Annotated in this window: 53 protein-coding genes (1 of these 53 only partly in view); 31 read left to right on the forward strand and 22 right to left on the reverse strand. The window is 61.0% G+C overall.

All coding sequences use genetic code 11. The features are described 5' to 3' along the window. Positions 1-33 precede the first annotated feature (33 nt). The 4 genes from sodA (at position 34) to ACJ8IN_RS16135 (ending at position 4,361) form a co-directional block, all read left to right on the forward strand. A complete protein-coding gene (gene sodA / locus ACJ8IN_RS16120) occupies positions 34-654 on the forward strand; it encodes a superoxide dismutase [Mn] (RefSeq protein WP_004934003.1) in 621 nt (206 codons plus the stop codon). Between the two features lie 126 nt (positions 655-780). Next, complete coding sequence (locus tag ACJ8IN_RS16125) at positions 781-2,709, forward strand: methyl-accepting chemotaxis protein (RefSeq protein ID WP_060424140.1); 1,929 nt, start codon at positions 781-783, stop codon at positions 2,707-2,709. A gap of 99 nt (positions 2,710-2,808) precedes the next feature. Further along, positions 2,809-3,480 (forward strand): 6-hydroxyaminopurine reductase, encoded by a 672-nt coding sequence (gene yiiM, locus ACJ8IN_RS16130; RefSeq protein WP_033649535.1) that lies wholly within the window; start codon positions 2,809-2,811, stop codon positions 3,478-3,480. A gap of 101 nt (positions 3,481-3,581) precedes the next feature. Beyond that, the gene (locus ACJ8IN_RS16135; protein WP_041037296.1) at positions 3,582-4,361 is read left to right on the forward strand and encodes a class I SAM-dependent methyltransferase; all 780 of its coding nucleotides are present in this window, start codon (positions 3,582-3,584) and stop codon (positions 4,359-4,361) included. 11 nt (positions 4,362-4,372) lie between these two features. On the opposite strand, the gene ACJ8IN_RS16140 is transcribed toward ACJ8IN_RS16135, so the two are convergent. Continuing rightward, complete coding sequence (locus ACJ8IN_RS16140) at positions 4,373-4,735, reverse strand: YibL family ribosome-associated protein (RefSeq protein ID WP_004933989.1); 363 nt, start codon at positions 4,733-4,735, stop codon at positions 4,373-4,375. Positions 4,736-4,808: 73 nt separating this feature from the next. Beyond that, on the reverse strand, positions 4,809-6,275 hold the full coding sequence (locus tag ACJ8IN_RS16145) for an aminotransferase-like domain-containing protein (protein WP_060424138.1): 1,467 nt from the start codon (positions 6,273-6,275) through the stop codon (positions 4,809-4,811). A 142-nt stretch (positions 6,276-6,417) separates the two neighbouring features. Between ACJ8IN_RS16145 and ACJ8IN_RS16150 the strand changes: the two genes are divergently transcribed. Beyond that, complete coding sequence (locus tag ACJ8IN_RS16150; protein WP_033649537.1) at positions 6,418-7,026, forward strand: LysE family translocator; 609 nt, start codon at positions 6,418-6,420, stop codon at positions 7,024-7,026. Here the strand turns inward: ACJ8IN_RS16150 and ACJ8IN_RS16155 are convergent. From ACJ8IN_RS16155 to ACJ8IN_RS16185, 7 genes are all read right to left on the reverse strand, one after another. After that, a complete protein-coding gene (locus ACJ8IN_RS16155; RefSeq protein WP_033638634.1) occupies positions 7,023-7,577 on the reverse strand; it encodes an MltR family transcriptional regulator in 555 nt (184 codons plus the stop codon). The genes ACJ8IN_RS16150 and ACJ8IN_RS16155 overlap by 4 nt on opposite strands. A 91-nt stretch (positions 7,578-7,668) precedes the next feature. Further along, entirely contained in the window at positions 7,669-8,814 is a 1,146-nt protein-coding gene (locus ACJ8IN_RS16160; protein WP_033649538.1) for a mannitol-1-phosphate 5-dehydrogenase, read from the reverse strand. Positions 8,815-8,872: 58 nt separating this feature from the next. Continuing rightward, the gene (locus ACJ8IN_RS16165) at positions 8,873-10,792 is read right to left on the reverse strand and encodes a PTS mannitol transporter subunit IICBA (RefSeq protein WP_041037303.1); all 1,920 of its coding nucleotides are present in this window, start codon (positions 10,790-10,792) and stop codon (positions 8,873-8,875) included. Positions 10,793-11,334: 542 nt separating this feature from the next. After that, positions 11,335-12,054: a DUF3053 domain-containing protein gene (locus ACJ8IN_RS16170; RefSeq protein WP_033636551.1), complete on the reverse strand. Its 720-nt coding sequence runs from the start codon at positions 12,052-12,054 to the stop codon at positions 11,335-11,337. Positions 12,055-12,386: 332 nt separating this feature from the next. Beyond that, complete coding sequence (gene glyS, locus ACJ8IN_RS16175) at positions 12,387-14,456, reverse strand: glycine--tRNA ligase subunit beta (RefSeq protein WP_033649541.1); 2,070 nt, start codon at positions 14,454-14,456, stop codon at positions 12,387-12,389. 9 nt (positions 14,457-14,465) lie between these two features. Then, positions 14,466-15,383 (reverse strand): glycine--tRNA ligase subunit alpha, encoded by a 918-nt coding sequence (gene glyQ / locus ACJ8IN_RS16180; protein WP_004933966.1) that lies wholly within the window; start codon positions 15,381-15,383, stop codon positions 14,466-14,468. 737 nt (positions 15,384-16,120) lie between these two features. Beyond that, positions 16,121-18,109, reverse strand: coding sequence for an autotransporter outer membrane beta-barrel domain-containing protein (locus ACJ8IN_RS16185; protein WP_060424137.1), 1,989 nt, complete (start codon positions 18,107-18,109; stop codon positions 16,121-16,123). A 196-nt stretch (positions 18,110-18,305) separates the two neighbouring features. Between ACJ8IN_RS16185 and ACJ8IN_RS16190 the strand changes: the two genes are divergently transcribed. From ACJ8IN_RS16190 to ghrB, 8 genes are all read left to right on the forward strand, one after another. After that, positions 18,306-18,872, forward strand: coding sequence for a DNA-3-methyladenine glycosylase I (locus ACJ8IN_RS16190; protein WP_060424135.1), 567 nt, complete (start codon positions 18,306-18,308; stop codon positions 18,870-18,872). Then, positions 18,869-19,321, forward strand: coding sequence for an N-acetyltransferase (locus ACJ8IN_RS16195; protein WP_041037311.1), 453 nt, complete (start codon positions 18,869-18,871; stop codon positions 19,319-19,321). The genes ACJ8IN_RS16190 and ACJ8IN_RS16195 overlap by 4 nt, the downstream gene beginning before the upstream one ends. 248 nt (positions 19,322-19,569) lie before the next feature. Next, complete coding sequence (locus ACJ8IN_RS16200) at positions 19,570-20,232, forward strand: OmpA family lipoprotein (protein WP_033631402.1); 663 nt, start codon at positions 19,570-19,572, stop codon at positions 20,230-20,232. Between the two features lie 124 nt (positions 20,233-20,356). Continuing rightward, on the forward strand, positions 20,357-21,391 hold the full coding sequence (locus ACJ8IN_RS16205; RefSeq protein ID WP_033653960.1) for a LacI family DNA-binding transcriptional regulator: 1,035 nt from the start codon (positions 20,357-20,359) through the stop codon (positions 21,389-21,391). A gap of 166 nt (positions 21,392-21,557) precedes the next feature. Continuing rightward, the gene (locus ACJ8IN_RS16210; protein ID WP_033636544.1) at positions 21,558-22,310 is read left to right on the forward strand and encodes a sugar phosphate isomerase/epimerase family protein; all 753 of its coding nucleotides are present in this window, start codon (positions 21,558-21,560) and stop codon (positions 22,308-22,310) included. A 7-nt stretch (positions 22,311-22,317) separates the two neighbouring features. Further along, the gene (locus ACJ8IN_RS16215) at positions 22,318-23,283 is read left to right on the forward strand and encodes a sugar kinase (protein ID WP_041038167.1); all 966 of its coding nucleotides are present in this window, start codon (positions 22,318-22,320) and stop codon (positions 23,281-23,283) included. Positions 23,284-23,422: 139 nt separating this feature from the next. Beyond that, positions 23,423-24,691, forward strand: coding sequence for an MFS transporter (locus tag ACJ8IN_RS16220; RefSeq protein ID WP_049187072.1), 1,269 nt, complete (start codon positions 23,423-23,425; stop codon positions 24,689-24,691). A 72-nt stretch (positions 24,692-24,763) separates the two neighbouring features. Then, a complete protein-coding gene (ghrB, locus tag ACJ8IN_RS16225; RefSeq protein ID WP_060424133.1) occupies positions 24,764-25,741 on the forward strand; it encodes a glyoxylate/hydroxypyruvate reductase GhrB in 978 nt (325 codons plus the stop codon). 1 nt (position 25,742) lies between these two features. Here the strand turns inward: ghrB and ACJ8IN_RS16230 are convergent, their stop codons facing one another. After that, complete coding sequence (locus tag ACJ8IN_RS16230) at positions 25,743-25,895, reverse strand: hypothetical protein (protein ID WP_165384406.1); 153 nt, start codon at positions 25,893-25,895, stop codon at positions 25,743-25,745. Between the two features lie 195 nt (positions 25,896-26,090). Between ACJ8IN_RS16230 and ACJ8IN_RS16235 the strand changes: the two genes are divergently transcribed. The 4 genes from ACJ8IN_RS16235 (at position 26,091) to ACJ8IN_RS16250 (ending at position 30,217) form a co-directional block, all read left to right on the forward strand. Then, positions 26,091-28,154, forward strand: coding sequence for an alpha-amylase (locus ACJ8IN_RS16235; protein WP_060424131.1), 2,064 nt, complete (start codon positions 26,091-26,093; stop codon positions 28,152-28,154). Between the two features lie 135 nt (positions 28,155-28,289). After that, positions 28,290-29,540, forward strand: coding sequence for a valine--pyruvate transaminase (locus tag ACJ8IN_RS16240; RefSeq protein WP_033645138.1), 1,251 nt, complete (start codon positions 28,290-28,292; stop codon positions 29,538-29,540). Between the two features lie 75 nt (positions 29,541-29,615). Beyond that, complete coding sequence (locus tag ACJ8IN_RS16245) at positions 29,616-29,837, forward strand: ribbon-helix-helix domain-containing protein (RefSeq protein WP_004933932.1); 222 nt, start codon at positions 29,616-29,618, stop codon at positions 29,835-29,837. Beyond that, positions 29,837-30,217, forward strand: a complete 381-nt coding sequence (locus tag ACJ8IN_RS16250; RefSeq protein ID WP_033649548.1) for a type II toxin-antitoxin system VapC family toxin — start codon at positions 29,837-29,839, stop codon at positions 30,215-30,217. The genes ACJ8IN_RS16245 and ACJ8IN_RS16250 overlap by 1 nt, the downstream gene beginning before the upstream one ends. A gap of 10 nt (positions 30,218-30,227) precedes the next feature. On the opposite strand, the gene ACJ8IN_RS16255 is transcribed toward ACJ8IN_RS16250, so the two are convergent. The 3 genes from ACJ8IN_RS16255 to ibpA form a co-directional block, all read right to left on the reverse strand. Next, positions 30,228-31,886 (reverse strand): putative transporter, encoded by a 1,659-nt coding sequence (locus ACJ8IN_RS16255; protein ID WP_047569941.1) that lies wholly within the window; start codon positions 31,884-31,886, stop codon positions 30,228-30,230. 166 nt (positions 31,887-32,052) lie between these two features. After that, the gene (ibpB, locus tag ACJ8IN_RS16260; RefSeq protein WP_004933922.1) at positions 32,053-32,481 is read right to left on the reverse strand and encodes a small heat shock chaperone IbpB; all 429 of its coding nucleotides are present in this window, start codon (positions 32,479-32,481) and stop codon (positions 32,053-32,055) included. A gap of 100 nt (positions 32,482-32,581) precedes the next feature. Further along, positions 32,582-32,995 (reverse strand): small heat shock chaperone IbpA, encoded by a 414-nt coding sequence (gene ibpA, locus ACJ8IN_RS16265; RefSeq protein WP_047569943.1) that lies wholly within the window; start codon positions 32,993-32,995, stop codon positions 32,582-32,584. A 310-nt stretch (positions 32,996-33,305) separates the two neighbouring features. Between ibpA and ACJ8IN_RS16270 the strand changes: the two genes are divergently transcribed. Beyond that, the gene (locus ACJ8IN_RS16270; protein WP_049197081.1) at positions 33,306-33,653 is read left to right on the forward strand and encodes a YceK/YidQ family lipoprotein; all 348 of its coding nucleotides are present in this window, start codon (positions 33,306-33,308) and stop codon (positions 33,651-33,653) included. 30 nt (positions 33,654-33,683) lie between these two features. Here the strand turns inward: ACJ8IN_RS16270 and ACJ8IN_RS16275 are convergent, their stop codons facing one another. Together ACJ8IN_RS16275 and ACJ8IN_RS16280 are read right to left on the reverse strand one after the other, a co-directional pair. Next, positions 33,684-34,964, reverse strand: coding sequence for a DUF3748 domain-containing protein (locus ACJ8IN_RS16275; RefSeq protein ID WP_047569945.1), 1,281 nt, complete (start codon positions 34,962-34,964; stop codon positions 33,684-33,686). Positions 34,965-35,054: 90 nt separating this feature from the next. After that, entirely contained in the window at positions 35,055-35,789 is a 735-nt protein-coding gene (locus tag ACJ8IN_RS16280) for an acid phosphatase (protein ID WP_033636536.1), read from the reverse strand. A 218-nt stretch (positions 35,790-36,007) separates the two neighbouring features. On the opposite strand from ACJ8IN_RS16280, the gene ACJ8IN_RS16285 reads away from it, so the two are divergent. Continuing rightward, entirely contained in the window at positions 36,008-36,976 is a 969-nt protein-coding gene (locus ACJ8IN_RS16285) for a threonine/serine dehydratase (RefSeq protein ID WP_308325328.1), read from the forward strand. Beyond that, entirely contained in the window at positions 36,963-37,904 is a 942-nt protein-coding gene (locus ACJ8IN_RS16290; protein ID WP_060428496.1) for an ornithine cyclodeaminase family protein, read from the forward strand. The genes ACJ8IN_RS16285 and ACJ8IN_RS16290 overlap by 14 nt, the downstream gene beginning before the upstream one ends. Before the next feature lie 25 nt (positions 37,905-37,929). Here ACJ8IN_RS16290 and yidA read toward each other — a convergent pair whose 3' ends face one another. From yidA to dnaA, 5 genes are all read right to left on the reverse strand, one after another. Then, a complete protein-coding gene (gene yidA / locus ACJ8IN_RS16295) occupies positions 37,930-38,745 on the reverse strand; it encodes a sugar-phosphatase (protein ID WP_308325327.1) in 816 nt (271 codons plus the stop codon). Between the two features lie 124 nt (positions 38,746-38,869). After that, the gene (gene gyrB / locus ACJ8IN_RS16300; protein WP_047569951.1) at positions 38,870-41,284 is read right to left on the reverse strand and encodes a DNA topoisomerase (ATP-hydrolyzing) subunit B; all 2,415 of its coding nucleotides are present in this window, start codon (positions 41,282-41,284) and stop codon (positions 38,870-38,872) included. Between the two features lie 18 nt (positions 41,285-41,302). Next, positions 41,303-42,388, reverse strand: coding sequence for a DNA replication/repair protein RecF (gene recF / locus ACJ8IN_RS16305; protein WP_004933895.1), 1,086 nt, complete (start codon positions 42,386-42,388; stop codon positions 41,303-41,305). A gap of 45 nt (positions 42,389-42,433) precedes the next feature. After that, entirely contained in the window at positions 42,434-43,534 is a 1,101-nt protein-coding gene (dnaN, locus tag ACJ8IN_RS16310) for a DNA polymerase III subunit beta (protein ID WP_004933892.1), read from the reverse strand. Positions 43,535-43,538: 4 nt separating this feature from the next. After that, positions 43,539-44,933 (reverse strand): chromosomal replication initiator protein DnaA, encoded by a 1,395-nt coding sequence (gene dnaA / locus ACJ8IN_RS16315; protein WP_049235245.1) that lies wholly within the window; start codon positions 44,931-44,933, stop codon positions 43,539-43,541. A 682-nt stretch (positions 44,934-45,615) separates the two neighbouring features. Between dnaA and rpmH the strand changes: the two genes are divergently transcribed. From rpmH to ACJ8IN_RS16360, 9 genes are all read left to right on the forward strand, one after another. Further along, on the forward strand, positions 45,616-45,756 hold the full coding sequence (gene rpmH / locus ACJ8IN_RS16320) for a 50S ribosomal protein L34 (protein ID WP_000831330.1): 141 nt from the start codon (positions 45,616-45,618) through the stop codon (positions 45,754-45,756). 17 nt (positions 45,757-45,773) lie between these two features. Beyond that, positions 45,774-46,133, forward strand: coding sequence for a ribonuclease P protein component (rnpA, locus tag ACJ8IN_RS16325; RefSeq protein ID WP_004933883.1), 360 nt, complete (start codon positions 45,774-45,776; stop codon positions 46,131-46,133). Continuing rightward, the gene (gene yidD / locus ACJ8IN_RS16330; protein ID WP_004933881.1) at positions 46,097-46,354 is read left to right on the forward strand and encodes a membrane protein insertion efficiency factor YidD; all 258 of its coding nucleotides are present in this window, start codon (positions 46,097-46,099) and stop codon (positions 46,352-46,354) included. The genes rnpA and yidD overlap by 37 nt, the downstream gene beginning before the upstream one ends. A 2-nt stretch (positions 46,355-46,356) precedes the next feature. Further along, positions 46,357-47,994, forward strand: coding sequence for a membrane protein insertase YidC (gene yidC, locus ACJ8IN_RS16335; protein ID WP_161764718.1), 1,638 nt, complete (start codon positions 46,357-46,359; stop codon positions 47,992-47,994). 96 nt (positions 47,995-48,090) lie between these two features. Further along, on the forward strand, positions 48,091-49,455 hold the full coding sequence (gene mnmE, locus ACJ8IN_RS16340) for a tRNA uridine-5-carboxymethylaminomethyl(34) synthesis GTPase MnmE (protein WP_004933873.1): 1,365 nt from the start codon (positions 48,091-48,093) through the stop codon (positions 49,453-49,455). Between the two features lie 107 nt (positions 49,456-49,562). Then, positions 49,563-50,876 carry a lysine N(6)-hydroxylase/L-ornithine N(5)-oxygenase family protein gene (locus tag ACJ8IN_RS16345; protein WP_049197095.1) on the forward strand — a complete coding sequence of 438 codons (1,314 nt, stop codon included), beginning with the start codon at positions 49,563-49,565 and terminating at the stop codon, positions 50,874-50,876. A gap of 95 nt (positions 50,877-50,971) precedes the next feature. Continuing rightward, the gene (locus ACJ8IN_RS16350) at positions 50,972-51,697 is read left to right on the forward strand and encodes a 4'-phosphopantetheinyl transferase family protein (protein WP_060446065.1); all 726 of its coding nucleotides are present in this window, start codon (positions 50,972-50,974) and stop codon (positions 51,695-51,697) included. Positions 51,698-51,858: 161 nt separating this feature from the next. Then, the gene (locus tag ACJ8IN_RS16355) at positions 51,859-52,425 is read left to right on the forward strand and encodes an NADPH-dependent FMN reductase (protein WP_025304752.1); all 567 of its coding nucleotides are present in this window, start codon (positions 51,859-51,861) and stop codon (positions 52,423-52,425) included. 77 nt (positions 52,426-52,502) lie between these two features. Continuing rightward, positions 52,503-53,555 carry a hypothetical protein gene (locus ACJ8IN_RS16360; protein WP_442519508.1) on the forward strand — a complete coding sequence of 351 codons (1,053 nt, stop codon included), beginning with the start codon at positions 52,503-52,505 and terminating at the stop codon, positions 53,553-53,555. 35 nt (positions 53,556-53,590) lie between these two features. On the opposite strand, the gene ACJ8IN_RS16365 is transcribed toward ACJ8IN_RS16360, so the two are convergent. Then, a complete protein-coding gene (locus ACJ8IN_RS16365) occupies positions 53,591-54,928 on the reverse strand; it encodes an NCS2 family permease (protein WP_033636524.1) in 1,338 nt (445 codons plus the stop codon). Positions 54,929-55,162: 234 nt separating this feature from the next. Between ACJ8IN_RS16365 and ACJ8IN_RS16370 the strand changes: the two genes are divergently transcribed. Both ACJ8IN_RS16370 and yieH read left to right on the forward strand, forming a co-directional pair. Further along, positions 55,163-55,567 (forward strand): NUDIX hydrolase, encoded by a 405-nt coding sequence (locus ACJ8IN_RS16370; RefSeq protein ID WP_033653947.1) that lies wholly within the window; start codon positions 55,163-55,165, stop codon positions 55,565-55,567. Positions 55,568-55,613: 46 nt separating this feature from the next. Further along, a complete protein-coding gene (gene yieH / locus ACJ8IN_RS16375; RefSeq protein ID WP_060439332.1) occupies positions 55,614-56,282 on the forward strand; it encodes a 6-phosphogluconate phosphatase in 669 nt (222 codons plus the stop codon). On the opposite strand, the gene ACJ8IN_RS16380 is transcribed toward yieH, so the two are convergent. After that, positions 56,279-56,971, reverse strand: the 3' portion of a protein-coding gene (locus ACJ8IN_RS16380; protein WP_004933841.1) for an amino acid ABC transporter permease. 48 nt of this gene lie beyond the right edge of the window; only the last 693 of its 741 coding nucleotides appear in the window; its start codon lies off the right edge, out of view; it ends in the stop codon at positions 56,279-56,281. The genes yieH and ACJ8IN_RS16380 overlap by 4 nt on opposite strands.

The raw sequence follows: 56,971 nt of genomic DNA on the forward strand, positions 1-56,971 counted from the left end.
TGCGCCGCCCATACACCACTGGAGATGATGATTATGAGTTATTCACTGCCATCCCTGCCGTACGCTTACGACGCACTGGAACCGCATTTCGACAAGCAGACGATGGAAATCCATCACACCAAACACCATCAGACCTACGTCAACAACGCCAACACCGTGCTGGAAGCCTACCCTGAGCTGGCCAAATACAGCGTTGAAGAGCTGATCCAGGATCTGGATAAAGTGCCTGCCGACAAACGCACCTTCATGCGCAACAACGCCGGCGGCCACGCCAACCACAGCTTCTTCTGGAAAAACCTGAAAACCGGCACCACGCTGGGCGGCGATCTGAAAGCGGCCATCGAGCGCGATTTCGGCAGCGTTGAGAAATTCCAGGAAGAGTTCGAGAAAGCCGCTGCCACCCGCTTCGGTTCCGGTTGGGCCTGGCTGGTGCTGAAAGACGGCAAACTGGCCGTGGTGTCTACCGCTAACCAGGACAGCCCGCTGATGGGCGAAGCGGTCGCCGGCGCTTCCGGTTTCCCAATTATCGGCCTGGACGTGTGGGAACACGCTTACTACCTGAAATATCAGAACAAACGTCCTGACTACATCAAGGCGTTCTGGAACGTGGTCAACTGGGATGAAGCCGCCGCACGCTTCGCCGCGAAGAAGTAATTCGCCCCCGTTGATGAAGATGCCCGCCACCGGCGGGTATTTTTTTGCCTGAAATCCGCTAAAGTTTGACCACGTCTTGCCGATGGTTTGTTCAATTGACGTTCGCCCGGAGAAGGAAAAAACGCTATGGCGGCATTGCAAGCATTGGCAGGAAAGTTCACTCATCTCACCGTAGGTAAAAAGCTCGGTCTCGGCTTCGCACTGTTGCTGCTGTTGGCGGTCATCATCGCTGGCACCGGGGCGCAATATCTGCATATCATCGAATCACGCGCCGATCGCATCGACTTCAGCAACCGGCTGAACGAAGAGATCAACCAGGCCAAATACAACCGCGCCATGTACGGCCAGACCTACCGGCCGGAGTATATTCAGAACAACCGCGCCAATATTGAAAACGCCGTCAAACTGATAGACCACGGGCAGGCGCTGGACTGGGATGCCCAGAGCCGCAAGGATCTGCAGCGTCTGGTGACGCTGATCGGGGAATATCAGCAACAGCAAAAAGAGTTTGAACAGGCGGTCACGGCGAAAGACACGGTGCGCCAGAGCTGGAACATGTCGGAAGTGCAGGCCAGCCTGAGCCAGGTGGAGCGCCAGCTGACCAACGGCGATCTGCAGTTGGCCTTCATCCAGCTGAACCAGAAGCTGACCCAGGTGCGCTACGGCGCGCGCGGCCTGCTGCTGAGCCTGAACAAGGAAACCGAAGCCCCGCTGATGGCGGCCATCGACGATGCGCGCGACGCGGCCAATGCCTTGAGCCGCCGGGTCAGCGACGCGCAGCGCCCGCAGCTGCAACCGCTGCTGGCCGCGCTGGACGATTACAAAAACCGCATCGCGGCCTACCTGCCGGCCTATGAGCACGAACAGCAAATCAGCCGGCGGCTCGGCGAACGCGCGCAGGCGATCGGCATGCTGGTGAACGCCTTTATGCAGGACGAGCTGGCGCAGACCCACAATGATATCAATCTGGCGCAGCTGCAGATGGGCATCACCACGCTGATCGCCATCATCGCCGGGGTGCTTATCGCCTGGCGCATCACCCTGCAGATCACCCGTCCGCTGCACAGCACGCTGGCCATGGCGGAACGCATCGCCGGCGGCGACCTGCGCCAGGCGCAGACCAGCACCCGGCGCGACGAGCTGGGGCAGTTGCTGAACGCGGTGGCGGCGATGAGCCAAAACCTGCGCACCATGATTGAGAAGATCCAGATGGGGGTCAGCCAGGTCTCCACCGCCTCGGCGGAAATCGCCGCCGGCAACACCGACCTCTCCTCACGCACCGAACAGCAGGCGGCGGCGGTCGAGGAAACCGCCGCCAGCATGGAACAGCTGACCGCCACGGTAAAACAGAACGCCGACAACGCCCATCACGCCAATCAGCTGGCCACCGACGCCTCGCAGACCGCGCAGCAGGGCGGCAAGCTGGTGGTAAACGTGGTCAGCACCATGCGCGATATTTCCAGCAGTTCGCAGCGTATCGCCGAAATTACCACCCTGATCAACGGTATTGCCTTCCAAACCAATATCCTGGCGCTCAACGCCGCGGTGGAAGCGGCGCGCGCCGGCGAACAGGGCCGCGGCTTCTCGGTGGTCGCCAGCGAAGTGCGCAGCCTGGCGAGCCGCAGCGCCCAGGCGGCCAAGGAGATCGAAGGGCTGATCGCCGAATCGGTCAGCCGGGTGAAAACCGGCACCGAACTGGTGGAAAGCACCGGCAACACCATGGAACAGATCGTCCGCTCGGTTACCCACGTGCGCGACATCATGGCCGAGATCGCCGCCGCCTCCGATGAACAGACACGCGGCATCGCCCAGATTGGCCAGGCAATCGTCGAGATGGACCACACCACCCAGCAGAACGCCGCGCTGGTGGAAGAGTCCGCCGCCGCCGCCGATTCGCTGGAAGAACAGGCCGATATGCTGCTGCAGAGCGTCTCGGTGTTCCGTTTGGCGGAGCAGACCGAACCCGCCGCCGTGAAAGCCGCCGCGCCGAAAGCGCCGGCGGTAAAACCCGCGGCCGCCAACGCCGCAGCGGAAGAGAACTGGACCACCTTCTGACGCCCCGCCGCCCGCCCGAGGATTTTCGGGCGGGTTGTTATGTCCCCCCGGCGCAACTCAGGCTATGCTGAGCCTTCGACGCGAGACACGGAGGCGCACATGCATCACCCAGACGTTTACATCGGCAGCATCCAACCCTATGAAGGCGGGCGCCCCAGCGCCATCGCCAAACGCCAGGTGGATGGCGCCATCCGGCTCACGCCGCTCGGCCTGGAAGGCGACGAGCAGGCGGAAAAAAGCTATCACGGCGGGCCGGACCGCGCGCTGTGCCACTACCCGCGCGAGCATTACGCCCACTGGCGCGCGCAGTTTCCGGCGCAGGCCGAGCAATTTTGCGCCCCGGCCTTCGGCGAGAATATCTCCACCGAAGGGCTGACCGAACACAATGTGTTTATGGGAGACATTTTCCGCTGGGGCGAGGCGCTGATCCAGGTCACCCAGCCGCGCTCGCCGTGCTTCAAGCTCAATTATCACTTCGCCATCGAGGACATTTCGGTGCTGATGCAGCAAAGCGGCCGCTGCGGCTGGCTGTATCGGGTGGTGTCGCCGGGCGCGGTCAGCGGCGATCGTCCGCTGGCGCTGGCGGCGCGCAACAGTGATGTGTCGGTGGCCGAAGCCATCGCCATCGCCTGGCATATGCCGTTCGACGCGGAACAGTATCGCCGCCTGTTGGCGGTCGCCGGCCTCTCCGCCAGCTGGAGCAAGACCATGCTCACGCGGCTTGCCGAAGGGCACCTTGAGGACTTCAACCGCCGCCTGCTCGGCCGTTGAAAGCGCGGGCGGAAAAGATGAAAAACGTGCGCCGAATGCCGCGTTAACCCTGTTCTTCCGCCTATACTGTAGCCGCGTGTTTTTCAGCCAGGAGCCAGGTAATGACCACCCCGACCCATTCGATTCATCACGCCGCCGCCGAGGGCTATCAGGCCAATGCCGATCGCTATATGAAAGGCCGGCCGGATTATCCGCCGGAAATCGCCGCCTGGCTGCGCGAGACTATCGGCCTGCACGCCGGCATGACGGTCATCGATCTCGGCGCCGGCACCGGCAAGTTCACCCCGCGCCTGCTGGAAACCGGCGCTCAGGCGATCGCCGTCGAACCGGTGCCGCAAATGCTGGAAAAACTGTCGGCGGCGCTGCCGCAGGTGAAGACGCTGGCGGGCACCGCCGAGGCGATCCCGTTGCCGGACGAGTCGGTCGATGCGGTAGTGTGCGCCCAATCCTTCCACTGGTTCGCCACGCCGCAGGCGCTGGCGGAGATCCGGCGCATTCTCAAACCCGGCGGCAAACTCGGTCTGGTGTGGAACATGCGCGATGCGCGCGTCGGCTGGGTGCGTAAACTGAATCAGATCGTCGATCGCCACGAAGGCGATGCGCCGCGTTTCTATACCGGCGAATGGCGCAAGTTCTTCCCGTTCAAAGGCTTTGAACCGCTGCAGGAGCAGGTCTTTATGTTGAGCCACCGGGGCGCGGTGGAGGACGTGATCTACAACCGGGTGCGTTCAACCAGCTTTATCGCCGCGCTGCCGCAGCCGCAACAGGAGCAGGTTATCGATCAATTGCGCCAGCTGGTGGCGGAAGAAGAGGAGCTACGGGGCCAGGACACGGTCACCGTGCCCTATCAGACCAAGGCGTATTTCACCACCAAGGTCTGACGCCCGGGGGTTCAGAACGCTTTCTTGGCGTAACCGGTGACCGCTTTCAGGCCCATCTCGCGGCCCAGCGCGGTCATTGGATGCACCACGATCAGCCCGCGCGCGCTTTTCTTCAGCGCGCCCATGTCGGCCTGCTCTTTCTTGGTGATTTCGCGGCTGAACGGCAGCTTGCTCAGCTTCTGCGCTTCGGCGCTCAGCTTCTCGCCGCGCACGTTTTTCAGGCGCTCGATCTCCGTCGCCAGCTTCTCTTTCTCTTTGGTGTGCTGCGCAATCAACTCAGGGTTGCCCTGTTGGATCACGGTGGCGTCTTTGTGGTTCAAGGCGTCCAGCAGGTCGCTCAGGCGCTTGATCTCTGCCTTTTCTTTCTCTTTCATGGTCTCTGGCCCGTTGTGCCCAAAATGGCACGCTAATCAATGATACCGGCATTGTAGCAAAAGGCGCGCGCCGTTACCCGTCCTGCGCAATGCCGGGCGGCAGGCCGCTCATCTCGCAGGCCCTGGCGCCGAGCCGGGCCAACGCCTGGGTGTAGCGCGCGTTGAACGGGTAGCAACAGGAGAGCCGCAGCGCGTTGCGGTAGCGCCCGCTGGGGGAATACAGGGTGCCCGGCGTCAAACAGATCTGCTCTTCCAGCAGTTGGTGGAACAGCGCCACGCTGTCCACGCCGGGAGGGAATTCGACCCAAAACACGAAGCCGCCCGCCGGCTGCGTGGCCAGCGTGCCGCGCGGGAAATGCCGGGCGATCAGCGCCCGCGCCTCGTCTACCTGCGCCGCATAGCGCTTGCGCAGGTTGCGCAAATGGTGATCGTAACCGCCGCTCTCCAGGAAGGTCGCCAGCGTTTCCGACAGCAGCTGCGACTCGGACATCGACGACACCGCCTTCAGCTTGCGCAACGCCTCGTGAAAGCGGCCGCCGCAGATCCAGCCGACGCGAAAATCCGGCGCCAGCGTTTTGGTGAAGCTGGAGCAAAACAGCACCCAGCCGTCGCGATCGAACGCCTTCACCGCCGGCGACAGCGCGCCGCCGAACTGGATCTCGGCATACAGCCCGTCTTCAATCAACGGCACCTGATGATCGTTCATCAGCCGCGCCAGCCGCTTTTTCGCCGCCAGCGGCATGGTGCAGCCCAGCGGGTTTTGCACCGTCGGCATGGCAATCACCGCGTTCAGCCGTTTCTCGTTCAATAGCAGCTCCAGCGCGTCCAGCGACAGCCCCAGCTGCGGATCGGTGGGGATTTCCAGCGCTTTCAGCCCCAGGCTGGCCAGCAGCGGCAGCAGGTAGAAGTAGGTCGGTGACTCCAGCCCGACGCAGTCGCCCGGTTTGGTGGTGACGCGCAGCGCCAGCTGCAACGCCTCCATGCAGCCGTGGGTCAGCACCACGTCGCCCGGCTCCAGCAGCATGCCCAGCGTCATCGAACGGCGGGCGATCTGCTGACGCAGCCGCAGGCTGCCGGGCGGCAACGAATACTGTCCGATCAGATCCGGTTGACGGCGCAGCTGAGTGGACAGCATGCGCCCCAGCTTGCCGCCGGGATAAAAATCGCTGGTCTGCGGGCAGGCCAGCGCAATGTTGGTGAAGGCCGGATTCTGCTGGGCGGCGAACACGGTATCGATCAGCGCCAGCACGTCGTCCGCCGGCGGTTCGATGCGGCCGCTGGGCGCCGAGGCCATCTTCAGCGCCGGCAGCGTGCTGCGGACATAAAACCCCGATTGTGGCCGCGCTTCGATCAGCCCGCGATCCTCCAGCGTGCGGTAAGCCGACACCACGGTATTAATGCTGACGCGATGGGTTTGCGCACAGCGCCGCACCGAAGGCAAGCGGTCGCCGGGCAGCAGCGTGCCGCGGCGAATGGCCTCGGCCAGCGTATCCGCCAGCTGCAGGTAACGGGTATCCGGGGTTTCATCGAGCAGGGTCACAGTTTCTCTCCAGGCAATGGGTACAGTTTACATTTTGCACAACTGTAACCATAACAATATCCAATTTGTGGTTCTGTCACCACCCCATCGCAGCGATTATGCTGATCCTCTCGTTATTACCGTCATTTTCAAGGAACCTGCCATGCTGGACTCCGCCTTTGTCAGCTACGTCACCGTCATGTCGATTACCCCCGGCCCCAACAACCTGCTGCTGGCCTCGTCGGGCGTCAACTTCGGCCTGCGCCGCACCCTGCCGATGCTGTTCGGCATCGGCGCCGGCTGCGCGGTGCAGTTGGCTATCATTATCCCGCTGCTGGCGCTGGCGCTGAGCTGGGCCGGCGTCATCCGCTTCCCGCTGGCGGTGATCGGCTGCGCCTACCTGCTGTGGCTGTCATGGAAACTGTTCAAGGCGGCCTCGCCGGACGCCAAAGAGCAGGTGAGGCCAATGAGTTTCCTCAACGGCGCGCTGTTTCAGGCGGTCAACCCCAAGGCCTGGCTGATGGTGATCAACGTGGCGATCCTGTTCACCCCGCGCGAAGGCGCCACCTTCTTCCATACGCTGAGCGTCATCGCAGGTTTCGTCGTGCTGAATTTACCCTGTGTGCTGCTGTGGGCGGTGCTGGGCGACCGGTTGCGCAACGCGCTCCAGGTCGCCTGGAAGCTGCGCGCGTTTAACGGCGTCATGTCCGGCCTGATGGCCGCCACCGCGCTGTGGTTGCTGTTCGACGAGTGGCGCGCGGCCTTTGCTTAGCCGCGGCCGAGAGGAGAGAGTCGGGAAGGTTGTTTGGCGCCGATGCCGGCGATCAGATCGGTAATGGACAGCACCATGGTGGAGCGCACCATCTGCTGATAGCGCTGACGCTGCATGGCGATCAGCGCTTCATCCGCTTCGCCCGGCTGCAGGAAGGTCGGCGCCGGCGGCAGCGCGGCCACGCAGTGCAGCTCGCCGAACGGCCCGAGGATTTCGTCGTCGACGAAGCGGTATTCCGCACCGTCGTGATTCAGCTCTTCGCGCATCGCCATCAGCAGCTCGGCGTCTTCATATTCGTGGCGGGAGATCACCCCCAGCCCATACATCAGCTTCAGGCGCACCGACAGCTCCCCCAGCGGGCCGCTGCCGGACAATAGCGGTTCGACGGCATATTTCACCGCATAGTCGTCCTTGCGGAATACCTGCACCACCAGCACGTTGAGCGCTTCCGCCAGCAGCTCTACCGCCGCGATCAGGAAACTGCGCACCGTTTTGCCCGCGTTCAGCTTTTCCAGAACCTGATTTTCAAATGCCTGTGCTTCTTCCATCATCGCTTTTCGAAAGGCGTGGGGAGGGCCGTCGATGTCGAACTCGGATTGCAGGAGCGCAGCAAGCTGCGCTCGGGTGTTCATCATCACGATTCTACTTGTGCATGGCGTTATACACAGCAACGGCCTCTTCTACAACCTCGCTTTCCGCCGGCAGGCCGGAAATTTGCGCCAGCGCGGCTTTCGGCCCGAGCGTGTTCAGCAATTCCGCCAACTCCTGCGCCTGCGGATCCTGTTCGCTGCGGTAGCTCATGGCGGCGGCGATGCCCTGGATCAGGTTGGCGTGCGGCAGGCCGTATTCCAGCGTGCCCAGCAGCGGTTTGATCAGGCGATCGCCGGCGCTCAGTTTGCGCAGCGGCTGGCGCCCCACGCGCTCGACGTCGTCGTGCAGATACGGGTTTTCGAAGCGGCCGAGGATTTTGTTGATGTAGGCGGCGTGCTTGTCGGCGTCGAAGCCGTAGCGCTTGATCAGCACCGCACCGCTCTCTTCCATCGCTCCTTTCACCACGCGGCGGATCGCCGGGTCGAGAATGGCGTCGCGAATGGTTTGCAGCCCGGCCCGTTGGCCAAGGTAGGCGGTGATGGCGTGGCCGGTATTGAGGGTGAACAACTTGCGCTCGACGAACGCCATCAGGTTATCGGTCAGCTCCATGCCGGCGATCGCCGGAGGCTGGCCCTTGAACTGGGTCTGATCGACGATCCATTCGCTGAAGGTTTCCACCGTCACTTCCAGCGGATCGCTGCTGTCCGCCGGCGGCACGATGCGGTCGACCGCCGAATCGACGAAGCCGACGTGCTGCTCAACCCATGCCTGCTCGTCCTGCGGCAGCGCAGCGAACACATGCTGCTTCAGCTGGCTGGTGCCGCGCACCATGTTCTCGCAGGCGATGATATTCAGCGGCTGCGCATTGCCCTGCTGATGACGCAGCACCAGCCCTTTGGCGATCGTGCCGGCGATTTTGCCGAGAATTTGCGGGCCAACGGCAGTGGTCACCAGATCCGCCTCGGCGATCAGCGCCACCGCCGCCTCGCTGCCGCTGTTGACGGCGCTGACGTTGTTGACGCTCTCCACGCGTTCTTGCTCGCCCACCACGTGCACCTGATAACTTTTACGGCTGTTCAACAGATCCAGCACCGTTTGATTGACGTCGGCGAAGGTCAGCTCAACCCCGGCGTCCGCCAGCAGCTTGCCGATAAAACCGCGGCCGATGTTCCCTGCGCCAAAATGTAATGCTTTCATAACTCTACCTTCTTAATGTCGAAGGGTGCAGCAAGCTGCACCCTTTAAAATGATTCCGTTATCCGGCTTTTTTGCCGCCGAGCAGGTCCAGCACTTCCTGCACGCTGGTGGTATTCGCCAGCCGCTCGATCACGCTCTCGTCATCCAGCGCGTTGGTCAGGCTGGTGATCACCTGAATATGCTCGTTGTTGCGCGCGGCGATGCCGATCACCAGACGGGCCACTTCATCCTCTTCCTCGCCGAAGCGCACGCCCTGCGGGTACTGGCAGAAAACCACGCCGGTGCGCAGCACCCGGTCTTTGGCCTCAATGGTGCCGTGCGGCACGGCGATCGACTCGCCCAGGTAGGTGGAGGTGAGTTTCTCGCGCTCCAGCATCGCCGGCACGTACTCCGCCTCGACGTAGCCGCCTTTCACCAGCTGCTCGCCGGCGAAGCGGATCGCCTGCTCTTTGTCGCTGGCCTGCAGGTTAAGGAACACGTTGCTCTCGCTCAGCTTGAACAGGTTCGATTCACCGGCTTCGAAGCTGTCGTCCAGCGCGCCCAGTACCTTCTGCTGGTTGTCGCTGGTTTTGTTGGCCGCCAGCAAACGGTCGACCAAATCGCTGTACAGCTTGCTGTCGAGGAAGTTGGTCAGCGAGATGTGCTGGGCCTGCGGCGCGTGGCGCATCGCACGCTCGGTCAGATCGCGGTGGGTGATCACCAGATCAACATCGTCCGGCAGGCTGTTGATGGCGCTGTTGGTCACCGAGATGTTCTTCAGCCCGGCGTCGGCCACTTTCTTGCGCAGCACCCCGGCGCCCATGGCGCTGGAACCCATGCCCGCATCGCAGGCGACGATGATTTTGCGCACGGTGCTCAGATCGCCGTCGACCGATGCCGGCGTCGCCGCGCCGCCTTTGGACTGCGATTTCATCTCTTGCATGCGACGGGTCGCGGCTTCCAGATCGTCATCCTCTTTCACCTTGGAGGTTTTCAGCAGGAAAGCGGACACCACGAAGGAAACGGCAAAGGCTGCGCACACCGCCGCAATGTTGGCGAAGTAGGCGCCTTTCGGGGTCATCGCCAGCACTGCCAGGATCGAACCCGGAGAAGCCGGAGAAACCAGGCCGCCGTTCAGCATCGTCAGGGTGAAGACGCCGGTCATGCCGCCCAGGATCACCGCCAGCAGCAGGCGTGGGTTCATCAGCACGTAAGGGAAGTAGATTTCGTGGATGCCACCCAGGAAGTGAATGATTGCCGCACCGCCGGCGGATTGCTTGGCGCTGCCGCGGCCGAAGAACATGTAGGCCATCAGTACGCCCATGCCCGGGCCTGGGTTGGCTTCGATCAGGAAGAATACCGACTTGCCGACTTCCGTGGCCTGCTGGATACCCAGCGGCGAGAAGATGCCGTGGTTGATGGCGTTATTCAGGAACAGGATTTTCGCCGGTTCAACGAAGATGGACGCCAGTGGCAGCAGGTTGTTCTTCACCATCACGTGCACGCCCGCCGCCAGCAGCTTGGAGAGCACCTCCACCAGCGGCCCGATACCCAGGAAAGCCAGGATCGCCAGCAGCATGCCGATGATGCCGGCGGAGAAGTTGTTCACCAGCATTTCAAAACCGCTTTTGATCTTGCCGTCCACCCAGCGGTCAAAGTGCTTGATAGCCCAGCCGCCCAGCGGACCGGCGATCATCGAGCCGAGGAACATCGGCATGTCGGCGCCGACGATGACGCCCATGGTGGTGATAGCGCCGACCACACCGCCGCGCTCGCCGCCCACCAGCCGCCCGCCGGTATAACCGATCAGCAATGGCAGCAGGTAGGTGATCATCGGGCCGACCAGCTTGGCTAAGGTTTCATTCGGCAGCCAGCCGGTTGGAATGAATAGCGCGGTGATAATCCCCCAGGCGATAAAGGCGCCGATGTTGGGCATCACCATGTTGCTCAGGAAGCGGCCAAAGTTTTGTACTTTAACCTTGATGTCTGGTGAAAACATAAAACACACCCCTATTGTTACGCGCTGACAATAGAGCGCGTGATTATTGTTGTGACGATCCAGCCGTGTTGCCGCTGTATGCGAAACGGACTCTATCACGCTGTTTTTGTCACGCGAACTTCACGGATTTTTTGTGACACAAATCACATACAACACCCCAACAAACCACCATTTCTAGTGATAAAGATCACACTTATGGCGTGTAAAAAAAGCACAGTGAGAAAAAAATCGCCTGAAAACCCATAATAAAGTGATGTTGATCACATTTTTAAATTGATAGTTTGTTTTTAAATTGTGATAAGCATCACAATTTATTTTCAACTGCGGCGCCGATCGCGACGCTCTGTTTGATCATCCCTGTGAGCATTCATCCCGCCGGGAACTAGCGAAGTGATGAATGAAAGAAAACTACATTGCCGAATGAATGGATTAATTGAAGTGTAGTACAGAAGCCTGCGCAATAAACCAGCAAGCTATTGGAAACGCTGAGGGGAAATAAAACGGGCCGGCAATGCCGGCCCGTATGTCGTGAATGCGGTGCGTTATTGCGTCACGCTTTGAACGGCTTTCTGCGCATTCAGCAGGTTCTGCTGCTTGGCCACCAGATTCGACATCATGGTGTTGTACTGCGCCACCTGCTGCGCGGTGCGGAACTGCACGCCGTTGTTGTTGAAGCTGACCTGGTTGCCCTGGCTCTGCAGGAAATCGCCAACCTGCACCAGATCCTGCACGAAGCCGGCGGTGGTCGGGATCGCCGGCATCAAGGCGTTGGCCGGTGCGGTAACGATCTTGTCATAGGCCTGGTTGTACACCGCCTTCAGATCGTCGGGCTGCTTCAGCGCCGCGCGGGCGGTATCCGCCTGCGATTTAGCGGACTGGATCTGCTGGCCCAGCAGGTTCAACGCGCCGACCGATTGCTGCAGCGCGTCGCGTTTGTTCAGGTAGTCCTGCGCGGTGCGGATCTGGTTAATCTGATCCAGCGCCGGCGTCAGGCTGGCGCCGACCGACTTGGACAGCTGCTGCGAAAACCCGACCAAAATCGCGTAATCGCCGGCATAGTTGCCGAACTTCTGCTTCTGGTCTTCGCTCAGCGTGGGGATGTTCGCCCCGCTGCGCATCACGGTATTCTGTAAGTAATCGATGAATGCTTTGCGCTGTTCCGGCTCTTTATCGCCGCAGGCGGTCAATTGCATGACCACCAACAATGCCAATACCGGTGCCAACCAACGCGCGAAACCTCTGCTCTGGATCCCTACCGCCATGTGACATAACTCCTGTTATAAACCTGCTTTTTCATTGGACTCCGCCCCTTTTTCCGCACTCCGTGCGCCTATAAGAATAGATCAACTGGCGGCATTCCGATACGCGCTTCCGCTTGCGATGAGCATTGCCCCGGCCGGATGCGGTTGAAAATCGTGCGCAAAACGTACTGAGGTTCATTGCCGTCGGCGACCGGACGCTTCAATTTCCCCAAGTCGCCCCCCAAGTCGCCCCCCAAGTCGCCCCCCAAGTCGCCAGGCGACCTTGCCTTCGCACCCAGGAAACGGAAATAAAAAAAGCGCCCGCAGGCGCCTTTTCACAGCAGAGAGACCGCTTACTGCAACACGGAGATATCCGCCACCTGCAGGAACAGTTCGCGCAGCTTGCTCAACAGCGTCAGACGGTTCACGCGCACTTCCGCATCGTCCGCCATGACCATCACGTTGTCGAAGAACGCATCCACCGGCTCGCGCAGCGCAGCCAGCTCCACCAGCGCTTCCTGGTAGTTGCCCGCCGCGAAGTACGGCTGCAGCTTGTCGCGCAGCACCACCAGGTGAGTCGCCAACTGAATTTCCGCTGCATCCTTCAGCACCGAGGCGCGCACGCTGTCGTTCAGCGTTTCGGTAGACTTGGCCAGAATATTGGAGACGCGTTTGTTGGCCGCAGCCAGCGCCGCCGCCGCTTCCAGCGTACGGAAGTGGGAGACCGCCTTGACGCGCGCGTCGAAGTCGGCCGGCTTGGTCGGACGGCGCGCCAGCACCGCCTGAATGGTATCGACAGCGTGGCCTTCTTCCTGATACCAGGCGCGGAAGCGGCCCAGCATGAACTCCACCACCTCGTCGACCACCTTGGCGTTGGTCAGCTTGCTGCCGTACAGGCGCACGGCCTCTTCGGTCAGGGTCTGCAGATCCAGCGGCAGGTTTTTCTCGACGATGATGCGCAATACGCCCAGCGCGGCGCGGCGCAGCGCGAACGGGTCTTTATCGCCTTTCGGGTGCTGCCCGATGCCGAAGATGCCGGCCAGGGTGTCCATCTTGTCGGCGATCGCCAGGGAACAGGCTACCAGCGACTGCGGCAGCGCATCGCCGGCGTAGCGCGGCTGATACTGCTCGTTCAGCGCAACGGCGACGTCTTCCGCCTCACCGTCGTGGCGCGCGTAGTGCATGCCCATCACGCCCTGGGTGTCGGTGAATTCGAACACCATGTTGGTCATCAGGTCGCACTTCGACAGCAGGCCCGCGCGGGTGGCGTGGTTGACGTCGGCGCCGATCTGGCCGGCAACCCAGCCCGCCAGCGCCTGAATGCGGTCGGTCTTGTCGCGCAGGGTGCCCAGCTGCTGTTGGAACAGCACGGTTTCCAGGCGCGGCAGGTTGTCTTCCAGGCGTTTCTTGCGGTCGGTGTTGAAGAAGAACTCGGCGTCGGCCAGACGCGGACGCACCACTTTCTCGTTACCGGAGATGATCTGCTGCGGGTCTTTCGACTCGATGTTGGCCACGAAGATAAAGTTCGGCAGCAGTTTGCCCGCGGCGTCGTACACCGGGAAATACTTCTGGTCGCCCTTCATGGTGTACACCAGAGCTTCCGCCGGCACCGCCAGGAATTTCTCTTCGAATTTGGCGGTCAGCACCACCGGCCATTCCACCAGCGAGGCCACTTCTTCCAGCAGGCTGTCGCTCAGATCGGCCTTGCCGCCAATCTTCTGCGCCGCCAGCTCGGCGTCGCGCTTGATGAGGGCTTTACGCGCTTCATAATCGGCGACCACTTTGCCGCGCTCCAGCAGGATCTGCGGGTATTGGTCGGCGTTGTCGAGGGTGAACTCGGCTTCGCCCATGAAGCGGTGGCCGCGCACGGTGCGCGCAGAGTCGATGCCCAGCACGGTGCCCGGGATCAGATCGGCGCCCAGCAGCATCGTGACGGTGTGCACCGGACGCACGAACTGCACGTCGGAGTCGCCCCAACGCATCAGTTTCGGAATCGGCAGTTTAGCCAGCGCGGTGCTGACCATGCCGGCCAGCAGCGCCTGCGCCGACTGGCCTTTGACGTGGGCGCGGTACATCAACCACTCGCCCTTGTCGGTCACCAGGCGTTCAGCCTGATCGACGGTGATGCCGCAGCCGCGCGCCCAGCCTTCGGCCGCTTTGCTCGGTTTGCCTTCGGCGTCGAACGCCTGGGCGATCGCCGGGCCGCGTTTTTCAATTTCGCGATCGGCCTGCGCCGCGCTCAGGTTGGCCACTTTCAGCGCCAGACGGCGCGGTGCGGCGAACCAGCTCACGTCACCGTGTTCCAGGCCGGCGTTGTCCAGCTCGGCGGTGAAGTTGGCGGCGAAAGATTCCGCCAGGGAACGAAGAGCCTTCGGCGGCAGCTCTTCCGTGCCGATTTCCACCAGGAAAGTCTGTTGAGTCATGGCTGCCTCTTAGTTCTCGTTCTTCTTGTTGCACATCGGGAAGCCCAGCGCTTCGCGGGAAGCGTAGTAGGCTTCGGCAACGGCTTTGGTCAGCGTGCGGATGCGCAGAATGTAGCGTTGACGCTCGGTCACCGAAATCGCCTTGCGCGCGTCCAGCAGGTTGAAGGTATGGCCCGCCTTCAGGATGCGTTCGTAGGCCGGCAGCGGCAGCGGTTTTTCCAGCGCCAGCAGCGATTGGGCTTCTTTCTCGTACTGCTCGAAGCAGGAGAACAGGAAGTCGACATCGGCGTATTCGAAGTTGTAGGTGGACTGCTCCACTTCGTTCTGGTGGAACACGTCGCCGTAGGTGGTGACGCCCAGCGGGCCGTTACTCCACACCAGATCATATACGCTGTCCACGCCCTGGATGTACATCGCCAGGCGCTCCAGGCCGTAGGTGATCTCGCCGGTCACCGGCTTGCACTCCAGGCCGCCGACCTGCTGGAAGTAGGTGAACTGCGTCACTTCCATGCCGTTCAGCCACACTTCCCAACCCAGGCCCCAGGCGCCGAGCGTCGGGTTTTCCCAGTTGTCTTCCACGAAGCGAATGTCGTGGATGGTCGGATCCAGACCCAGCTCTTTCAGCGAGCCCAGGTAGAGTTCCTGAATGTTGTCCGGCGATGGCTTAATCACCACCTGGAACTGGTAGTAGTGCTGCAGACGGTTCGGGTTTTCACCGTAGCGGCCGTCGGTCGGGCGGCGGGATGGCTGCACATAGGCGGCGGCCATCGGCTCCGGCCCCAGTGCGCGCAGGCACGTCATCGGGTGTGAGGTTCCCGCGCCGACTTCCATGTCCAATGGTTGAACGATGGTGCAGCCCTGGCGCGCCCAATAATCCTGCAGTGTCAGGATCAGGCCCTGGAAGGTCTTGGTATCAAACTTTTGCATGTTGAATTCGCACGCGATACAAGTGGATTTAGATGGAATGCGCCAGTATACCCTTTGACCGTAAGATATACAGCCAGAATCCGGCAACAAGTGCGAATCGGGACGAGAAGCGCTGGATTTTCCCGCGGCGGGCGCAGCGGGAAGGACAACACGCCGGCCGGTTACCTTGCCGTTCAGAAAGACATACCCGGCACACACATTAGATACCCTTAACAAAAATATCACTCACCGCCGTTTAAATAGTCAATTGGCTGAACGCTACTTCCCTCTTCATCGACCAAATTTAAGCTGATTTACGTGCGTATATCCTTATATTTCCCACGAGATAAAGTTGCACCAATGTTATTTTTGTTAATTTTATCAACTAAAAAACTCGCTTCATCGAGAGATAATGTGATCAAGTGCCAGATTATTTCTTATATCGTGAAAAATAAGGCGATATCGCGCGGCGTGCCGACGCGTTGGGTATGGAAGGAATGGCCATGGATGAAATACGGCGCTAACGGGCCACAGAAACAAATTGACAGTTAATCTTTGGTTATACAATAATAAATAAAATTTTCCCTGGTGTTGGCCAAGTGGCTACCTGATCCTTTCATAGGATCAGTTTTTTTTTGTATTTCCGCCAACGTCACTGCGGCCCGCATAATTCCCCCCAGGCCGCCTTTCGCATAAATCCCTTATCAGACCTTATGGCTTATCCTGATCCTGCGCCCTTGAACGCGCCGATGGCCAATTCAAAAACGCGCGCTGACGCCGACGTTATACATAAACTGCTCGCCGCTGCTCAGCCCGCCGGTTTGCGAGACGGTGGCGAAGGCCGATACCCTGTCCGTCAACGGCATGTTGGCCCCCAACGTGACATCCACCCAGTTTTTGTCCTGGCCCGCACTGTCGCGGGTGAACGAGGTTTGCGTCGATTTCAGGCCGCCGCCGGCGCGGTAGACGTCGTCGCCGAACTGGTGCTGATAACTCACTTCCGCATAAGGGTTAAACACGCCGAATTGCGTATCCAGCCGCCAGCCCAACGCGCCGATCTGCGAGTGGTAGGTTTGATCGTTGAAGCGCATGGCGGTGCTGTCATCGCCATCTTCGCTGTAGCCGGAAACGCGGCTGTAATCCCAGGCGAACTGCGCCACCGGCCCGGTGGTCAGGTAAGAAGCGATCGGGAAGTCATAGCCGGCGGTCACGCGCGCGCCCCACTGCCTGCCGGTGGTCGAACCGGTTTCGGTGCGCGTCAGCGGCCCCAGTCGCAGGCTGCGGCGGATGTCGTCATAATCCATCGTCGCATAGTGCAAATCGGCGTTGACCCAGCCCTGCTCGAATATCGCCAGTGAACTGAAAGCCGACAGCAGCAGCCCGCGCGCCTTGTAATCAAAGCGGCTTGAAGGATGTTGATCGTCGTTGGAACCGGCGATCAACGCGCCGATCAGCCAGCCGTCGGTCAGCTGATAGTCCACCCCGACGGTCAGGTTGTGGGTGGTGGCGTTGCCGTCCCCCGCCGCCCGGTTATCGGCATAGTCATAGTGCTGGCCGGCGTAACCGCCGAACACGCCCAGCGAACCCTGCGGGTTTTCGCCGTGGCGCAGCTGCTGGAAGCGGCTGTCGAGCGTGGCGCGGCTGTCGCGCGCCATCGCCGCGGTCGCCTGATTCAGCGCCACCACCTGCGCCGGGCCATCCAACACCGCCTGGATATAATCCGCAATCAGCAGGTGCGCCTGCGGGCTCGGGTGGAAATGGTCGGAGAACAGATAGGACTGGCCGGCGTCGAAGCCGGGCATATCGGAGCTGCAGACCGCCGAGGAAACGCCCGGCGGGCAAGCCATGCCGGCGGTGTTGGCGAAGCCGAACTGCGCCGGATTGGCGATCGCTTCGGCGAACAGCTTGTTGACGTCCACCCGCACGATATTGCCGCCGCCCTGCGCCAGCAAAAGGTCTTCACTTTGATTATAGAAATCGGTCAGCTGGGCGGCCTGCGCGCTCAGGCTGTCATACGCCGCAATAAGCTGCGTGGCGATCGCCTGCTGCACCTGAGGAATGGCGCTGCCCTGCTTCGCCGCGGCGGCCAACGCCGCATGAATCGCCTGCGTGCGTGAAGCGTTGTCCGGCGTCGCCACCGAATTAAGCGTGGCATAGGCCGCCTGGATCGCCGCTCCCTGCACCGGCGACAGCGCCTGTTGAATGATCAATTCCATCAGCTGCGGCGTGGAGCCGATGTTCGGCACCGTCGGCACGATCACCGTGCCGGCGCCGGCGTTCAGCAGCGAATGCACCTGCGCGGCTGCCGCGGCGGCGCTGTTATAGGCCACGCCGGGCGCGGTAGCGGCATTTAATGCCGCCGCCGCCAGATCGTTGCCGCCGATCCAATGAACGTACAAACCGTCGCCGTCGGCCTGGCCGTTGACCCGGTTCAGATAGCGCTGCACCTGATCCTGGGTGTTGTCGGCCGGGTTCAGGCCCGGCACCGCCACGGCGCCGCCGGCGGCGTAGTTCTCACCGCCGTTGTCCGAAGCCACCAGCGCCGCCCCGATGCGTTGCGCCAACGCTTCGTCGTACAGCAGGTGCTGGTTACCGTCATAGGTGAACCGGCCGTTGTTGCCGGTATCGCTCAGGCTATCGCCAAAGACGTAGAGTTGATCGTACGCCTGAGCCGGAAGGGTCACACTGCAAAGCAACGCCACTGCAAGCGCCGCCGGGCGGGGCATGCACGTTATTTTTAGAGGCATGAATCGACTCCTGAGAGCCTGCAAATGAAGGCAATGTCGTTTTTATCGTTGGCCGGTTTTCCACCGGCCATGTAGTAACTATTGTCGGCTTTTTCGTCACGTCAAGCGGGCTGATGACAAAACAATCAGAGGCTTGCCAAGTTCGGCGCTTCGAGCGATGATTACTGTTCATAAATACAGCATAAGGACAGTCAGGATGGCAGACGAACGTTGCGGTTGGGTGACGGCCGATCCGTTGTATCTCGAGTATCACGACCAGGAATGGGGCGCGCCCACCACCGACGCGCGCGAGCTGTTTGAAATGCTGTGCCTCGAGGGGCAACAGGCCGGCCTTTCCTGGATCACCGTGCTGAAAAAGCGCGAGAACTACCGCCGCGCTTTCTACGGTTTCGATCCGCAGCGGGTCGCCGCCATGACCGAACAGGACGTGGAAAATCTGCTGCAGGACAGCGGCATCATCCGCCACCGCGGCAAGATAGAAGCCATCATCACCAACGCCAAAGCCTATCTGGCGATGGAGGCGGCCGGCGAGAATTTCGTTACCTTCATTTGGGACTTCGTCGGCGGCCAGCCGCAGCTCAACCGCTGGCAGGCGCTGAACCAGGTGCCGGCCAAAACCGAGCAGTCCGACGCCATGTCCAAGGCGCTGAAAAAACGCGGCTTCAAGTTTATCGGCTCCACCGTTTGTTACGCCTTCATGCAGGCCAGCGGGCTGGTGAACGATCATCTCACGGGATGCATGTGCTACCCAAAGCCACGGTGATCCGCCCCTGTGGCCCGGAGGATATCGACCGGCTGATGGCGCTATGGCTGCCCAGCACCATCGCCGCTCATCCGTTCGTGGCGGAAAAATACTGGCGTGAGAGCGCCGCGCTGGTGCGTGAAAACTACCTGCCGCGCGCGCAAAGCTGGGCCTGCTGGCATGACGACGAGATCGTCGGCTTTATCAGCGTGCTGGACGAACAGTTCATCGGCGCGCTGTTTGTCGAGCGGGCGTTTCACGGCCGCGGCGTCGCCCAGGCGCTGATGACGCACGTGCAGCAGCGCTACCGCCGGCTCAGCCTGGAGGTGTACCAGCAGAACCTGCGCGCCTGCGCGTTCTACCACAGGCACGGTTTTCAGGTGACGCAGCGCCTGTTCAATGATGAAACCCAGGCCTATACGCTGATCATGAACTGGCCGGCAGTCGAAAATTCAACCTGTTATGCTTAAAAAAGGCGCATCCGCACTCCGGATGCGCACAATTAAGAATCCGCTGCATAGCGCCGCCCGGCGTTTTACCGCATAACTCCCCCAGCACTTACCCGCGCTCATCATTTGTCACGTTTTTCTCCGGAACTGCCGGCGAAACCGCGCGTCATAGGTAGCGCGGCGACGCGGGCTCCCTGCGTCACCCACTTTTTTTGCGTCCCCGCTTTGGGCCGGCGCGTACAGATTCTGATGCCATTAAGGACAAGAACATGAAAAAACGCATTGCAATTATTGCCGGCGCCGTGAGCCTCACGCTCGCGCTGTCGGCCTGTACCACCAACCCTTACACCGGCGAATCCGAAGCCGGTAAATCCGGCATCGGCGCGGGCCTCGGGGCCGCACTGGGCGCCGGCGTCGGCGTGCTGTCCTCTTCCAAGAAAGATCGCGGCAAGGGCGCGCTGATCGGCGCAGCGGCCGGTGCAGCCCTCGGCGGCGGCGCAGGCTATTACATGGACGTGCAGGAAGCCAAACTGCGCGACAAGATGAAAGGCACCGGCGTCAGCGTCACCCGCCAGGGCGACAACATCGTGCTGAACATGCCGAACAACGTGACCTTCGACAGCAGCAGCGCCACGCTGAAACCGGCGGGCGCCAACACCCTGACCGGCGTCGCCATGGTGCTGAAAGAGTATCCGAAAACCGCAGTCAACGTTGTCGGCTACACCGACAGCACCGGCTCCCGCTCGCTCAACATGAACCTGTCGCAGCAGCGCGCCGACGGCGTAGCCAGCGCACTGATCACCCAGGGCGTGGCGGCGAACCGTATCCGCACCACCGGTGCCGGTCCGGACAACCCGATCGCCTCCAACAGCACCGCGGAAGGCAAGGCGCAAAACCGCCGCGTCGAGATCACCCTCAGCCCGCTGCAGTAATCCCGTGCGGGGCGCAACCGGCGCCCCGCCGCCTCCCTGCGACTTTCTCCTTACCCTTCAACACTCCCGCCCGCACATCGGGTATGGTAGTCTCCTTGGCAATTAACCGCAGGAGGGATCGGCTGTGAGCACAGGCAAGGCAACGCGCGCCTCAGGACGCGCCACCATCAGCGATGTGGCCAGCATCGCCAAAACCGGCAAGACCAGCGTGTCGCGCTATCTGAATGGTGAACAGCACCTGCTTTCCGACGATCTCAAACAGCGCATCGAACAGGCGATCCAGCAGCTCGACTACCGGCCAAGCCAGATGGCGCGCAGCCTGAAGGGCGGCCAGACCCGCCTGATCGGCCTGATCCTCGCCGATATCACCAACCCCTATTCGGTGGACGTGATGCGCGGCATCGAGGCCGCCTGCCGCCAGCACGGCTTTACCCTGCTGGTGTGTAACACCAACAACGAAGTCAATCAGGAACAGCACTACCTGCAGCTGCTCAGCAGTTACCGGGTGGAGGGCATCGTGGTCAACGCGGTCGGCATGCGCGAGGAAGCGTTATCCACGCTGCAGCAGTCGATGCTGCCGATGGTGCTGATCGACCGCAAAATCCCCGATTTCGCCTGCGACGTGGTGGGCCTGAACAACCGCGAAGCCGCCACCGTCGCCACCGAACACCTGCTGCAACAAGGTTTCGAAGCGATTTTGTTCCTCAGCGAGCCGCTCGGTACGGTCAATACCCGTCTCGAGCGCCTGCACGCTTTCAGACATACCATGGCGCAGCACCCCACGCTGTCGGCGGAGCAGGCCGAAACGCCGCTCAACGATCGGCAGAAGCTGGAGCAGGTGCTGAGCGATTTCAGCGGCCGCCATCGCGGCATGCGCAAGGCGGTGATCTCCGCCAACGGCGCCCTGACGCTGCAGGTGGCGCGCGCCATGCGCCGGCTCGGCATCCAGTGGGGCAACGACATCGGCCTGCTGGGCTTCGACGAGCTGGAGTGGGCGGAGCTGGCGGGCGTCGGCATCACCACGCTGAAACAGCCCACCTACCAAATGGGGCACGCGGCGCTGGAGCGGCTGGTGCAGCGCATTCAGGGCCTGGCCGCCCCCAGCGGCGAGCAGATGTTCTCCGGCGAGCTGATCGTCCGCGGCTCCACCACCCGCTAACCCGCCTTCTTCGGGGCCGTTGCCCGCCCCGCCCTCATCGGCTGTTTTTTGCTCAGCTTCGTGATTGCGATCATATTTTTACACTCTGTCGCTTTTCGCTGGAACCGGTTCCATTTAACGTACCGGTAACAGCAGCGGCGGCGACAATGCCGCCTCAGGAGTCAAAATGAAAACAGAAATCATCGTGGTCACCGGCGCCTACGGCACCGATACCGTCAAACAATACGGCGGCCAGCGCGCGCTGTTGCCCATCATCGCCGGCGCGGGCGCCGACGGGGTGGAGATCCGCCGCGAACTGTTCGCCGCCGGCGAATTGGACAGCCTGCCGGCCCTGGCGCAAGAAATCGAACGCCAACAGCTGTTCGCCGTCTACTCCGCCCCTGAGGCGCTGTTCACCCCGCAACATACGCTGAACCCCAACCTGGCGGCGCTGCTGGCGGAAGCGCAGGCGCTGAACGCGCGCCAGCTGAAGTTGTCCCTCGGCCATTTCCGCCCCGGTTTTGATTTTACCGAGCTGAAAGTGGCGCTGGAGCAGCACCCGGTCAAACTGGTGGTCGAAAACGATCAGACGCCGGACTGCGGCATTTTGTCGATGCTGAACGCCTTTTTCCACGCCGCGGAAGATAGCCACCTGCCGGTCAGCATGACCTTCGATATGGCCAACTGGCTATGGGTGGGGCAAGACGCTTTCGCCGCCGCCGAACGCCTGGCCCGCCACGTCGGTTACGTGCACGTCAAAGCCGCCACCCAAGGCCCGCGCGGCTGGCGCGCCGTCGCGCTGGACGATACCGACGGCAGCTGGCGCGATCTGCTGGCCCGCCTGCCGCACGATGCGCCGCGCGGCATCGAATTCCCGTTGCAGGGCGATGATCTGGAAGCCGTCACCCGTCATTACGTCAATATTTTGCGTGCGGAGTAACCCCATGATGACAACGTTAACGGCAACGACGGCGCAGCAGGCGCCCCTGGATGTGGTCACGCTGGGCGAAGCCATGGCGATGTTCGTGGCGGCGCAAACCGGCGATTTGGCGGAGGTGGAAACCTTCACCAAACGCATCGCCGGCGCCGAGCTGAACGTGGCGATCGGCCTGGCGCGCCTGGGCATGAATGTCGGCTGGGTCAGCCGCGTCGGCAACGATTCGTTCGGCCGCTTCACCCTGCAGCAGCTGAAAAAAGAAGGCATCAACTACCGGCAGGTGACGGTCGACGGCCACTATCCCACCGGCTTTCAGGTGAAATCCAAAACCGCCGATGGTACCGATCCCAGCGTGGAATACTTCCGCAAAGGCTCGGCGGCCAGCCACCTGTCGGTCACCGATTTCAACCCTGAGTATTTCGGTTCTGCGCGCCACCTGCACCTGAGCGGCGTGGCGGCGGCGCTGTCCAGCGAATCGCTGGCGCTGTGCCACCATGCGGCGCGCGAGATGCGCGCCATGGGCAAAACCATTTCATTCGATCCCAATCTGCGCCCGGTGCTGTGGCCCAGCCGCGAGGTGATGATCGAGCAGCTGAACCAGCTGGCGTTCGCCGCCGATTGGGTGCTGCCGGGGCTGAAAGAGGGGCAGATCCTCACCGGCCAATCGACGCCGGAAGGCATCGCCGATTTCTATCTGGAACGCGGCGTGCAGGCGGTGATCATCAAAACCGGCCCGGACGGCGCCTGGTTTAAAACCGCCGCCGGCGACAAGGCGGCGGTGGCCGCGGTCAAGGTCGACAACGTGGTGGATACCGTCGGCGCCGGTGACGGCTTTGCCGTCGGCACCCTCAGCGCCCTGCTGGAAGGCAAAACGCTGATACAGGCGGTGCAGCGCGGCAACAAAATCGGTTCGCTGGCGATCCAGGCCATCGGCGACAGCGAGGGCCTGCCGACCCGCGCGGCGCTGGCCGAATAACAATAAAAAAACGACTTCTCCGCATGACGTCAGCCTCTGGCCCTACAACCGGGACGCGTCGGGAGAGCATCTGCCCCTTCCTCTTGCATGCCCAGCGTGCCGGGCGAAGGGGACGCAACACCACTGAAGGATACTGAACATGAACAAAGCGACTGTCGCGGCCAAACGCTGGTGGTACATCATGCCCATCGTGTTTATCACCTACAGCCTGGCCTATCTCGATCGCGCCAACTTCAGCTTCGCCTCTGCCGCCGGCATCAATGAAGATCTCGGCATCACCAAAGGCATGGCCTCGCTGCTGGGCGCGCTGTTTTTCCTCGGTTATTTCTTCTTCCAAATTCCCGGCGCCATCTACGCCGAACGCCGCAGCGTCAAAAAACTGATCTTCTGGTGCCTGATCCTGTGGGGCGGCTGCGCCTCGCTGACCGGCGTGGTGAGCAATATTCCGATGCTGGCCGCCATCCGCTTTATCCTCGGCGTGGTGGAAGCGGCGGTAATGCCGGCGATGCTGATCTACATCAGCAACTGGTTCACCAAATCGGAGCGCTCACGCGCCAATACCTTCCTGATCCTCGGCAACCCGGTGACGGTGCTGTGGATGTCGGTGGTGTCCGGCTACCTGATCCACGCCTTCGGCTGGCGTGAAATGTTCATCATCGAAGGCATTCCGGCGGTTATCTGGGCGTTCTGCTGGTGGGTGCTGGCGAAAGACAAACCGGCGCAGGCCGGCTGGTTGAGTGCCAATGAGAAACAGGCGCTGCAGCAGCAGCTGGACGAAGAGCAGAAAGGCATCAAGGCCGTGCGCAACTACGGCGAAGCCTTCCGTTCGCGCAACGTGATCCTGCTGTGCGTGCAGTACTTCGCCTGGAGCATCGGCGTGTACGGCTTCGTGCTGTGGCTGCCTTCCATCCTGCGCAGCGGCATGCAGATGGGCATGGTGGAAGCCGGCTGGCTGTCGGCGGTGCCTTACCTGGCGGCGACCATCGCCATGATCGTGGTCTCCTGGGCGTCGGACAAAATGCAAAACCGCAAGCTGTTCGTCTGGCCGCTGCTGCTGATCGGCGCGCTGGCGTTCTTCGGCTCTTACGCCGTCGGCACCAACCACTTCTGGATCTCCTACGGCCTGCTGGTAGTCGCCGGTGCCGCGATGTACGCCCCCTACGGGCCGTTCTTCGCCATCATTCCGGAAATGCTGCCGAAAAACGTCGCCGGGGGCGCCATGGCGCTGATCAACAGCATGGGCGCGCTGGGGTCGTTCTTCGGTTCGTGGTTCGTCGGCTATCTGAATGGCGCCACCGGCAGCCCGGCGGCCTCTTACATGTTCATGGCCATCGCACTGGTGGTGGCGGTGGTGCTGACGCTGATCGTCAAACCCGCCCGCAACGAGATCCAGCCGCAATTGGCTTGATCCGGTTATACTTTTTATCTGTTAACCCAACCGGGGGGGCGCCATGCCCCTTTGGCCCAGCTGGAGTTCGTGATGAAGCCTTCTATCGTATTGTACAAAAGCCTGCCTGCCGATCTGCGTGAACGTCTGGAACAGCACTTCACCGTGCACGCCTTCAACGGCCTGCAGCCGGAGAACCGCGACGACCTGCGCCAGGCGCTGCAGCAGGCCGAAGGGATCATCGGTTCCGGCGGTAAAATTGACGAAGCCTTCCTGCAGCAGGCACCCAAACTGCGCGCGGCCTCGACCGTTTCCGTCGGCTACGACAACTTCGACGTCGAGGCGCTCAACGCCCATAACGTGCTGCTGATGCACACCCCGACGGTGCTGACCGAAACCGTCGCCGACACCATCATGAGCCTGGTGCTGGCGACCGCGCGCCGGGTGGTGGAAGTGGCGGAGCGGGTGAAGGCCGGCGAATGGCGCGGCAGCATCGGGCCGGACTGGTTCGGCGTCGACGTGCACCATAAAACCATCGGCATCCTCGGCATGGGGCGCATCGGCCTGGCGCTGGCGCAGCGCGCGCATTTCGGCTTCGGCATGCCGGTGCTGTACAACGCCCGCCGCACGCACGAAGAAGCGGAGCAGCACTTTAACGCGCGCCGCTGCGATCTGGATACCCTGCTGGCCGAGTCGGATTTCGTTTGCATCACGCTGCCGCTGACCGAACAAACCTTCCACATGATCGGCCGCGATCAGCTGGCGAAGATGAAGAAAAGCGGCATTCTGATCAACGCCGGCCGCGGGCCGGTGGTGGATGAGCAGGCGCTGATCGAAGCGCTGCAAAACGGCGTGATCCACGCCGCCGGGTTGGACGTGTTCGAGAAAGAGCCGCTGCCGGCCAACTCACCGCTGCTCAGCATGCCGAACGTGGTGGCGTTGCCGCACATCGGCTCCGCCACCCATGAAACGCGCTACGGCATGGCCGCCTGCGCGGTGGATAACCTGATCGCCGCGTTGACCGGCACGGTGAAAGAAAACTGCGTCAACCCGCAGCTGTTGCGGAAATAACTCAGCGCGGCCGGTGGTCTGCGGATAACCGGCCGTGTTGCTCTTCCTGCTGCGGCGCGAACAGCGCCTGCAGCTGATGTTCTTCGGCAAAGCGCTGCAATTCGGCATCCTGAATTGCCTGAACGATCTCTTCTCGCCAGTTTTTGTCCGTCATCGCTAACCTCCTTTGATGTTCATCGTTTAATCTGCCGCAGCGCGCGCGCAAAGCCAAGCCGAATCAATCCGAAAACGCTCCGCCCTTCCTCTCCTCCCCGAAAAAACCTCGCAGGGAGGAGGCTATTTTTCCGCCGTTTGCCACACTGGGCGCTACCCTGCGAAAAAACGCTTCCTGCCGCGCGTAAGGAGAGCCATGAAACTGTTACCCCTGCCCTTGTTGATGCTGCTGTCGCCTTCGGCGCTGGCCGGCTGGACGCTGCCGGGTTTCCCGGCCTTCGACGAAACTGCCGCCGGGCTGTTTACCAGCCAAGCCGCGCTGCCCAAAGGCCAGCTGCCGCTGCGCCTGTATCTGGATAACCACTGCTGGCAGCCGGCCGAGGCGGTGAAGCTTAACCAGACGCTGTCGCTGCAGCCCTGCGGCGCCCATCCGCCGGCCAGCTGGCGGCAGTTCCGCGCCGGCGACTATCAGGTGCGCATCGACACCCGCAGCGGCACGCCGACGCTGCAGCTCAGCCTGCGCAGCGCGCCGGAAAGCGCCGCCGTTGTTGCCCGCAGCTGCCCGCGCTGGGACGGCAAGCCGGTCACGGTCGACGTCGCCTCCACCTTCGCCGAAGGCGAAACGCTGCGCGATTTCTATTCCGGCCAAACGGCGCAGGTGAGCCAGGGGAAAATCACGCTGCAGCCCGCCGCCGCCAGCGGCGGCCTGTTGCTGCTGGAGTCCGCCGCCACGGCGAAACCGGCGGCGTTCAGCTGGCATAACGCCACGGTCTACTTCGTGCTGACCGATCGCTTTGAGAACGGCAATCCGGCCAACGACCACAGCTACGGGCGCCGCAGCGACGGCCTGCAGGAAATAGGCACCTTTCACGGCGGCGATCTGGCCGGCCTGACGCAAAAACTGGATTATCTGCAGCAGCTCGGCGTCAACGCCTTGTGGATCAGCTCGCCGCTGGAGCAGATCCACGGCTGGGTCGGCGGCGGCACCAAAGGCGACTTCCCGCATTACGCCTATCACGGCTATTACGCTCTCGACTGGACTCGCCTCGACGCCAACATGGGCACCGCACAGGAGCTGCGCACGCTGGTCGAGCAAGCGCATCGGCGCGGCATTCGCATTCTGTTCGACGTGGTGGTGAACCATGTCGGTTACGCCACGCTGACGGATATGCAGACGTTTCACTTCGGCTCGCTGTATCTGCAAGGCGCGGAGGTGGAGAAAACCCTGGGGAAAAACTGGGGCGACTGGCGCCCCGGGCCAGGGCAAAACTGGCACAGTTTCAACGACTACATCAACTTCAGCGACAAGGCGGGCTGGCGCCAATGGTGGGGGAAAAACTGGATCCGCACCGACATCGGCGACTATGACTCACCGGGCTATGACGATCTGACGATGTCGCTGGCCTTCCTGCCGGACATTAAAACCGAAGCGCCCGGCGTCAGCGGCCTGCCGCTGTTCTACCGCCACAAGCCCGACACCGCCGCACGCGACATGCCCGGCGCCGCCACCCGCGATTACCTGACCGTCTGGCTCAGCCAGTGGGTGCGCGATTACGGCATCGACGGTTTCCGCGTCGATACCGCCAAGCACGTGGAAAAACCGACGCTGGCGCTGTTGAAGCAGCGCGCCACGGCGGCATTGGCGGCGTGGAAAGCGGAGCATCCGCAGCAGGCGCTGGATGGTGCGCCGTTTTGGATGACCGGCGAGGCCTGGGGCCACGGGGTGATGAAAAGCGATTATTACCAAAACGGCTTCGACGCGATGATCAACTTCGATTTCCAGGATCAGGCGTCGCAGGCGCTGGGCTGCTTCGCCGACATCGACGCCACCTACCGGCAGATGGCCGAGCGGCTGCAGGATTTCAACGTGCTGAGCTACCTCTCTTCACACGATACCCGGCTGTTTTTCGCCAGCGACGCCAAAGGCTCGCTGCCGCGCCAACGGCGGGCGGCGAACCTGCTGTTGCTGGCACCGGGCGCGGTGCAGATTTACTACGGTGATGAAAGCGGCCGCCCGCTCGGCCCCACCGGTTCCGATCCGCTGCAGGGCACCCGCTCCGACATGAACTGGCGTGAGCTGCAGGGGGAAAAAGCCCCGCTGCTGGCCCACTGGCAGCGGTTGGGTCAGTTCCGCGCTCGCCATCCGGCGATCGGCGCCGGCGTGCAAACCCCGCAACCGCACGCCGCCTATTATGCCTTCAGCCGCCGGCTCGGCGACGATAAGGTGATGGTGGTGTGGGCCGGCGAACGGTCACAATAATCCAGCGTAATATGCTACCAATCGGCCAATGAGCGAAGTTTGTGCCCATTGGCCGATTTGTCGGCCGCATTGCAGCGGGGTTTGTCTGGCGGTATGGTGGGGGATTACCTGCTAAGAAACAGTACTGCTGCACCTATGACTTTCTCACTTTTCGGCGAAAAATTTACCCGTTATGCGGGCATTACCCGTTTGATGGACGACCTGAACGAAGGCCTGCGCACCCCCGGTGCCATCATGCTCGGCGGCGGCAACCCGGCGCAGATCCCAGAGATGGAAGCCTACTTCAAACAGCTGTGCCAGGAGATGCTCGACCAGGGCAAACTGACCGAAGCGCTGTGCAACTACGACGGCCCGCAAGGCAAGGACGCGCTGCTGAAAGCGCTGGCCAATCTGCTGCGCGACGAGCTCGGCTGGGAGATTTCGCCACAGAATATTGCACTGACGAACGGCAGCCAAAGCGCATTTTTCTACTTGTTCAACCTGTTCGCCGGCCGCTACGCCGACGGTTCGCGCCGCCGCGTGCTGTTCCCGCTGGCGCCGGAATATATCGGCTATGCCGACGCCGGGCTGGACGAAGGGCTGTTCGTCTCCGCCAAACCGAACATCGAGCTGCTGCCGGACGGCCAGTTCAAATATCACGTTGATTTCGAACACCTCACCATCGGCGACGACATCGGCATGATCTGCGTTTCACGGCCGACCAACCCGACCGGCAACGTGATCACCGACGAAGAGCTGATGAAACTCGATCTGCTGGCGCAGCAGCGCGACATTCCGCTGGTGATCGACAACGCCTACGGCGTGCCGTTCCCCGGCATCATCTTCAGCGACGCCACGCCGCTGTGGAACCCGAACACCATCCTGTGCATGAGCCTGTCCAAGCTCGGCCTGCCGGGCTCGCGCTGCGGCATCGTGATCGCCGACGAGAAGGTGATCACCGCGCTGACCAACATGAACGGCATCATCAGCCTGTCGCCGGGCAGCATGGGGCCGGCGATGGCGACGGAAATGATCGCGCGCGGCGATCTGCTGCGCCTGTCGAACGAGGTGATTCGCCCGTTCTACAAACAGCGCGTCGAGCACACCATCGAGATTATCCGCCGTTACCTGTCGCCGGAGCGCTGCCTGATCCACAAACCGGAAGGGGCTATCTTCCTCTGGCTGTGGTTCAAGGATCTGCCGATCACCACCGAAGTGCTGTATCAGCGCCTGAAAAAGCGCGGCGTGCTGATGGTACCGGGCCACTACTTCTTCCCGGGGCTGGAGCACGAATGGCCGCACACCCACCAGTGCATGCGCATGAACTACGTGCCCGATCCGGAGAAAATCGAGCGCGGCGTGGCGATCCTGGCGGAAGAGATCGAACGCGCGCATCAGGAAGGCTAACGCCAGATGATTGAAAATCGACCGATAAAGATATACGATGCATATATCGTATATCTTTTTTTTGGAGGGCTAGCGATGACTCGCATCGTGATCGATTTACCTGAAGAAGACCTGCGGCAGCTCGACAATCTGAAAAATATCCGCCACGTTCCCCGGGCCGAAATCATCCGTCAGGCCGTCTCCCGTTATCTGACGGAGAACCACGTTGAAGATCCCAGCAATGCTTTCGGGCTCTGGTCCGGGGCGATGGGCGATGGCGTAGACTACGAAAATCGTCAGCGCGAGGAGTGGGAATAATGGTGGCTCAACGGGCGTTATTCGACACCAATATCCTGATCGATTATCTCAACGGCATTCCTCAAGCCAAAGACGTTCTGACCGAATACCACATCAACCCGGCTATTAGCGCCATCACCTGGATGGAAGTGATGGTGGGTGCCAAAAAACAGGGGCCGGCGCTGGAGCTGAAAACGCGCCAGTTTTTAGGGCAATTCCTGCTGCTGCCTATTACCGATGAAGTTGCCGAACGCGCCGTAGAACTGCGCCACTCACAGCATGTGAAGCTGCCGGACGCCATTGTCTGGGCCACCGCGCAGGTGGGGTTCCGGACGCTCATCTCCCGCAACCCCAAAGATTTTGGCACTGACAACGGCGTGTTAATGCCTTACCGGCTGTAGTCGGGCAGCGTTACAGCGTCCAGAACAGCACCGCCAGCAGCTGCGGCGACATGATGCGCAGGAACATCGCCAGCGGATACACGGTGGCGTAAGACAGCGCAGCGGCGCCGCTGGTGGGATGCAGACCGTTGGCGAACGCCAGCGCCGGCGGATCGGTCATCGATCCCGCCAGCATGCCGGACAGCGTCAGGTAGTTCATCTTGCCCACCGTGCGCGCCAGAATACCGACGCTCAGCAGCGGAATGGCGGTGATCAACGCGCCGTACCCGACCCACGTCAGCCCCTCGCCGTGCAGCAAGGTATCGATGAAGTTGCCACCCGACTTCAACCCGACCACCGCCAGAAACAGCACGATGCCCAGTTCGCGCAGCGCCAGGTTGGCGCTCGGCGGCATAAACCAGTACAGCTTGCCAATGCTGCCGATGCGCCCCAGGATCAGCGCCGCCACCAGCGGCCCGCCGGCCAGCCCCAGCCGCAATGCCGCCGGGAAGCCGGGCACGAACAGCGGAATGGAGCCGAGCAGCACCCCAAGGCCGATGCCGATAAACACCGGCAGCATCTGCACCTGCTGCAGTTTTTGTTGGGCGTTGCCGACGATTGCCGTCACCGCGTCGATGGCCTCCGGCCGGCCGACCAGGTTCAGAATGTCGCCGAATTGCAGCGTCACGTTGCTGCCGGCCACCAGCTCCACGCCGGCGCGGTTGAGGCGTGAAATTACCACGTCATACTTTTGCTTCAGGTTCAGATCGCGGATTTTCTTGCCCAGCACCTGCTCGTTGGTCACCACCGCCCTCACCACCTGCAGCGCGGTGCCGCGCGTGGACAGCGAGGCGTCCACCTCTTCGCCGATCACCAGTCGGGCGTTCTCCAAATCTTCGCGTTTGCCCACCAGATGCAGGTAGTCGCCCAGCTCCAGCCGCTCGTGCGGCGCCGGCACCATCAGCAGCTCCCCGCGTTTGAGGCGCGAACAGACGATCGCTTCACCATTGAGCAGCGGCACCTGCTTGATCGCCATGCCCTGCAGATTGGGGTTGCGCACCGCCACGTTGATGGCGTGCAGTAGCTCACGCTGATTGCCCAGGCTGCTTTCAAACGCCTGCGCTTCGCGCTCGATGTTGATGCGGAAAAACAGCCGAATCAGCCACATCACCAGCAGGATGCCGCATATGCCGAACGGATAGGCCATGGCGTAACCCATCCCCATGCCGTCCACCAGCGCCGGATCGGAACCGAGATCGGTCAGGATTTGCTGACCGGCGCCCAGCGCCGGGGTGTTGGTAACCGCACCGGAGAACACGCCGAGGATGATCGGCAGCGGCACGTCGAACAGCTTGTGTACCGCCGCCGCCACGACGCCGCCGGTCAGCACCAGCAGCACCGCGAAGGCGTTGAGGCGCAGCCCGGAGACGCGCAGCGAAGAGAAGAAACCGGGGCCGACCTGAATGCCGATGGTGTACACGAACAGGATCAGGCCAAACTCCTGGATAAAGTGCAGCATGTCCCCATTCAGGCTGATTTGCCCGCTCTGGGCGAAGTGGCCGATCAGGATGCCGCCGAACAGCACGCCGCCGATGCCCAGCCCAACGCCGTACAGCTTCCAGTTCCCCATCCACAGCCCAATGACGGCCGCCAGCGCCAACATGCTGACGGTCAGGGCGATATCGCTCATAGGTCACATCCTTGCCAAAGTTGAAAAGGAATTTGCGGCCAAAGACACACAATTAACAAGGATTATGACATCGGACAAACGGGGGGACTGTGGCATGCGCCACATAACGCAGCGGGGGAGACCCGTCTGGATCTCCCCCGCATGATGATGACCGTTTTTCAGTCGGTTATTTGGCTTCCAGCTCCGGCGTCGCCCCGATGGCGATGCGCTGCGGCTGCAAGGCTTCCGGCACCTGACGCACCAGATCGATGTGCAGCAGGCCGTTTTCAAATTTGGCCTCCGACACCTGCAGATGCTCCGCCAGGGTGAAGGTCAACTGGAACTCTTTGCACACCAGGCCCTGATGCAGGTATTCGACCTGTTTTTCCGGCGGTGTGGGTTTACCGCTGACGGTCAGCCGCGGCCCTTCCACTTCGATATTCAGTTCGCTCTGCCGGAAACCGGCCAGCGCCAGAGAAATGCGGTAGTGATTGTCATCGCTTTTCTCGATGTTATACGGCGGGAACCCCTGGGGTTCCTGGCCGCCCATTGAGCTGGCCAATTTATCAAAACCAATCCACTGACGCAGAAGCGGGGATAAATCGTAATTACGCATAGGAACAACTCCTTTCATTAAGCGAGATGTGTTTATTCAGCCCCCTGACGGCAGGCTAGGTATTATTTTCCGGCAGCGTACCTGCCGGCGAAACGGAAATTTATTTAATTTCGATGCGGCGCGGTTTTAATGTTTCCGGTACGATGCGTTGCATGTCGATATACAACAGGCCATTCTCCAGTTTGGCACCTTTAATTTGAATGTGTTCGGCCAGCTGGAATTTACGCTCGAAATTACGCTCGGCGATGCCCTGATATAAATAGGTTTTTTCTGCCGGTTCGCTATTGTGCGCCCCGCGCACGATCAGCAGATTATCTTGCGTGGTGATCTCCAGCTCCTGCTCGGCAAACCCGGCTACCGCGATGGCGATGCGATAATGATTTTCGTCCACCAGCTCGACATTATAAGGCGGATAACCGCCGTTGCCCTGACTCTGACCGGCTTCCAGCGCGTTGAACAAGCGATCGAAACCAATGGCGGAACGGTATAGCGGGGAAAGATCAAAATTACGCATAAAACAGCCTCCTAAGGCACTTCAGCGAGGTTGAAATAAATACGCCTTCCACTCTGGACAGGCTAATTAAGCCAGAATTCCCTTACGGCGAATTCTCAATTCGGCTCTGATGATAAAATGGGGGTTGATTTCATCAATTCAACAGGCGAGGATCAAAAAAACTTCGCACCGATTAGGCGAAAGTTTTTTTACCACTTACACTAAAGTGAGAGAGCCGCCACAGAGCGGGATTTTGCTTCTTTTAAAGCAGCGACAGGATGTTATAACTCAGCTTAATTTTAGGGGCACAGCAACCCTGCAGGATGGATTAATGACGACGATGAAAGCGATAGCGACGGGCTGCATGTTGTTGGCGACCAGCGGTTGCTCCAGCGTGATGAGCCATACCGGCCCGAATCAGGGTTACTATCCCGGCACCCGCGCCAGCGTGGACATGCTGAAGGACGACAACACCAGCTGGGCGATGATGCCGCTGGTGGCGCTGGATCTGCCGTTCTCTGCGGTGATGGACACCGTACTGCTGCCTTACGACTATCTGCGTTCCGGCAACGACGCCACCACAGACTCGCCAAAAGCGCGCATCCTGCGCAGCGAGCAGCAGAATCTGGCGGCAACCGGCAATCCCGGCGAAGGCAACGACAGCGCCGCCACCCACTAATCACACACGCAGCGGGCCATCAGGCCCGCCTTACACCTCAACCACAAAGATCTGGTTGAATCCCGCTATCTCGCGCATAAACGCCACTTTCTTGCCGTCCGGTGAAAACACCACGGCGTCCCCCGACGGCGGCTGCACGCTGCGCTGCGTCAAACGCTGCAGACGGCCGCCGGCGACCTCGCACAGCATCACGCTGTTGTCACACACCAAGGCAATCGCCCCGCCCTGCGGGTGCCAGCTGAAGGCAGACTGGATATCATGCTCGCTGTGGCTCACCTGGCGCGGCTCCCCGCCGTTCGGCGACACCGTCCACAGCTGCACCACGCCGCCGTCATCCTTCATCAAAAACGCGATCTGGCTGCCGTCCGGCGAGCTGCGCAGCCAGTGGCGCGGTGCGCCGGCCACGCCCGGAAAACGACGATCGCCGGTAAAGGTCACCCGCCGCTGCCTGACGCCCTGCGGCGGCGCCGGCAGCTCGCTTTCCGTTCCCTGCAGCGGCAGAGCACCCGCCCTGGCGTAATCGGCATCGTTCTCCGGCAGATCGACGATAAACACCTCCGGCAGCTTTTCACCGGCGGCGGACAGCGTATCGCCGATGAACGCCAGCGCCCAGCGCTGCCGGCTGCCGTCGGCCTTACGATAACCTTCGCGGCCAATCCAGCCTTCTTCGTAAGCACGATTGATCTGATCGCTGCCCGGCTGCGGCTGCGGCACGGTCTCGCTGACCAGCACGCAATAGTGGCTGCCGTCATACTCGCGCGGATGCTGTTTCGGCGGATTGACCCCGTGCAGCGGCACGGCCACCCCGACGTTGCGCAGATCGCGCGCCGGATCGCACTCGTGCATGACGTGATCGTTATAGGTAAAGCTGAGGCGGCTGCCGTCCGGGCTGAAAACGTGCACATGGCTGCCGCCGCGCAGCGCGCCGGGGGTGTAGGGGGCGGTGATATCCAGCGCGTCGAGGGTGATGGCCAACTCGCGATCCGGTTCGCTGACGATCACCCCGCGGCGGTGGTGAAAATCATATTGCCAGGCGCTGTCCGGGTGCTCCGGGCCATGGATAAAGGCATAGCGCGCCGGCGCATCGGGGCTGACCGTGACCACGCCGACGTGGGCGCCGTGCTGAGCGCGATAAACCACCTCCACCGCGCCGCTGGCGACGTTGACCCGCTCGATGCTCAGACCGGTGAAAGAGGCGCCGCGCGGGCGCACGTCATAAGCCAGCCATTGGCTGTCCGGCGTCCAGACGTTGATATTGGTTAACTGATGCCCGCGAGGGTCGAAAGTCAGCTGTTTTTCCCGATGGCTCATGGCGGTTCTCCTGCGCATGCCGGCACTGAGTCGCCATCTTACCGGATCGGCGGCAGCGTTTCATATGGCGCGCTGCCGCGTGAAGCAAGGTTATTTTTTCAGGGCGTTGAATTCCGTTTTGGCCCTTTGCAACTGCGCGGCGAAGGTGGGCTCCGCGTGCAGTCGGGCGACGATGGCCGAGGCGACCAAGCGCGCGGCGGTCACGTCGCTTTGCCAGTGATAGCCGCAAATCACCCGGCTCTGGCCCATCTCATAGCCGCGCTGCAGTATCGTCCCCTGCCTGGGAGGGTTAATCTCCGCCAGCACCAGCGCGGTCGCCCAACCGATGGCGGTGTGCCCGGAAGGATAAGAGCCGTTCGTCGATAGCGTGCTCTCTTCATCCGGTCGGCAAGTGGGCTCATGGTAAAAAGCGAACGGCCGAATGCGCATATAGTGATTTTTGGCGCTGCGGGTAGCCAGATCGCCGGCGTCTTCACGCATTTTCATCACCAGTTTGAACAGCTCCGGCGTATTATCCTGGGTGATTTCCGTACCGAAAGCGCCGGATAATGCGGCGGCGACGCCATCCCCCGTTACGTGTGCGTCGTGATAAGCCTGTTTGCCCCGTTCGGTATTACGCAATAATTTCCCGGCATCATATTGCGCCTTGTCATTCATAAAATCGATGCTGTCAACGGCGGGAGGCGGCGGCAATAACGCCAAGCTGTCTATCGATTGCGACTCTTGCAGAAAATAGACCTCCGGTTGGGTGGTCACATCTTTGGCGGCGAAACCAAACGGTGTCAGCGCGGCATAGGTTAATGAGGCGAGTAATATTTTTTTCATTGTCGTTCCCTTATTAAAATAATTGAGCGGTTGCGACTTCCTTAACGCAAATAAATAAAAAATCGTGCCGCTAAACTATACGTTAATGATTATTTTTCGCCGCCAGTGCGATCACATTACGCCGTGCCCGCTTTTGCCCGGCTGCCGGGCGACGGGGTTTACAATTAATACAAAAAAGTACAAACTGGATTTTTAAGTCCAAAAATTCTGGAGCCGGTATGAACCCCCTCTTCGATGCCATTGTTTCTGCCCATCAACAGCTGCGCCCTCAGGTACGGGTCACGCCATTGGAGCGCAGCGTGCTGCTTTCGCAGCAGCTGGGCTGCGAGCTGTATCTGAAATGCGACCATCTGCAGCACACCGGCTCCTTTAAATTTCGCGGCGCCAGCAACAAGCTAAGGTTACTGGATAGCGAGCAACGCCGGCGCGGCGTGATCGCCGCCTCAACCGGCAACCACGGCCAGGCGGTCGCTTTGGCGGGGCAACTGATGGGCGTTGGCGTCACGGTTTATGCGCCGGAGACGGCGGCGAGCATCAAGCTAGACACCATCCGCGCACTGGGCGGCACCGTGGAACGGGTGCCGGGCGATGCGCTGAACGCCGAACTGGCGGGGGAACAGGCCGCACGCGAACAGGGAAAAACCTATATCTCGCCGTATAACGACGAGCAGGTGATCGCCGGCCAGGGCACCTGCGGCATGGAGCTGGTTGAACAGCTCACCGGTCTGGACGCCGTGTTCGTGGCGGTCGGCGGCGGTGGCTATATCGCCGGTATCGGCACCGTTCTGCGGCAATTGTCGCCGAACACGCAGCTTATCGCCTGCTGGCCGGAAAACGCCACCAGCATGTACAGCGCGCTGGAAGCGGGCCATATCTTCCCGGTGGAAGAGCAACACACCCTGTCCGACGGCACCGCCGGCGGCGTCGAGCCGGGCGCCGTAACCTTCCCGCTGTGCCAACAGCTGATCGACCGCAAAGTGCTGGTCAGCGAGACGGAGATCAAGCACGCGATGCGCCGGATCGCCGCCAGCGATCGGTGGATTATCGAAGGCGCGGCCGGCGTGGCGCTGGCGGCGGCGATCAAGCTGGCACCGGAATACCAAGGAAAAAAAGTGGCGGTGGTGCTGTGCGGTAAAAACATCGTGCTGGAGAAGTACCTCAAGGCCATCGCCGATGCACATCCTTAATCGGCAGCAAATCCTCGCCGCGTTCGACGCCGAGGCTATAACCCCGCTGCTGAAGCAGGGTTTTATCGCCTACTCGCAACGGCGGGTGCAACAGCCGCCGGTACAGCATTTCCTGTTCGAGCAGGCCGCCGGCGATTGCTGCATCAAATCCGCCTGGCTGGAAGGCGAAGAGATGTTCGTGGTCAAGGTCTCCGCCGGTTTCTATCGCAACGCCGAACGCGGTTTGGCCAGCAATCAGGGGTTGGTGATAGCGTTCTCCGCCCAGACCGGCGAGCCTCGGGCGCTGCTGCTGGATGAGGGCTGGCTGACCGCGCTGCGCACCGCACTGGCCGGCCGCATCGCCGCCGAACTGTGCGCGCCGCCGCATATTCAGGCGATCGGCATGGTCGGCACCGGCCTGCAGGCCAGGCTGCAGCTGCAATGTCTGAAACCGGTGACCGATTGCCGCGAAGTGTGGGTATGGGGCCGCAACGATCAGGCGCTGGCGGCGTATCGGCGCGAAGCCGAGGCCGAAGGTTTTCGGGTGCGGGTTACGCAGGATGCGGCGGAACTGGCGGCGCACTGTCAGCTGATCGTCACTACCACGCCCAGCCGCGAACCGATTTTACAGGCGGCGGATATTCGGCCCGGCACGCACATCACCGCCGTGGGTGCCGACGCGCCCGGCAAGCAGGAGCTGGCGACCGATCTGGTGGCTCGCGCGGACGCACTGCTGGTCGATGCGCTGGCGCAGTGCGCTGACTATGGCGAGATCGCGACGGCTTATCGGCAAAATAGGCTGATTTCAACGCCAATCGTCGAAATGGGCGCCGTCTTGGCGCTGGGAGGGCGGTTGCGAAGCGAGCCGCAGCACATCACCATTGCCGATCTTACCGGGCTGGCGATTCAGGATCTGCAGATCGCCAAAGGGGTGTTGGCGGCAATATAAAGGGGCGCCGCAGCGCCCCACTTGATCAGGCGTTGAGCACGAACTTTTCGATGGCGCGCGCCACGCCGTCTTCAGTATTGGCGCCGGTGACAAACTGCGCCACCGCTTTCAGCTCGGGAATGGCGTTGCCCATCGCCACGCCGACGCCGGCATACTCGATCATCGCCGTATCGTTGGCCTGATCCCCCAGCGTCATGATGTTTTCCCGCGCCACGCCGAGGTGCTCGGCCAGCATTCTCACCCCGGCGCCCTTATCGACGTTCTTATGCAGGATTTCGAGGTAGTAAGGCGCGCTTTTCAGAATGGTGTAACGCTCGCGCGTTTCCGCCGGGATGCGCGCAATCGCGTTGTCCAGCAGCGCCGGCTCGTCGATCATCATCACTTTCGGGAAACGCATCTGGCGATCCATCTCCTCCACGCTGCGGTATTTCAACGGAATACCGGTCATTTCCGCCTCGTGTATGGTGTATTTGCCGATGTCTTTGTTCGGGGTATACAGGGTGTCAAAGTCAAATGCCTGGTAGTGAACGCCGAGCTCGCGCGCCATCTGCTCGAAGTGCAGATAGTCCTCGAAGCCCAGGGTTTCCTGCAGAATACAGGCGCCGTCGGCCGCGCGCAGCACCAGCGCGCCGTTGTAGGTTATGCAAAAATCGCCGGGGCCCTGAATGTCCAACTGGTGCAGATAGTCCTGCACGCCGACATAAGGCCGCCCGGTGGCCAGCACCACGTGCACCCCTTTGCGCCGCGCCGCCGCGATAGCCTGCTTTACCGCCGGCGTGATTTGGTGCTGCGGATCCAGCAACGTGCCGTCCATGTCGATCGCAATCAGTTCAATAGCCATTCAACGCTTCTCCCAGTGGTTTTTTCCCATGCTAACGCGTTTCAGCCTCGGCTGTCAGCGCCAAAAAAGGCGTAAAAAAATCCGCGCGGGTCGCCCGGCGCGGATTTTCACAGCCATTAACGCATCAGATATCGATGTTCGCCGCTTTCAGGGCGTTTTCTTCGATAAAGGCGCGGCGCGGCTCAACCGCATCGCCCATCAGCGTGGTGAACAGCTGATCGGCAGCGATGGCGTCCTTGACGGTCACGCGCAGCATGCGGCGGCTTTCCGGATCCATGGTGGTTTCCCACAGCTGCTCCGGGTTCATCTCGCCCAGGCCTTTATAGCGCTGCACCGACAGGCCGCGGCGCGACTCTTTCACCAGCCACTCCAGCGCCTGCTCGAAGCTGTCTACCGGCTGACGACGTTCGCCACGCTCGATGAACGCACCGTCTTCGATCAGCCCGCGCAGCTTCTCGCCCAGCTGGCAGATCTTGCGGTATTCGCCGCCGTGGATGAAGTCGAAGTCCAGCTTATAGTCGGTATCCACGCCGTGGGTGCGGATGCGCAGCGCCGGTTCGAACATCTGGCGTTCGCGGTTCTCGAAGATCACGAAGTCATAGCTGCTGCCGTGCTGCTCTTTGTCGTTCAGCGCCTGCACCAGCGAAGCGATCCAGGTTTTCACCTTGGCTTCATCGCTGAGATCGCCTTCGTTCAGCGTCGGCTGATAGATCAGGTTGTTCAGTAGCGCGCGCGGATAGCGGCGCTCCATGCGGCCGATCAGCTTCTGCACGGCATAGTGTTCTGCCACCAGTTTTTCCAGCTGCTCGCCGCCGAGCGCCGGTGCGCTGGCATTGGTATGCAGCGTAGCGCCGTCCATCGCGATGGCGATCTGATACTGATCCATCGCCTCGTCATCTTTGATGTACTGCTCCTGCTTGCCTTTCTTCACCTTGTACAGCGGCGGCTGCGCGATAAACACGTGGCCACGCTCGATGATTTCCGGCATCTGGCGGTAGAAGAAGGTCAACAGCAGCGTACGGATGTGCGAACCGTCGACGTCGGCATCGGTCATGATGATGATGCTGTGGTAACGCAGCTTGTCCGGGCTGTACTCGTCGCGGCCGATGCCGCAACCCAGCGCGGTGATCAGCGTCGCCACTTCCTGCGAGGAGAGCATTTTGTCGAAACGCGCTTTCTCGACGTTGAGGATTTTCCCCTTCAGCGGCAAGATAGCCTGGTTCTTGCGGTTGCGCCCCTGCTTGGCAGAGCCGCCCGCGGAGTCCCCTTCCACCAGGTACAGTTCGGACAGCGCCGGATCGCGTTCCTGGCAGTCCGCCAGTTTGCCCGGCAGGCCGGCCAGATCCAGCGCGCCTTTGCGGCGGGTCATCTCACGCGCTTTACGCGCCGCTTCGCGCGCGCGCGCCGCGTCGATGATTTTGCCGACCACGATTTTCGCGTCGCCCGGATTCTCCATCAGGTAATCCACCAGCTTCTCGTTCATCAGCGTTTCAACCGCGGTTTTCACCTCGGAAGAGACCAGCTTGTCCTTGGTCTGAGAAGAGAACTTGGGATCCGGCACCTTCACCGACACCACGGCGATCAGACCTTCACGCGCGTCATCGCCGGTGGCGCTGACCTTGGCCTTCTTGCTGTAGCCTTCCTTCTCCATGTAGCTGTTCAGCGTACGGGTCATCGCGGTACGGAAACCGACCAGGTGCGTGCCGCCGTCGCGCTGCGGAATGTTGTTGGTGAAGCAGTAGATGTTTTCCTGGAAACCGTCGTTCCACTGCAGCGCCACTTCCACGCCGATGTCGTCTTTCACGGTCGAGAAGTAGAACACGTTCGGGTGGATCGGGGTTTTGTTCTTGTTCAGGTACTCGACAAACGCCTTGATGCCGCCTTCGTAATGGAAGTGGTCTTCACGGTCGGTGCGCTTGTCCTTCAGGCGGATAGACACGCCGGAGTTGAGGAAGGACAGCTCGCGCAGACGCTTGGCCAGAATGTCGTACTCGAAATCGGTCACATTGGTGAAGGTCTGGTGGCTCGGCCAGAAGCGCACCATGGTGCCCGTCTGTTCGGTTTCGCCCACCACGGTCAGCGGCGCCTGCGGCTCGCCGTGGCTGTAAGTCTGTTCGTGCACTTTGCCTTCGCGGCGGATCACCAGCTCCAGTTTCTCCGACAGGGCGTTAACCACCGAGACGCCCACGCCGTGCAGGCCGCCGGAAACCTTATAGGAGTTGTCGTCGAATTTACCGCCGGCGTGCAGCACGGTCATGATGACCTCTGCGGCTGAAACCCCTTCTTCCGGGTGAATGCCGGTCGGAATGCCGCGGCCGTCATCCTGTACCGATACCGAGTTGTCGGCATGGATGGTGACCTGAATGTCACTACAGTGGCCCGCGAGCGCTTCGTCGATAGCGTTGTCCACAACCTCGAATACCATGTGGTGCAGACCGGTGCCGTCATCGGTATCGCCGATATACATGCCCGGGCGCTTGCGCACCGCATCCAGCCCTTTTAATACCTTGATACTTGAGGAGTCATAAGAATTCGACATCAACGTTTCTCGCTCATTTTAGTCCTGTGGTTGAACCTCTATTTTACCCTGTTCCACGCGGAACATCTTGCCCTTTTCACCGGCCATGTCGGTCACTTGTTCAGCGCTCACCGCGCTGACAAAAACCTGGGCCTGGGTGGCTTTCAGGCGATCGGCCAGCAACCGGCGACGGCCGGTGTCCAGCTCGGAGGCAAAATCATCAATCAGATACAGGCAACGCCGCCCGCTCTGCCGGGTGAGAAACTCACCCTGCGCCAAGCGCAACGCGCACATCAGCAGCTTAAGCTGACCGCGCGATAACAAATCCTCTACCGGCGTGCCGTCGGCACGAATGCGGAAGTCCGCTTTATGCGGCCCCACCGCGGTATAGGTCAATGCCCTGTCTCGCTCGAACTGGCGCTCCAGCAGCTCGCCGTAGTCGCTCTCTTTGTCCCAGCCGCGCTGGAAGGAGAAGCTCAGGGCGAATTCAGGCAGAAACTGCGCGCAGGTCGCGGTGATATCCGCGGCGATCGCGTCGCTGTATTCCGCCCGCCATTCGCTGATGCGCTCCGCGAGCGGGATCAGTTCCTGATCCCAGGCGCGGATCTGCGCATAGCGACTCACCTGGCGCAGCGCGGCATTGCGCTGCTTCAGTAACCGTTTCAGGTTGCTCCAGGCGGTGAAAAAACCGGGTTCGTTATGAAAACAGCCCCAGTCCAGGAAGGCGCGCCGGAATTTCGGCCCGCCGTTCAGCAGGGTAAAACCTTCGGGGGTGATCAGCTGCATGGGCAGCAGCTGCGCCAGCTCGGCCACCTTGTGGCCATCGCTGCCATCGATACGTACTTTGCTGTCACCCTGACGGCTCTTGCTCAATCCTACCGACAGCTCGCGCTCCGCGCCTTCGATGCGGCCGTGCAGCACGAACTCCGGCTGGTCGTGGCGAATGACCCGACCGGCCTGCAGGCTGCGAAAGGCGCGGCCGTGGCCGAGCGTATACACCGCTTCCAGCACGCTGGTCTTGCCGCTGCCGTTGGCGCCGACCAGGAAGTTGAATCCCGGCGCCAGCGCCAAATCCGCCGCCTCGATATTGCGGAAATCTTTAATCAATAAACGCGTCAGAGCCATGCAATCTCTTTACCGATGACGGTGCTGTAATTCAAGGTAACGAGACTACAACCGCATTGGCATGACAACGTAGGCCGCCGCCTGGCTGGCGCCGTCTTCGATCTGCACGCTGGAGACCGAATCGGTCAACAGCAGGCGCACGTCTTCACACTTGAGCGCGTTCAACACGTCCAGCACGTAGCTGACGTTGAAGCCGATCTCCATCTCCGCGCCGTCGTAGCTGACGTCGAGGATCTCTTCCGCCTCTTCCTGCTCCGGGTTGTTGGCGGTGATCTTCAGCTGGTTCTGGCTGACGTACAGCCGCACGCCGCGGAATTTCTCGTTCGAGAGAATCGCCGCGCGGGCAAACGCCTGCTTGAGCAGATCGCAGCCGGCTTCCAGCGTTTTATCCGGGTTCTTCGGCAAGACGCGGCGATAGTCCGGGAAACGGCCGTCAACCAGCTTGGAGGTGAAGATGAAATCGCCGACGTGAGCGCGAATGTTGTTGCTGCCGATCTGCAGCTGCAGCAGCGAATCGCCGCCGTCCAGCAGACGCACCAGCTCCATCACCCCTTTACGCGGCACGATCACCGAATGCGACGGCAGCTGTTGGCCGATCGGCATCGAGCACACCGCCAGGCGGTGGCCGTCGGTCGCGACGGTGCGCAGCTCTTCGCCTTCAGTTTCAAACAGCATGCCGTTCAGGTAATAACGCACGTCCTGATGGGCCATCGAGAACTGGGTGGCTTCGATCAGGCGCTTCAGCGTCGCCTGCGGCAAGGTGAACTCCACCTCGCTCTGCCAGTCGTCCAGGTTCGGGAAGTCCGCCGCAGGCAGCGTGGACAGCGAGAAGCGGCTGCGGCCGGACCGCACCAGCATGCGCTCGCTTTCCAGCGTGACGGCGATCTCCGCCCCTTCCGGCAGGCCGCGGCAGATATCAAAGAATTTGCGCGCGGGCACGGTGGTCGCGCCCGGCTCGTGCGGCTGGGACAGGGCGACGCGCGCCACCATCTCCATCTCCAGATCGGTGCCGGTCAGCAGCAGGGAGCCTTCCGTCACCTGCAGCAGCAGGTTGCCCAGGATCGGCAAGGTCGGGCGGCCGCCCAGCGGGCTGCTCACCTGTTGCAGCGGTTTTAGCAGATGCTCACGTTCAACGATAAATTTCATAGCGCTATGAAGATAATGTTCTGATTAAATTGGAGAAATCTTCTTTGATGTCGTGACTTTCCTCACGCAGCTGCTCGATCTTCCGGCAGGCGTGCAACACCGTGGTATGGTCGCGGCCACCAAACGCATCGCCGATTTCCGGCAGGCTGTGGTTGGTGAGTTCCTTCGCCAACGCCATCGCCATCTGGCGCGGGCGGGCAACGGATCGCGAACGCCGCTTGGACAGCAAATCCGCGACTTTAATCTTGTAATACTCCGCCACCGTCTTTTGAATATTGTCGATGGTGACCAGCTTTTCCTGCAGCGCCAGCAGATCGCGCAGCGCTTCGCGCACGAAATCGATGGTGATGGCCCGGCCGGTAAAGTTGGCGTTGGCGATCACGCGGTTCAGCGCCCCTTCGAGCTCACGCACGTTGGAACGCAGGCGCTTGGCGATGAAGAACGCCACTTCGCCCGGCAGGCGGATGTCGTTTTCGTCGGCCTTTTTCATCAGGATCGCCACGCGGGTTTCCAGCTCCGGCGGCTCGATCGCCACCGTCAGCCCCCAGCCGAAGCGCGACTTCAGACGATCTTCCACCCCGTTGATCTCTTTAGGGTAGCGATCCGAGGTCAGGATGATCTGCTGATTGCCTTCCAACAGAGCGTTAAAGGTATGGAAGAACTCTTCCTGCGAACGCTCCTTGTTGGCGAAGAATTGGATGTCATCGATCAGCAAGGCGTCGACCGAACGGTAGTAACGCTTAAACTCTTCGATAGCGTTGTTCTGCAACGCTTTGACCATGTCCTGCACGAAGCGTTCCGAGTGCATGTAGACCACTTTGGCGTTGGCCTTGCGCGCCATGATGCCGTTGCCGACCGCGTGCAGCAGGTGGGTTTTACCCAGGCCGGTGCCGCCATACAGGAACAGCGGGTTATAGGCGCCGCCCGGGTTGTCCGCCACCTGACGAGCCGCCGCGCGCGCCAATTGGTTGGACTTACCCTCGACGAAGTTGTCAAAGGTGTGTTTGGGGTTGACGTTGGAGCGGTAAGAGAGCTCGGGTTGCGCCGCCGCGTTGTCCCAGCTCGGGCGCAAAGGCGCGGCCGTGCGCGCCGCGGGGGCCGCAGGGGCGCTGCTGACGCTGGCGGTCACGGTCTGGCTGATCACCTGCGCGATCGGCTTGCTGCCGACTTCAAAACGCAGCAAAGGCGCGTCCGTGCCGCAGAAATCATTCAGCAGGCCATTGATGTTGTTTAAGTACTTATCGCGAACCCAATCCAGCACAAAGCGGTTAGGCGCATACAGCGCCAGGGTGTTGTCACTCAGTTCCGCCTGCAATGGGCGTATCCACATACTAAATTCTGTGGCAGGTAACTCATCCTGCAATCGGGCAAGACACTGCTGCCAAAGCGAAAGTGACACGGCGGACTCCACTCGAACAAGATCAATAAAGAAAAGAAACGGGCAACTTTTTTATAACTCATGATTTTTGACACATACCCGGCATCGGCGATTTGCCTGTGGGGGATGCGAACCGCCTTTCACGGTTTGTGTCCCTCACGATCCCGGCATGAGGGATCGCGATCGGAATGTCGGATCATAGCGCAATCCGCGCAAGAGATCCTCCCCTTCCTCACAGATTAGATCCATTTTATCCACAGGCCGCGGCCGGCGGCGATCTTTTCACCGTCGGTGCCGGATGACCGCGCAGATCCCGGCCGCTGCGCCGCATTTTTTACATTGTCAACCGGTTATACCCTGTTATCCACGCCGGATCCTGCGATCGCGCGCAAAGGATCTCTCGGGGATCCTTGCGATTTCACCCCGAGTCCGTATAATCTTCGCCCTACGTGTGATACCTGGTTCCTTATGGTGCGTCATTAGCCAGACAGGATTCTGCGGTGACCACGGGCCAAGACCGGATTTTGTTCCGTTATTGGCAGACAACCAGGTAGGCTGGCGCGATGCGAATTGACTCAGGACTGTACAATTATTACAATCCCGCTTCTTTATGTATTGCGATTGAGGCGTCGGTCATCTTCACGCCGAGTAGCCAAACGCGTTTACTGATCAGTAATTATTTTAAGTTTAGGTAGAAATCGCTATGAAACGCACTTTCCAACCGTCCGTATTGAAGCGCAACCGTAGCCACGGTTTCCGTGCTCGTATGGCCACCAAAAATGGTCGTCAAGTTCTGGCCCGCCGTCGTGCGAAAGGCCGTGCTCGTCTGACTGTTTCTAAGTAATAAAGCTAACCCGCTGAGTGGTTAAGCTCGCTTTTCCCAGGGAGTTACGTTTGTTAACTCCCACTCATTTCACTTTCGTCTTCCAGCAGCCACAACGGGCTGGCACGCCGCAAATTACCATCCTCGGCCGCCTGAACCAGCTGGGGCATCCCCGCATCGGTCTTACCGTCGCCAAAAAACACGTCAAACGCGCGCACGAGCGTAATCGGATCAAACGCCTAACCCGCGAAAGCTTCCGCCTGCGCCAGCACGAATTACCGGCGATGGATTTTGTCGTGGTGGCCAAAAAGGGGATAGCGGATTTGGATAACCGCGCGCTGACGGAAGCTTTGGATAAATTATGGCGTCGCCACTGTCGCCAGGCTCCCGCATCCTGATCGGGCTGGTGCGGGCCTATCAGCTCGTCATCAGTCCGCTGCTAGGGCCTCGTTGTCGCTTCCAGCCGACATGCTCTCATTACGCAATTGAGGCATTAAGCAGGTTTGGCATGATAAAAGGCAGTTGGTTAGCATTGAAACGCGTATTAAAATGCCACCCTTTGAACCCAGGTGGCGATGATCCGGTGCCGCCAAAAACCGACGATAACAGAGAACACTAACGATGGATTCGCAACGCAATCTTCTCCTCATCGCTCTGCTGTTCGTGTCTTTCATGATCTGGCAGGCATGGCAAACGGACAACGCTCCGCAGCCGGCCGCACAGACCACGCAACAGACTTCGAACGCAGTAGCCGGTGATGCCGCCAGCCAGGCCGTGCCAGCCAGTGGTCAGGGTAAGCTGATTACCGTGAACACCGACGTGCTGTCACTGACCATCAACACCCGTGGTGGCGATATCGAGCAGGCTAAACTGTTGGCCTACCCGGATACTCTGGGTTCATCGACTCCGTTCCAACTGCTGGAAACCACTCCGTCGTTCGTCTATCAGGCGCAAAGCGGCCTGACCGGTAAAAACGGCCCGGACAACCCGGCCAACGGCGAACGCCCGCTGTATCAGGCGGCGCAAGACAGCTACACCCTGCCGGAAGGCCAGGACGAGCTGCGCATCCCGCTGACCTACACCGATAAAGACGGCGCAGTCTACACCAAGATTTTCGTGCTCAAACGCAACCACTATGCGGTCGGCGTGGATTACAGCATCGACAACAAAGGCGCGACGCCGCTGGAGCTGACCCTGTTCGGCCAGCTGAAGCAAACCACCGAATTGCCTAAACACCGCGATACCGGCAGCAGCAACTTCGCGCTGCACACCTTCCGCGGCGCAGCGTACTCGTCCAGCGAGGACAAGTACCAAAAATACGCGTTCGACAAAGATGAAAACCTGAGCGTCACCACCAAAGACGGTTGGGTCGCCATGCTGCAACAGTACTTCGCCACCGCGTGGGTACCGGCGACCAAAGGTGACAACACCTTCTATACCGCCAAACCGGGCGACAACCTGTCCACCATCGGCTTCAAATCTACGCCGGTCGTGGTGCAGCCGGGCGCTCAGCAGCAGCTGAACGCGACCCTGTGGGTCGGCCCGGAGCTGCAGGACCAGATGGCCCAGCTGGCGCCGCACCTGGACCTGACCGTGGATTACGGCTGGCTGTGGTTCATCTCCCAGCCGCTGTTCAAACTGCTGAAGTTCATCCACGGCTTTATCGGTAACTGGGGCTTCTCCATCATCATCATCACCTTCATCGTGCGCGGCATCATGTACCCGCTGACCAAGGCGCAGTACACCTCGATGGCGAAAATGCGCATGCTGCAGCCGAAGCTGCAGGCGATGCGCGAGCGCATCGGCGATGACAAGCAGCGCATGAGCCAAGAGATGATGGCGCTGTACAAGGCGGAGAAAGTGAACCCGCTCGGCGGCTGCCTGCCGCTGATCATTCAGATGCCGATCTTCCTGGCGCTGTACTATATGCTGATGGGTTCGGTCGAGCTGCGCCACGCGCCGTTCGCCCTGTGGATCCATGACCTGTCGGCGCAAGACCCGTACTACATCCTGCCAATCCTGATGGGCGTGACGATGTTCTTCATTCAGAAGATGTCGCCGACCACCGTGACTGACCCGATGCAGCAGAAAATCATGACCTTCATGCCGGTGATCTTCACAGTGTTCTTCCTGTGGTTCCCGTCCGGTCTGGTGCTGTACTACATCGTCAGTAACCTGGTGACCATCCTGCAGCAGCAGCTGATTTACCGTGGTCTGGAAAAACGCGGCCTGCACAGCCGCGACAAGAAAAAAAGCTAAGCGTATTGTAGGGGTTCGGCGCGCCGACCCTTGCAGTCCCCCCAAAGGCGGTCATTAGACCGCCTTTTTGCATCTTAATCGTCAGAGAGAACCGTTATGAGCACCACCGATACCATCGTAGCCCAAGCCACCCCGCCGGGACGCGGCGGCGTCGGCATTCTGCGCATTTCCGGAAGCAAGGCCAAAGACGTCGCCCAGGCGTTGCTCGGCAAGCTGCCGAAGCCGCGCTACGCTGACTATCTGCCGTTCCGCGACGCCACGGGTGCCACCCTCGATCAGGGCATCGCGCTGTGGTTCCCGGGGCCGAACTCCTTTACCGGCGAAGACGTGCTGGAACTGCAGGGCCACGGCGGGCCGGTGATCCTCGATCTGTTGCTCAAGCGCGTGCTGGCGCTGCCCGACGTGCGCATCGCCCGACCCGGCGAGTTCTCCGAACGCGCGTTTCTCAACGACAAGCTCGATTTGGCGCAGGCCGAAGCGATCGCCGATCTGATCGACGCCAGCTCCGAGCAGGCGGCGCGCTCGGCGATGAACTCGCTGCAGGGGGCATTTTCCACCCGCATCCACCAGCTCGTGGAAGCGCTCACTCACCTGCGAATCTACGTGGAAGCGGCGATCGACTTCCCGGACGAGGAAATCGACTTCCTGTCCGACGGTAAAATCGAAGCGCAGCTCAACGACGTGATGGCGGATCTGGATAACGTGCGCGGCGAAGCGCGCCAGGGCAGCCTGCTGCGCGAAGGGATGAAGGTAGTGATCGCCGGGCGCCCCAACGCCGGTAAATCCAGCCTGCTCAATGCGTTGGCCGGGCGCGAGGCGGCGATCGTCACCGATATCGCCGGCACCACCCGCGACGTCCTGCGCGAACATATCCATATCGACGGCATGCCGCTACACATCATCGACACCGCTGGCCTGCGCGACGCCAGCGACGAAGTGGAGCGCATCGGCATCGAACGTGCATGGAACGAGATCGAACAGGCCGACAGAGTGCTGTTTATGGTCGACGGCACCACCACCGCCGCCACCGAGCCGGCGGAGATCTGGCCGGAGTTTATGGCGCGCCTGCCGGGCACGCTGCCGATCACCGTGGTGCGCAACAAGGCCGACATCACCGGTGAAACGCTGGGTCTGACGGAAGTGAACAACCACTCACTTATTCGCCTGTCGGCTCGCACCGGTGAAGGCGTCGATGTGCTGCGCGATCATCTGAAACAGAGCATGGGCTTCACCAGCAACATGGAAGGCGGCTTCCTGGCGCGCCGTCGTCACCTGCAGGCGCTGGAGCTGGCGGCACAGCACCTGGTGCAAGGCAAAGAACAGTTAGTGAGCGCTTACGCGGGCGAGCTGCTGGCCGAGGAACTGCGCCAGGCGCAGCTGGCCTTGAGCGAAATCACCGGCGAATTCACCTCAGACGATCTGCTGGGCCGCATCTTCTCCAGCTTCTGCATCGGCAAATAATCGCCTGCGGGCGCCATATCCTCTTCGGCGCCCGCATTTTACGTCTCCGGCGCCAAAACTCACCTAAGCTTATCTCATCAATTTTTCCGCGTGAGAGATAAGCTTAAATGAACGAACCTTTAGACTTGATTGGCGTGGGATTGGGGCCTTTCAATCTCAGTCTGGCCGCTCTGGCCGCCGAAAGCGGCGCCGTCAACTATACCTTTCTCGATCGTAACGCGAGCTTCCGCTGGCACCCCGGCATGCTGCTGCCTTCCGCTTATATGCAGACATATGTGCTGCAGGATTTGGTTACCGCCGTCAGCCCACGCAGCCAATTTTCATTTATTAATTACTTGGTAGAACAGAAAAAAATTTATCGGTTTTTAATCACCGAGCAGCAAATTATCAGCCGAGAAGAATTTTCCGACTATCTACGCTGGGCCTGCGAAAGATTAGACGGGCTACAGTTTTCACAGTCCGTAGAGCGCATTGATTTTGACGATGAAAAGAGTTTGTTCAAGGTAACCACCCATGATCAGACGCTGTGGGCGAAAAATATCTGTCTGGGCACCGGCCATAACCCTTGGTTACCGAAAGCGTTTTACCCGGCGCTGGGCGAAAACTGCATGCACGCCGCCGAAATAGCCCTGCGCAATCCGGACTTCAGCGGCAAGCGAGTTATGGTGGTGGGCGGCGGCCAAAGCGGCGCCGATGTGTTTTTGAACGCATTGCAGGGGCACTGGGGCGAACCGGCGCAGCTGGACTGGCTCTCGCGCCGTCCCAATTTTCAGCCGCTGGATGAGTCCCCCTTCACCAACGAATACTTCACTCCCGAATACGTCGACTATTTCTATACACTGCCGTCAGAAATCCGCGAGCGTGAAATCAAAACACAGAAATTGCCGGCAGACGGCATCAGCAATCATACGCTGCGAACCCTATACCGTGAGCTATATATGCGTTTTGACGTGATGCGCCAGACGCGCAATGTGCGTTTACTGCCTCATCGCACCCTACTGGCCATCGAATCAATGGGTGAAGCTTTTCATCTGCGCACGCTTCACGGCCTGGAAAATCGCCAGGAAAGTTTCAGGGCCGATATCGTCATTCTGGCCACCGGCTATCGCGCTTCGCTGCCCGCTTACCTGAAACCCTTGCTGCCGCGCATTCCTCTCGATGCGGAACAGCATCTGCCGCTACTGCCGAATTTTAATCTGGACTGGCTCGGGCCAGAGCAAAATCGAATTTATGCGGTTAATGCCGGAATACACAGCCACGGTAGCGCAGAAGGCGGACTGAGTCTGATGGCCTGGCGTTCAGCCCGCATCCTCAATCACTTGCTGGGTAAGCCGTGCTTTGATTTGGCACCGAACGCATCAATGATCCAATGGTGGAGCGATGCCGCGCCGGGCGATATCTCTACCACCGCTGATAAATAGGATAATCCGCATAGCGTTTTTTGATGATAAATCCTCAACTTAGTCTTAATCTAACACCCCTGCGTTCTTAGCGACCCTCTGTCATGGAGCGAACAATGGCGTGTCATTTTGCCCGATGGACCCCGGCCTCCGCCGTCCTGGATACCCAGAGACTCGCCGACGAAGTGATAGCCGCCACCCGCACCTTTTCCGTTAAACGCCGCACGCGCTTCCTGCAAGGGCGCATTCTGCTCGCCGAAATGATGTTCTACCTGTACGGCCTGCCGACGCTGCCCCCCATCGCCACCACGCCGACCGGCCGCCCCTGTTTCGCCGATCATCAGCTGCCCGATTTCAGCCTCGCTTACGCCAGCAACACCGTGGGCGTGCTGCTCAGCGACGAGGGAAAAGTCGGGTTGGATATCGAAGTGATGCGGGCGCGCGGCACCCGGCAAAGCGCGCTGCAACACGCGCATCAGACGCCGGCGGAAAGTGCCTGGATCGGCGCGCAGGACGATCGGCTGGAGGCAGAGACTCAGCTGTGGAGCATCCGGCAAAGCGTGCTGAAAATTTCCGGCCTCGGCAACAGCGGCCAGGCTACGCTGCGTCTGCATCCCTTCTCCGGCCACCTGCGCTCCAGCGCCACGCCGGACGTTCAGGTGATGAGCGACGCCGACGAATACTTGAGCTGGGCCTGCGCCGGCAGCCCCGGCCTGGACCGCCTGCTGTGCTGGCGCTACGAAGAGCGCCGCGGCCTGCACAAAGACGGGGAAATCTCGCCGCGCAGCCCGGCGGCATCCTCGCGCTTCGTTAAACTGACGGGCCTGAAGACGCCCGGTTAACGCAGCGCAAAGCGGATAACGCTGTCTTTACCGCACAAGTTGCTGGATTAAATTGTAAAGACAGCTAAATGTTGAGCAATCGCCTATTCTCGACCCGAGCTTTAGCCTACTATTCGCCCATGTTGTACGCTGAATCTGCTCATTCGAAAGGGAGAATCACCATGTCAGACCAAGCCTTGAAAATCGTCACTCTGCTCGGCAGCCTGCGCAAAGGCTCCTACAACGCCATGGTGGCCCGCGCCCTACCAGGCCTGGCTCCACAGGGCGTCACCATTGAAGCGCTGCCCTCCATCCGCGATATCCCGCTGTACGACGCCGACATGCAACAGGGTGAAGGCTTCCCTGCCGCGGTCGAGGCGATCGCCGAACAGATCCGCCAGGCCGACGGCGTGATCATCGTCACCCCTGAATATAACTATTCCGTGCCCGGCGGGTTGAAGAACGCCATCGACTGGCTGTCTCGCTTGCCGAATCAGCCGCTGGCCGGCAAGCCGGTCGCCATTCAGACCAGCTCGATGGGGCCGATCGGCGGCGCGCGCTGCCAATACCATCTGCGCCAGATCCTGGTGTTCCTCGATGCGATGGTAATGAACAAGCCTGAGTTTATGGGCGGCGTGATCCAGAGCAAGGTCGACGAACAGGCCGGTGAACTGAGCGATCAGGGAACGCTGGATTTTCTGACCGGCCAGCTGTCCGCGTTCAGCGATTTTATTCGCCGCGTGGAGTGAAGGTCTCGCGGCGCCCCTTAGGCGCCGCAACAGGACATGAAGTCCATCAATTCATTGAAAATTAAAGCCATAGCATCATGTATTTTTTCATTTTAGCGTTATTTTTTGTTTCCATCACCAGTCCCGCTTTCGCGGCAGAGATGCGTTATCCCGCCGGTGAAGAGCCGCTGGAGCTGCCGGCACACAGCGCGCTCAACGCCCAGCTGTCGCGATCCGCGCAAAACCAGGAAGATAAAAAGCTGGGCGCCATGTCGCTGTACCTGACGCTGATGCGCGAAGACGGCCGCAACGTCTGGGCGCCCTACCAGCTGGCGGTGTCATCGGCGGAGAAAGGGCAAACCGAGCTGGCGGAGCGCTACCTGCAGCTGAGCGCCGACCGCGGCCTGTGGTACTACTACAACCTGCTGGAGGACGACGCCTTCAACAGCATCCAGCACTCCGCCACCTACCAATCGATTCTGGCCGCCACCAAAGCGCGCTATCTGCAGCACGCGCGCCACTATGAAGGCAAGGCCAGCTACGCGATGCCGGACGGCGAAGCGCCGCCCGAAGGCTGGCCAACGGTGATCTTCCTGCATACCTACGGCAAAGCCGCCGCCATCAGCCCCGAAGAACGGCTGCTGTTCGGCGAAATGGGCGTGGCCTACATCGAGCTCAACGGCACGCAGATGCTGTCGGAAAACAGTTTCCGCTGGTCGAATTACAGCGACGAGAGCACCCAAACCGCCATTCAGCGTACGCTGCAACAGCTGGCTCCGCAGCTAAAGCTGAATCCCCGGCGGATTTACCTCAGCGCCCGCGGCCAGGGCACGCTGCACGCCGCCAACCTGATCGCGAAGTACCCGCAGTTTTACGCCGGCGCGCTGCTGATCGCCCCCAACGGCGAGATCAAGCCGGCCCAGCAGTCGCTGGCGGCGCAAAAGAAAATCGTGATGGCGTATTACGATCGGCAGAATTTCAGCGAGCAGGCGCTGGCGTTGCACTTCGCCAATCTGTTCGGAGAGGATAATCAGGTAGAAACGCTGCACTTCGCCCAGGGAGAGGATGCCGCCGGCAGTTGGCAGGCGCGCTTCAAGCGGCCGTTGCAGTGGGTGCTGGGTAAGGCGCCGGATGCGACGCCGGGCGCCTAGGGGTTCAGGGCCGACAGGCGTCGGCCCTTTGGCGGTCAATGGCCGTCGACGAAGACGATCTTCAGCACGAACAGCAGCGCCACCACCACCACGCACGGGCTGATTTCACGCCAGCGGCCGGTGCCGAGCTTCATCACGCAGTAGGAGATAAAGCCGAGCGCGATGCCTTCGGTGATCGAGAAGCTGAACGGCATCATCACCGCGGTGACAAACGCCGGTACCGCTTCGGTTAGATCGTCCCACTTCACCCGCGCCAGGCTGGAGGTCATCAGCACGCCGACGTAGATCAGCGCGCCGGCGGCGGCGTAAGCCGGCACCATGCCCGCCAGCGGCGACAGGAAGATCACCAGCAGGAACAGCAGGCCGGTGACCACCGCCGTCAAACCGGTGCGGCCGCCGACGGCGACGCCGGACGAACTTTCGATGTAAGCGGTCACGGAAGAGGTGCCCGCCAGCGAACCGGCCACCGAGCTGATGCTGTCGACGTACAGCGCCTGCTTCATGCGCGGGAACTTGCCCTGGTTGTCGGTCAGGCCGGCTTTATCGGTGACGCCGATCAAGGTGCCCGAAGAGTCAAACAGGTTCACCAGCATAAACGAGAAGATGATCCCGGCCAGCCCGATGTTCAGCGCGCCGGCCACGTCGACCTGGCCCACCACCGAGGTGATGCTCGGCGGCAGGGAGAACAGGCCGCCGTATTTCACGTCGCCCAGCATCCAGCCGATCAGGGTGGTGACCACGATCGACACCAGCACCGCCGCGTGGAAGTTACGTGAAGAGAGCACGGCGATGATGAAGAAGCCGAGCGCGCCCAGCAGCACGTTGTGCGAAGTCAGGCTGCCGATGGTCACCAGCGTGTCCGGGTTGGCCACCACGATGCCAGCGTTTTTCAGCCCCATCATGCCGATGAACAGGCCGATGCCGCTGGTGATGCCGACCCGCAGGCTGACCGGAATGTTGGCGATCATCCAGTAGCGGATGCGGAAAATGGTCAGCAGCAGCAGGCCGACCGCTCCCCAGAAGATGGCGCCCATGCCCACCTGCCAGGAGATGCCCATCGCCCCGACCACCACGAAGGCGAAGAAGGCGTTCAGGCCCATCGCCGGCGCCAGCGCCACCGGCAGGTTCGCCAGCAGGCCCATAAAGATGCTGCCGAAAGCGGCGATCAAACAGGTGGTGACAAATACCGCCTGGGTATCCATGCCCGCCGCGCCCAAAATTTGCGGGTTAACGAACACGATATACACCATGGTAAGGAAGGTGGTGATACCGGCAATCGTTTCCGTACGCGCCGTCGTGCCATGTTGCTTGAGTTTAAACACGCGCCCAAGCAAGCCTTGCTCAGCGTCAAGGCCAGATACTGGTTTGGTCATTATCAGAATTCCGAAAATGGGAATGGACAGTCGCCGGCTATCCTATAACAAAAAGTGGGGCTTTTGACGCCGGTCACAGGTTTTTTTCGCCATCTTTACGGCTAAACGCGTCAACGGCTTGTATTTACAGGCTTTCATCCCGCGTTGCCGTCCGCTGCGTTGCCGTTTGCCGACACGGCCGATAAAATGACCTATCGCATCTCTTACCCTACCCGCGAAAAAACAGGAATCCGCATGTCTTCAACCTTTATCGATAAGCTCGCGTTGATCGCGCTGAAAGATGACAAAGTGGCGCTGGTGCGTTCACACAATAAAACGCTGTTTTATATGCCGGGCGGAAAGCGCGAAGCGGGCGAAACCGACGAACAGGCGCTGTGCCGCGAAATCGACGAAGAGCTGACCGTCGCGCTGCAGCCGAGCTCCATCGCGTTTTACGGCGAGTTCGCCGGCCCGGCGGACGGCAAGCAGGACGGCACCCAGGTGCGCATTCGCTGCTATCAGGCCGACGTTACCGGGCAGCTGCAGCCGGCCGCCGAAATCGCCGAGCTGAGGTGGTGCGACAGCCGCGATTTACCGCACTGCTCGCACGTCGCCGCGCTGATTTTGCACGATCTCAAGGCGCGTAACCTGATCAAGTGATCGCTGAGCGGCCTCCGCGCCGTTAACCCGAAGGAACCTGTCCCGCATGAATCAGATTGACTGCATTTTGTTCGACTGCGACGGCACGCTGGTGGACAGCGAAGTGCTGTGCAGCAAAGCCTATGTGCACATGTTCGCCCGCTACGGCATTCATCTGTCGCTGGAAGAGGTGTTCAAGAAATACAAAGGGGTGAAGCTGTACGAGATCATCGATCGGGTCAACGCCGAGCAGGGCACTGACCTGGCAAAAGAGGCGCTGGAGCCGCTGTATCGGCAGGAAGTGGCGCGGCTGTTCGACAGCGAGCTACAGCAGATTGCCGGCGCCCGCGAGCTGCTGGCGCAGGTGACGGTGCCTGTCTGCACCGTCTCCAACGGACCGGTCAGCAAGATGCAGCACTCGCTCGGCCTGACCGGCATGCTGCCTTATTTTGATGACCGGTTGTTCAGCGGCTATGACATTCAGCGCTGGAAGCCGGATCCGGCGATCGTGTTCCACGCCGCCGAACAGATGCAGGTGCCGGTAACGCGCTGCATCCTGGTGGACGACTCGCCCGCCGGCGCCCAGGCCGGCATCAATGCCGGCATCCCGGTCTTTTACTTCTGCGCCGATCCGCATAACCCGCCGATCGACCACCCGCTGGTGACGACGTTTAACGACCTGGCCCAGCTGCCCACGCTGTGGCGCGAACGCGGCTGGCGGCTGACGGCCGATTAACTGGCCGGCAACGGCGGCTTGTTGCGCCACCAGCGCCACGACCGTTTCAACGCGCGAGTTTGCGCGCCGAAGCGGCGGTTGACCGCGTTGGCCAGCAGATCGAGCGCCAGGCAGAACACGAAATAGACCAGCGCCACGAACAGGAACACTTCCATCGGATAGACCATGCTGCGGTTGTTGACCTGGGTCGCCAGGAAGGTCAGTTCGCCAACGCCGACGATATAAGCCAGCGAGGTGTCTTTGATCAGGGATATCCACTGGTTGATGAACGACGGCACCATCATGCGCAGCGCCTGCGGCAGCACGATCATGCGCAGCGTCTGCCAGCGGGTCAGCCCCAGGGAAAGCCCGGCCTGCCACTGGCCGGGGCCGATCGCGGCGATGCCGGCCTTCACCGCATGGGCCAGATAGGCCGAAGCGATCAGCGCCAGCGCGCACACCACGGTGGTGATTTCCGGGATCTCGACGCCAAACACCATCGGCAGCAGGAAATAGGTCCAGAAGATCAGCATGATGACCGGTATGGCGCGGAAAAAGCCCAGCACCGCCGCCAGCAGTCCGGCAGCGACGCCGCGCGACATCGCCAGCGCCACGCCGAGCAAGGTGCCGAGCACCGCCGAGGCGACGCCGGCCATCAGGCTGATCGCCAACGTCAGCGCCGCACCGCCTAATGGACCATCCGGCCAGGT

This window comes from Serratia sp. CY31944 (assembly GCF_052169175.1).
Taxonomy (GTDB): Bacteria; Pseudomonadota; Gammaproteobacteria; order Enterobacterales; family Enterobacteriaceae; genus Serratia; species Serratia sarumanii.

Bases quoted from the DNA above. Each gene is read 5' to 3' on its own strand.
- rpmH (WP_000831330.1), top strand. From the start codon at position 45,616: ATGAAACGCACTTTCCAACCGTCCGTATTGAAGCGCAACCGTAGCCAC.
- ibpB (WP_004933922.1), bottom strand. From the start codon at position 32,481: ATGCGTAATTACGATTTATCCCCGCTTCTGCGTCAGTGGATTGGTTTT.
- ACJ8IN_RS16250 (WP_033649548.1), top strand. From the start codon at position 29,837: ATGGTGGCTCAACGGGCGTTATTCGACACCAATATCCTGATCGATTAT.
- ACJ8IN_RS16215 (WP_041038167.1), top strand. From the start codon at position 22,318: ATGACAACGTTAACGGCAACGACGGCGCAGCAGGCGCCCCTGGATGTG.
- yidD (WP_004933881.1), top strand. From the start codon at position 46,097: ATGGCGTCGCCACTGTCGCCAGGCTCCCGCATCCTGATCGGGCTGGTG.
- ACJ8IN_RS16150 (WP_033649537.1), top strand. From the start codon at position 6,418: ATGCTGGACTCCGCCTTTGTCAGCTACGTCACCGTCATGTCGATTACC.
- ACJ8IN_RS16245 (WP_004933932.1), top strand. From the start codon at position 29,616: ATGACTCGCATCGTGATCGATTTACCTGAAGAAGACCTGCGGCAGCTC.
- glyS (WP_033649541.1), bottom strand. From the start codon at position 14,456: ATGACTCAACAGACTTTCCTGGTGGAAATCGGCACGGAAGAGCTGCCG.
- ACJ8IN_RS16280 (WP_033636536.1), bottom strand. From the start codon at position 35,789: ATGAAAAAAATATTACTCGCCTCATTAACCTATGCCGCGCTGACACCG.
- ACJ8IN_RS16210 (WP_033636544.1), top strand. From the start codon at position 21,558: ATGAAAACAGAAATCATCGTGGTCACCGGCGCCTACGGCACCGATACC.
- ACJ8IN_RS16270 (WP_049197081.1), top strand. From the start codon at position 33,306: ATGACGACGATGAAAGCGATAGCGACGGGCTGCATGTTGTTGGCGACC.
- glyQ (WP_004933966.1), bottom strand. From the start codon at position 15,383: ATGCAAAAGTTTGATACCAAGACCTTCCAGGGCCTGATCCTGACACTG.
- ACJ8IN_RS16365 (WP_033636524.1), bottom strand. From the start codon at position 54,928: ATGACCAAACCAGTATCTGGCCTTGACGCTGAGCAAGGCTTGCTTGGG.
- ACJ8IN_RS16275 (WP_047569945.1), bottom strand. From the start codon at position 34,964: ATGAGCCATCGGGAAAAACAGCTGACTTTCGACCCTCGCGGGCATCAG.
- yidC (WP_161764718.1), top strand. From the start codon at position 46,357: ATGGATTCGCAACGCAATCTTCTCCTCATCGCTCTGCTGTTCGTGTCT.
- ACJ8IN_RS16235 (WP_060424131.1), top strand. From the start codon at position 26,091: ATGAAACTGTTACCCCTGCCCTTGTTGATGCTGCTGTCGCCTTCGGCG.
- ACJ8IN_RS16125 (WP_060424140.1), top strand. From the start codon at position 781: ATGGCGGCATTGCAAGCATTGGCAGGAAAGTTCACTCATCTCACCGTA.
- ACJ8IN_RS16370 (WP_033653947.1), top strand. From the start codon at position 55,163: ATGTCTTCAACCTTTATCGATAAGCTCGCGTTGATCGCGCTGAAAGAT.
- ACJ8IN_RS16285 (WP_308325328.1), top strand. From the start codon at position 36,008: ATGAACCCCCTCTTCGATGCCATTGTTTCTGCCCATCAACAGCTGCGC.
- ACJ8IN_RS16355 (WP_025304752.1), top strand. From the start codon at position 51,859: ATGTCAGACCAAGCCTTGAAAATCGTCACTCTGCTCGGCAGCCTGCGC.
- ACJ8IN_RS16185 (WP_060424137.1), bottom strand. From the start codon at position 18,109: ATGCCTCTAAAAATAACGTGCATGCCCCGCCCGGCGGCGCTTGCAGTG.
- ibpA (WP_047569943.1), bottom strand. From the start codon at position 32,995: ATGCGTAATTTTGATCTTTCCCCGCTATACCGTTCCGCCATTGGTTTC.
- ACJ8IN_RS16135 (WP_041037296.1), top strand. From the start codon at position 3,582: ATGACCACCCCGACCCATTCGATTCATCACGCCGCCGCCGAGGGCTAT.
- ACJ8IN_RS16165 (WP_041037303.1), bottom strand. From the start codon at position 10,792: ATGTTTTCACCAGACATCAAGGTTAAAGTACAAAACTTTGGCCGCTTC.
- ACJ8IN_RS16230 (WP_165384406.1), bottom strand. From the start codon at position 25,895: ATGACGGACAAAAACTGGCGAGAAGAGATCGTTCAGGCAATTCAGGAT.
- ACJ8IN_RS16290 (WP_060428496.1), top strand. From the start codon at position 36,963: ATGCACATCCTTAATCGGCAGCAAATCCTCGCCGCGTTCGACGCCGAG.
- ACJ8IN_RS16140 (WP_004933989.1), bottom strand. From the start codon at position 4,735: ATGAAAGAGAAAGAAAAGGCAGAGATCAAGCGCCTGAGCGACCTGCTG.
- mnmE (WP_004933873.1), top strand. From the start codon at position 48,091: ATGAGCACCACCGATACCATCGTAGCCCAAGCCACCCCGCCGGGACGC.
- ghrB (WP_060424133.1), top strand. From the start codon at position 24,764: ATGAAGCCTTCTATCGTATTGTACAAAAGCCTGCCTGCCGATCTGCGT.
- sodA (WP_004934003.1), top strand. From the start codon at position 34: ATGAGTTATTCACTGCCATCCCTGCCGTACGCTTACGACGCACTGGAA.
- ACJ8IN_RS16200 (WP_033631402.1), top strand. From the start codon at position 19,570: ATGAAAAAACGCATTGCAATTATTGCCGGCGCCGTGAGCCTCACGCTC.
- ACJ8IN_RS16255 (WP_047569941.1), bottom strand. From the start codon at position 31,886: ATGAGCGATATCGCCCTGACCGTCAGCATGTTGGCGCTGGCGGCCGTC.
- dnaN (WP_004933892.1), bottom strand. From the start codon at position 43,534: ATGAAATTTATCGTTGAACGTGAGCATCTGCTAAAACCGCTGCAACAG.
- ACJ8IN_RS16170 (WP_033636551.1), bottom strand. From the start codon at position 12,054: ATGGCGGTAGGGATCCAGAGCAGAGGTTTCGCGCGTTGGTTGGCACCG.
- recF (WP_004933895.1), bottom strand. From the start codon at position 42,388: ATGGCTCTGACGCGTTTATTGATTAAAGATTTCCGCAATATCGAGGCG.
- ACJ8IN_RS16190 (WP_060424135.1), top strand. From the start codon at position 18,306: ATGGCAGACGAACGTTGCGGTTGGGTGACGGCCGATCCGTTGTATCTC.
- yieH (WP_060439332.1), top strand. From the start codon at position 55,614: ATGAATCAGATTGACTGCATTTTGTTCGACTGCGACGGCACGCTGGTG.
- ACJ8IN_RS16155 (WP_033638634.1), bottom strand. From the start codon at position 7,577: ATGATGGAAGAAGCACAGGCATTTGAAAATCAGGTTCTGGAAAAGCTG.
- gyrB (WP_047569951.1), bottom strand. From the start codon at position 41,284: ATGTCGAATTCTTATGACTCCTCAAGTATCAAGGTATTAAAAGGGCTG.
- ACJ8IN_RS16350 (WP_060446065.1), top strand. From the start codon at position 50,972: ATGGCGTGTCATTTTGCCCGATGGACCCCGGCCTCCGCCGTCCTGGAT.
- ACJ8IN_RS16360 (WP_442519508.1), top strand. From the start codon at position 52,503: ATGTATTTTTTCATTTTAGCGTTATTTTTTGTTTCCATCACCAGTCCC.
- yidA (WP_308325327.1), bottom strand. From the start codon at position 38,745: ATGGCTATTGAACTGATTGCGATCGACATGGACGGCACGTTGCTGGAT.
- ACJ8IN_RS16240 (WP_033645138.1), top strand. From the start codon at position 28,290: ATGACTTTCTCACTTTTCGGCGAAAAATTTACCCGTTATGCGGGCATT.
- ACJ8IN_RS16220 (WP_049187072.1), top strand. From the start codon at position 23,423: ATGAACAAAGCGACTGTCGCGGCCAAACGCTGGTGGTACATCATGCCC.
- ACJ8IN_RS16345 (WP_049197095.1), top strand. From the start codon at position 49,563: ATGAACGAACCTTTAGACTTGATTGGCGTGGGATTGGGGCCTTTCAAT.
- ACJ8IN_RS16160 (WP_033649538.1), bottom strand. From the start codon at position 8,814: ATGAAAGCATTACATTTTGGCGCAGGGAACATCGGCCGCGGTTTTATC.
- yiiM (WP_033649535.1), top strand. From the start codon at position 2,809: ATGCATCACCCAGACGTTTACATCGGCAGCATCCAACCCTATGAAGGC.